The sequence below is a fragment of the Cyclobacterium xiamenense genome (assembly GCF_900109255.1).
Classification (GTDB): domain Bacteria; phylum Bacteroidota; class Bacteroidia; order Cytophagales; family Cyclobacteriaceae; genus Cyclobacterium; species Cyclobacterium xiamenense.
In genome coordinates this window covers 1-57671 of sequence record NZ_FNZH01000009.1, presented here as the reverse complement: position 1 = coordinate 57671, position 57671 = coordinate 1, and the positions used below count along the sequence as shown (strand labels likewise).

Below are 57671 nucleotides of genomic sequence, written 5' to 3'. Positions count from 1 at the left end.
AAATCCATTTTGCTTCATGAAATCGAGCCTACCTACCGGATAGACATGCACGACGAGAACCTCACACAGTGAGGTGATTATCGTAGCGAGATTCCATCTGACGTATGAAAATCAAATTAATAAACAGATAAAATCGAGCCTGCCTACCGGACAGGCAGGCATGACGTACCCGTCACACACCGGGACGATTATAAACCATGCGAGATTCCATGTGCAACTTAGAGACAATTATAAACACATGAAAAGACGAGATTTCCTGCAGGCGACTGCCCTATTGGGTGGTGCGCTTACCCTTCCCGCAAAAGGATACCCCACCTTTTTGCCGGCTAAGAAACCCAAACACGTATTGATTATTGGCGCCGGATTTTCCGGGCTTGCCGCTGCTTACAAACTCAAAAAGGCCGGCGTAAAAACGACCGTTTTGGAAGCCAGAAACCGGGTGGGTGGACGCGTGTTTTCCCACCAACCGATAAAAGGAGAATCCCAAACCATCGAATTGGGAGCAGAATGGGTAGGTGCGTCTCACGAACGGGTGATTGAGTTGTGCAAGGAATTTGATCTGACGCTGTTTGATAACCGTTTTGAAACCGACTTGATTTACCGCGGAAATCACAGCAAAGCGGGCACCTGGCAACTCTCCCCGGAGATGGAGGCGTTTTGGGATCAAAAAACGAAGTACTGGGAAAAACTCCGCGCGAAGGAAAAACAAAAATTAGACCGGATGGACTGGTGGCGATTTTTATCCAGAAAGGGATTTACGGACCGCGATATTGACATTCGCGAACTCCTGGATAGCACCGATTTTGGGGAGTCGATCCGTAAGGTTTCTAGCTTTGGTGCCATGGCTGAATATGCCGAAAGCAGCGAAAAAAATGAAATGGACTTCAAAATACGCGGGGGAAACGACCTGCTGGCGAAAAAAATGGCCGAGGCCCTCGGAGAAGCATCCCTGCAACTGGGCCGAAAAGTCACCCGGGTGGAGCAGTCCAAAGAAGGAGTGACCGTGCGCTGTACCAATGGAGAAGTGTATCAAGCAGACCAACTCATTTGTACCGCTCCTACCTACATGGTGCTAAAAATTGACTGGCATCCCGGCTTGCCCATCGCCATGTCGGATGCCTTGCATGCACTTCAATACGCTCGGATTGGAAAATTCCCAATCGTTTTTTCGGAGCGCTTCTGGGGCAGGGAAGACTTCGATTGCGTCACCGATGGGGTAGGTCATTACTTCTATCACGGTACGAAGGACCAACCCGGTAATAAAGGGGTATTGGTAGCCTATGCCGTGGGCGACAAAGCAGAGGTCTTGCACGCGCAGCCAAAAGCCGCCCGCCTCCAATTGATTCTCGATACCCTGCGTCCCGCTTTTGGTGATCTTCGTTCTCTGGTATCCGGAGAAACCAGTTATTACTGGGGCAAAGACGAGTACTCCTACGGCGCCTATGCCCAATACGGAATCGGCCAATGGTTTAATGTGATGCCGGTGTTAAAAAAACCGTTCCAATTGGTGCATTTTGCTGGCGAACACCTGGCCGACTGGCAGGGCTTTATGGAAGGTGCCATAAATTCCGGAGAGGAAGTAGTGGAACAGATGCTTTCCTGAGTTACCACCCGGGAAATGACGGAGGGTCAAAGCTAACTTCAAAACCCCTCCCTTTTGGAGAGGCAGCCATTGGACCTACCTGCAGGAATGTTGCCGGAGGAAAATACGCCACGCGCAACATTTCAAAACGGAGGGCATCGGTGCTGTACGATAGCTCTACGTGATCCCTGCCCCGCCGGGCCCTGATCCAAAAGTTAGCTGGCGTTTCCGGTAAATCCCGGATGGACCAGTCAGAAAAATCCCGGGTCACCACCACACTTGCCTTTGGTAGCCCATCTACCCATTCGATTCCAGCCTTTATCCAGTTGGTTTCGTTCACACGCAACATCAGGCCTGCCTGGTCGTACAGATCCCGGTAGGTACCGGAAAATCGCAGCAATACATCGAAGGTTCCCGGTACCTCCCGGAAAAAGAAATGACCGTTGTCCTGAATAAAATCATGCTCGGTAACGCGCCAGAAATCGGTCTCCCCGTCGGTTAGCAATCGAAGCGAATTTTGTTCGAACGACCAACTCCCTGGTTCGTTCATCCATCGAAATCCCTCCCAATAATTTTCAGCCATGTGTATGTGACGTTAACGTAACTGAGCGCCCCCGCTTAAAATCGATCAGGTCACTGCTTGGTTAAAGTTACCTTGATTTCCTGGAAGTACAAAACGGTTTTCCCTTCAAACCCCGAATCAGTACCCACAATTAACCAGAGCTTGCCTTCAGAATCAGCCAACACCTCCTGAGGACGATTACGATTGTCGCGCTGAATGATTTCGTAAACGAACGCATCTCCGGCGATACCAATGGTACCCAACCCATACATGTCCTCCCCATCCTGGGATTGATTTCCCTTATTGATATTCATTCGATAGTAGGTAGTGCTCGCTTCCTCCACCGGCTCCGCCATGGGTTCCTGGTTTACGGCTCCGGCTTTCAAAAACACCGATCCGCCAGGACTTCCGCCAATCCCAATCGAATTTTCCGGATAGCTGGAGGCCAGTCGCAGCTCAAATACCGCCCGGTAGCTGGCTCCCGGGTCCAATCCGGAAATCTCCTTCTTTAAAAACATAAACAAATCATCGCTCCGATTATGTCCCTGAATCCGAATGGCCGGATCGGTTTTCCCGGTCTCTTCGGGCAGCTTATCGAGCGCAACGTCCAGTTCGTAACTGTCCAAACCATCCACCGGCAAATCTGCAAATCCCCCCTCCCATCCTTGCATGCCGACTTCAAAATTATCGGCTATCACGCGTGCTTCCACCCCTGGATCGGGATCCTCTCCCACGCAGCTGAATACTGCCAGCAGTATCAGACAGGCCGCTAGTGGACGTACCATTGATTTTCGATTGATTTTTTGTTTTCTTGGTTTCATAGATACATCGGTTTAAATCGCATTTCTGTTTTTTCTCCGCGCAATCGCAAGTGACTTTTTTCCAGGAACCCCTTAGAAACAGCCTGCAAGGCTTCCACCAATGCATGCGAATAATCGCTCGCACAACATCCGTTTTTTACCCAGGCGAGTTCCCGAAACTGCATGCTATTGCGCTCCAGATCGTAAGCATACCGTCCATGGACCAGTGCGCCATCGAGACGAAACAAAAACGTGGAATCGTTGAGAAACTCCAGTGCGTAGCTGGGCCTTTTCAATAGCTCGCCGGCCGGGCTTTCCGGTTGGTAGGGCTGCAATCGCCAGGTGGAAGCCGCAAGGGAAACGCGCGGTACAGGGGCCGCCTGATGAGATTCCACACAGGCAAGCGTACCGGCACCCGCGAGTAAAATCCAAAGGAAGGGAATGTATGTTTTCTTTGCTGCCGTCATCCTGTCCGAATAGTATCCGAGTGTTACCTGAGGTTCCATTTTTGCACCTCACATCGACTTTCGTCAGTCGGAGGCGGGAAAAGTGCCTTTTAGCTTCACACAAAGCCTTTCCACGGTCTCCTTTACTAGGTAGGACGCAAGAATCGATCCATTTGCTACATTCGCCGCTGGCATGATTTTGGCACTAGTCGCCGGTACAACTAAAAAGCCTGAAAATGATGCGTATCAACCAAGCAATTGTGACACCCTTCCTTCCGCATTTCTCGGGAGATGGGGTCGATAAAGGATCCAATAGGGAAACTCCGGATACTGAGGGAGAAGGGCCCCGTCCTCCCCGGAGAAACGAATATCCAGAGCAGAAAGAGGAGAAGCGCAAGCAACCAAAAAAAGAAAAAAAGAAGTGAATGGAGAATCCGTTTTTACGATCAGGGGTCCAAACGAAAGGTAAACGTCTCATACGCTCCGGTACCCCAGGCCAAATGCCGGGTAGCGGGAGAAATGGCAAACAGCGGAGAAAAGGTTTTGACCGTCACTTCCAGACCGTTGAACTCAAGTAGCCGCAACCAACCGTCCCCACCGTTGCCGTGCCATCCCCCACCGAGGGCCTGGGCATTGAAGGTCATTTGATGAACTTTTCTACCTGCGGCATTGGTATCGGTCCGGAAGCCCACATGCCCCTCGGGGTTGTCTGGGTCTCCGATATGACCGGAGAATACCAATTCGATATTCTTAGACGGTTTTACCAATTTCTCCCAGACCGCTTTCCCGTAGTTTCGATCGCTGATCGGGTAAGCCTCCGTTTCGATGAACTCACTGTTTCGGTCCAGGTAGCTGTGATTCAATAAAATTACCCGGTGGTCGGCATACGCTTCCCGGCTTATCAATTCTCTGGCCCATTCCAGGCTCGCATCCCTTGGTGCAAACTCAATAACCAGGATCAGAAATTTGTCTCCGTCGGGCGATTCAAACTCGTAACTCGCATTGAGTAAGGTGGGCATTCCCTGCGCATCCAATCCATGATCCCGAAGCATCCCTCGCGTAAAGCGGTTTTTTTCAATCGGGAAATACCGATCGTAATAGCTGACCCTGTTTTCGACGTTTTTTATTCCAAAATCATGATTACCAGTCGTGGCAATAAAGGGTACCTGCTGATCAAATTTCCCCATAGACCGGGAAACGGCCTCCCATTGTTCCCTTCCCGTTTGGTCGGCGATGATGCCGTCCGGAATTTGCAGGGCATTGTGTTCCACCAGATCGCCCACATGCAACACCAGCTCGACCTGCAGGGGCTCGATCTGATCCAACACCCAATGAACCATTAGGTCCAAAATGGGTTGGTTACGCTGAAATTTCACATAGGATTGTGTATCGGGAAAAAGCACCAATGTCCAGGCGTCTTCGTCTTCCAGTGATGGGGATTGAAACGGTTTTTCGTGCGTCTGCGCAAGTGCATTCCCACCACTAAAGGCGAGTAATAGTACGAAAAGCAAGCGAAAGGCAGCCCTGTTCATGATGAATATCTTGTTGGATTGATGTAGAAAAAGCCGATCAGTTCACATTGATGACCATTTTGCCCAAAGATACAACAATTTTCAATAAGCGATCGTGGATGTTTTTTCGCGAGGTAGCGAAGGACTCCTTGTTGTAACAGTCCGTAAAGTCACTCAAATGCAAAAACAATTTTTCACCTCCCTGGCTCAGTTCCACCGTGATTTTAAGGCCGCTGCTGTACTCCAATTGGACAATGTCCACCTGCCGAAGTTCTGGTTCACTTTTTCTTCCGGTAAGCTTGTTGAAAAAAAGTTGTTTTTTGTAATCGGAAATACTGACCAATTCCTCGTGCATGGCATCGGAAGGCGGCTTGCTGCGAAAGCGGTCGAAAATCTTCTTGTTCTCCCCTTCCGAGCTGATATTAAACGTCTTTTCTCCGTATAATTTGTAGCGAATTTGCAGGTCTACATGAAAGTCGAACAAGCTTTTTTCTTGCTGCTTTATTTTCTTTACCAGGGAATAAATGAGCCCCAGTTGCTTTTCCACATTCTTTTCTTTCTCCAGGTCCATCAGCACGTGGTTGCGCTCGTCAAATGCCAGAAACTCGGCAAAATCCTCCGCTGTATCCAACACCCGTTCGCGTAGGTCTTCGAATCCGGCGTGGGACTCCTTGTAGGCACCGTTATTTTTCGTGACGATTTTATCAATTTGCTGAGACAAAACAATCCCTTTGATCACCAATTTGGTTTTATCCCGGTCAAAATCGGGGTACTCCTCTTCGAATAAAAACGCCTGCGCCAACAATGCCGCCTGCTGATGGGCATTGAACACCAAAAATTTCCCTTCCGGATTGGGATATCCGATGATGGTTCGATCGAGGGAATGATCAAAGCCCACCACAAAATCGTAATCCAATCCTTTGACTTTTTCCAGGGCTGGAAGCAAAAATTTGTAATTGAGGTTTTCGTCCGGATTGTCTTCCGGAGAGTAATACAGAGCTTCGAGCTCCCAGTCACTTACCAGATTTGATCCTTTCCTGGAATCCGGTAGGTAAATCAATCCTTTGGGCATCACATTAACTTCAACAGGCTGGTCGTTTTCCATGGGTGCGTATTTTCAAATTTGAGGATGTACTTGGTTTGTGTACATTTCCGATGAGCAAGCCCGGATGATCAGGTAACGTATTTCCGCGTTTCCGGGCGGAAGGATTAAAGGTCAAAATTATGTTTTAAAAGACGACAAAGCAAGTCGGCAACGGAAGCATTATTAAATAATTCTCAGATTCCTGACAAATTCCACAGCTGGTTTCATCGACTGACGAACAGCCTTCTTCTCGTTTTCCTTGTTTGAGGCCTTGAATGGGGTTTTATTCCGTAGAGGATTTCGCTTTTCTGAAAAAGAAGTGACGAAGCCAGCTTCCCTCACAGGGAAAAAACCTGCAATTTCCGGTAAATGGGTTCGCATTCGGAGAGAAGGCCGCGTAAATGGTCCGGAAATGGTTCGCTTTTTTCCGTGTAGGGCTGAAACCCGGTGGACTTGTGCACACTTGCGTACCAATAGTTTGCCCAAACGCCGTCTTCGGGAATCGGTCCGGCCTTCCAATGCATCATGTTGGGATCAAAGTCAATGCCGCAAGTTTTGCATAATTTTCGCAGCTGACCTTCCGGGTCCTGCAGAAACTTTTTTGCCTCCAATACCACAAAAGGGAATTCATTCGTTTTCAGGTATTGCAATAGCCGCCATTGCATGGCATAGCCTATGTCTTCCATGACCGGTTTTTCAATGATCTTGGAAAAGGACAGGAGCATCGCTTTGGGCTCCCGGGTAAGAAGGATGTTCATGCCCTGCCCCATAAACGACCAGTCCAGATCGATCAGGTGGTGCGTCATATTTTTAAAAAAAAGCAGGGGTTTCCCACTTTTGGAAAGCATGTGCTGCACTACTTTTTGCCCATCGTTCTCCATTTTTTCCAGAATGGTAGCTGCCCCTGGATGGTAGGGGCTGGCGAGGGAACGACTGAGGTAGTGTGCATACAGGGGTTCGTCTTCCACGGCGGCATCCGCTCGCTGCGAAAAACTGTACATCAAGGCCGTAGAAATATTTCTGGGTCCCGACCATAGAAAAAGCCGCTTGACGGCAGGGGAAGTACTCATGCTTGTATTTCCTGTTCGATCCATTCTTCGTACCAATTACTCAACTGCCGGGTAAGCGGGCCGGCACCCGATTCACCAATGGGCTTCCCATCTATTTTCACAACTGGCGTAAGCCCACCAAAGGTACCCGTGACAAATGCCTCGTCGGCACCGTAGACGTCAAACAGGGAAAAATTCTTCTGGTAGCAGGGTAGGCCCTTCTTCTCACAAATGGCCAACACCTTCCCCCGAGTGATTCCGTTCATGCAATACTGCCCGGTAGAAGTCCATACCTCCCCATCTTTGACCATAAAAAAGTTCGTAGCGTTGCAGGTTGCTACAAAACCCTGCGTATCCAGCATCAGGGCCTCATCGGCTCCGGCTTCGATGGCCTGAATCAGGGCCTGTACTTCGTGGAGCTTGCTGTGGCAGTTTAACCGCGGATCCAGGTAATCCGGTGATCCACGGCGGTAGGTACTGGTAAACAGACGAATCCCCTCCTGCTTACTTTCGCCGGCGGCTTCCTTGTGTTCGGCAATGATTACCAGATTTGGTCCGGAAATGGTCAGTCGCGGATCCTGAGAGGGTGTTTTTTTGATGCCCCGGGTGATCATGACCCGTACGTGAATGTGATCCCACATCCCGTTGATGGCCAACGTTTCCTGAACGTGTGCTATCAGGGTTTCTTTGGAGAACGGTAGGGCAATTCCTATTACTTTCGCCGACTGCCAGAGGCGATTCAGGTGATCGTCGATAAATACCAGCTTGCCCTTATGTACGCGGAACGCTTCCCACACCCCGTCGCCGACCAGGTAGCCACTGTCGAATACCGAAATACGGGCCTCCTCCCGGGCATAAAAGGTTCCGTTTATAAAAATTTGCACGTCTTTGTTTCTGGGATCTTCTTTCGCCTGATGGGTACCCTTGACCATTGCCTTCGTTGTGTTTCGTTGTTTGGAGTATGTTTACCAATATTCTGCAGCCTTACCAACTGCGAAAAAACTAATCCGCCGGAAGTACTTCCAGGCTATTCAATTCGGGATTTCCTCCCCGGTTACCGCACCCTGCAGCCAGGTAGAGATCTCCATCGATGGCTGCCACCGGAAATCCGTGCCTGCCGCGCTCGAGTCGGTTCAGTAAGGTCCATCCTTTTTCCGGGTGAAAATACTCCACTTCATCGTGTGCCGCTACCTGGGAGTCGCTTTCTCCCCCTATCACCAAAAACCCATCCTTATAACCAATGGTGGAACTACCCGCCCGCTCGGTTGGCAGGGGATGCTCTGCAAGTGTGGTCCATTTTTGGGAATCAAAATCGTACACATCTACCTCCTCGAATGTTAGCTCAAAACCGTGGCCTTCTTTCGCAAAAGACCTGCGTCCACCCACCGCATAAAGCCGGTCATTTAGCACCACGGCCTGAAAGTGATCCCGAACCCGGGGCATGGAGGGCAAGGACTTCCACTCGCCGGTTTTCGGATCGTATTCGTCCAGGTAATCCCTATTGTCTGCCCAATGTCCATCCTGGGCCCCTCCCAACAAGTAAAACTTATCCTGATGCACTACTACTCCCGCTGCTCCTCTTCTGCGGGCCTCGGGAATTTCATGGCTTTTGGTCCAGGTATCGGCAGCCGGATCGTAAATGTATACGTGCGGTACGGGCGTTTCGTGCGGATAGCCCCCAGTAAACGCCCCCATGACGTATATTTTATCCCGATATGCGACCGCTTGAAAATGGTGCATTTCGAAGGGCGCCGCACCCTTCATTTCCCAATTTCCACTGGCGGGGTCGTACACCTCCACCGGTTTTTCTCCGCGTCCTCCCATCAGGTAGAACTTACCGCCTACGGCGGCTCCGGCGCATTCGTGCCGCTCCGTGCAGGTGTTTTGGGGGGTCAATGTCTGCCAGTTCTGGGCAGCTGCAGGGTGCAACGACAGGAGGAGAAATGCAGGCAAGGCAATAGCAGTAATCCAATTCATAGCGGTTCGGGTTCAGTTAGGAATACGATTCATTGGTGAAATTACGAAATTAGCTGGTTTTCGGGAAGGAAACAATCAAAATTGGCAGGTATTCCTGCCGAGATCGATCGCTATTCGGCTTGCTTTCGACTCCGGATAGTCCCAACCGTACTACTTCATTTGGTTTCCCCAAAGTACGCGTATGACCACCGAAATCACTTGTCCCAATCGGACTAGCTTCTTAGCAAATAATTTTTAAACGCCTGGTAATCGTTGGCCATTTTCTCGGCTTTCTTCTCCCGCATTAAAAAGGCCTGCAGGCGCTCTGGCAAGGGCAACTCAAGATCAAGTGTTTCTTCCACGACGTTTCGGAATTTGCCGGGGTGCGCCGTTTCCAAAAAGACCCCCTGATACTCACCAGGCTCGGTTTGCATGAAATCCTTCAGACCCAGGTAGGCAATCGCCCCGTGCGGATCCATGATATAGCCAGTATCGCGTTTCACCGCTCGCATGGCTTCCCGGGTCTGCTCGTTGGTATAAAAATACCCTTTCACCATTTCCTTGAGCAAGGATTCATCGTTGTCAAACAAGGCGAGTAGGCGGTAAAAATTACTCGGATTTCCTACATCCATGCTATTGCTAATGGTTTGCAGGGAAGGTTTTGCGGCAAAGGGAGCCCCATTGAGGTAATCTGGAACCACTTTATTGATATTGGTAGCCGCCACGAAGCCGGCGATTGGTAAGCCCATCCGCTCGGCAAGAATACCGGCGGCAAGGTTTCCAAAGTTTCCGCTAGGCACGGCAAATACCGCCTTCTTGTCGGATAGTGGCAAGCGGGACCAGGCGTAAAAATAATACAGGCACTGCGGAATCCACCGGGCTATGTTGATCGAGTTGGCCGAGGTCAGCAACATACGGCTATTTAAATCGGGGTCCAAAAAGGCTTTCTTTACCATTTGCTGGCAATCGTCGAATACACCCGCTACTTCCAGGGCCCGCACGTTGCCACCCAATGTGGTAAATTGCTTTTCCTGCAGGTCGCTTACCTTTCCCGAGGGGTAGAGAATGATCACTTCCACGCCATCCACACCGTAAAACCCGTTGGCAACGGCGCTTCCGGTATCCCCGGAGGTAGCCACCAATACTTTCAATTCGCGCTTATCCTGAAGCATGCTCATGAGTTTGGAGCAGAAGCGTGCGCCAAAGTCTTTGAATGCAAGGGTGGGGCCATGAAACAACTCCAGGCTAAATAGTCCATCCTCTACCTGAACCAACGGCGCATCAAATATCAGCGTATGGTCCACCAGTTCGTGGATTTGGCCGGGGGTTAAATCCTCAGAAAAGAGTGCGCCGACGATTTCATAGCCCATCTCCCGGAACGACAGTGACGACAAACGGGTGAAAAATTCTGCAGGCAGGACCGGTATCGTTTCGGGCATGTATAGCCCCTGATCCGGAGCCAAACCCTTGATTACAGCCTCTTTTAAGGCAACTTTGTGGTTGGGATTATTGGTACTGAAATAGTTCATTGCAAGGTTTCCTGTAGGGACGGTGGTTCAAATTTCCTCTTCAAGTATATAGGCGCCCCGGGTATTGATGGCCGAAACATACAAATCAATCGGGAGCTGCATGGTGTCAAATACTTGTTGGGCCAGGCGGCTTACTTCCCAGGCAATCTCCTCCGAAGGAGAAAGAATAAAAATCGTAGGTCCCGAACCCGAGATCCCGCAACCCAACGCACCTGCAGGCTTGATGCCTTCCTTAACTTCATCGTAGCCCGGGATAAGCACGGAGCGGGAAGGTTCCGCAATCACGTCATTCAGGGAGCGACTAATCAGGGCCATGTCCTCCTGAAACAATCCTGCCACGAGCCCCGCAATATTACCAGACTGGGTAGTAGCATCCTGAAGGGAAACACTTCTCCGCAATACGCTTCGGGAATCGGAGGTATTTAGCACCAGATGGGGATGCACGAGGGTGCAGTACAGGCCCCGCGGCACGTGTAGGGGGATGACATCAAGCGGATGGTACTCCCGGATCAAAACGAATCCTCCCAGAAGTGCCGGAGCGACGTTATCGGCATGTCCGGCCCCGCAGGCTATTCGCTCCGATTCGATGGCAAATGGTAGCAGATCTTTTTTTTCAAAGGGATTTCCCAGGAGGGTATTGGCTGCCATGAGTGCTGCGACGGCGCTGGCTGCGCTGGAACCCATACCGCTTCCCAGGGGTAGGCCCTTGTAAAGCTCGATTTCCAGCCCTCCTTCGAAATTCAGTGCCTCTGTCATGGCCCGAATCGCAACGGAGCAGGTGTTTTTTTCGATTTCGTAGGGCAACTTCCCCTTATCTCCTTCAATATGGGTCACGCGTATCCCCGGGATATCGGATAGAGAAACGGATACTTTATCGCCCAAATCCTCTACCGCAAAGCCCAATATGTCAAAACCACAGGATACATTCGCTACAGTAGCCGGTGCAAATGCGGTCACTTTTTGCTTTTCCATTTTACCTTGAATAATTTCCTAATCGGATGATATCTGCAAATACGCCCGCAGCGGTAACATCCGCTCCGGCGCCCGGCCCTCTGATAATCATCGGAAACTCGTGGTAGCGCTCGGTGGTAAACAGGATCATGTTATCGCTTCCGACGAGTGAATAAAAGGGATGGGTGCTATCCACCGACTTGAGCCCTACCGTGGCTTTTCCGTTTTCCAGTACCGCCATAAACCGAAGCTTCTCATTTTTTTGATCGGCCTCGGCCAGCAATTGTTTGAAATGGCCGTCGTGGTCTTTTAACTTCTCGAGAAACACATCAACCGAGTCCAGGTGGGCACAATCCTCGGGCACCATGCTTTGAACAGAGACGTCTTCGAAATGCAATTCCTGTTCGGCTTCCCTCCCCAGGATTAGAATTTTTCGGGCCACATCCATTCCACTCAAATCGTCCCTCGGATCTGGTTCGGTATAGCCTTTTTCTTTGGCCTGAGCCACCACCTCACTAAACGGCGCACCTTTACTCAGCTCGCTGAAAATGTAATTCATCGAACCACTCAGCACCCCTTCGATCTTGATCACCTTATCCCCACTTAAAATCAAATCCTGCAGGGTATTGATAACAGGAAGCCCGGCAGCCACGTTCGTTTCGTAGAGGAACTTGATGTTTCGCTGACCCGAAAGCTTTTTTAGGACTTTGTATTTTTCCAGTGGTCCCGAATTGGCTTTCTTATTTGGGGTGACAATGGCGACCTTGGATTCAAGCACGCGTTCATAGGTATCCGCCACTTCCTGGCTGGCGGTGCAATCCACCAACACGGAATTGGAAAAATTCATGCTATTCATGGTATTCAGAAAAACCTGCAGATTCATCGGCAAGTCTTTCTCGGCGGGGACAGGAACAGTAGACAGGTCAAATCCATCTTCATCGAAGGACATGAATCGGGAGTTGGCCAAGCCGTGGATTTTGATATCCAGCATGTATTCCTCCTGCAATTTAGCCAATTGACTTTGGATCATCTTAATCAATGCCTTCCCGATCAGACCTACTCCAATCAGGAATACATGGAGTACCTTGTTGTCCGACAGAAAAAAGGCTTCGTGCAAAGCATTGAGTCCTTTTTGCAAATCGGATTGCTTGATCACCGCCGATATATTCAACTCGGAGCTTCCCTGTGCAATGGCGGAGACATTGATGTTGTTTCTACCCAATGCCTGAAATAACCGTCCGCTTGCGCCGGGATGATGCTTCATGTTTTCTCCGACCACGGCAATCACCGCCATGTTTGGCATGATCTGCACCTTATCCATTTCTCCGGCCAGAATCTCGTAATGAAATTCGGATTCCAGCACTTCCCTGGCCAGGTCCGCATCGTCACTTTTTATGGCGATGCAGATGCTGTGCTCGGAAGAGGCCTGGCTTATCAGCACCACATTTACCTGGGCCCTTGCCAGGGTACCGAATACCCGACTACTAACGCCCACAACCTCGACCAATCCGGAGCCCTGTACATTTAACAGAGAGATGTGGCTCAAGGAGGAAATGCCTTTGATCAATTTGGTATTTTCGGAGGTCTCGCAAATCAGCGTACCTTCGGCTTCGGGCTGAAAGGTGTTTTTGATGTAAACAGGCACCTTTCGCCGCATGGCCGGCTGCATGGTGGCAGGAAAGACTACTTTTGCACCAAAATGAGACAACTCCATGGCTTCACTGTAGCTAAGCTGGGGGATCGTAATGGCCGAATACACCAGCTTGGGGTCTGCTGTCATCACCCCGGATACGTCTGTCCATATCTCCAGGCTAGTTGCCTTCAAGGCGGCTGCAAAAATGGCGGCGGTGTAATCCGACCCACTTCTTCCCAGGGTAGTGGTCTCCCCTTTGTCCGTAGATGCCACAAATCCCGTAATTACCAACAAGCCCTTATTTTTGGAGTAATAATCGTATATCAACTGATTGGTAGTCGGAAAAATAACCTTGGCGTTGCCAAACCGATCGTTGGTACGGATAAGGTCTCGGGCATCCACAAACCGGGCATTCAGTCCAGCCACCTTCAATGCCTCTGCCAGAACAAATGCGGATATACGCTCTCCAAAACTCACCACGTAATCAGAAGTACGCGGAGAAAATTCTTTGATCAGAAAAATGCCATGGTACAGGTCCTCCAATTCGTTAAACCGCACTTTAACATAGGTCAGTACACTGGATTGCTTTTGTACCGGAATCAGTTGCTTTACCAGTTGCAGGTGTCTCTTCTCCATGTCCAGCAGCAAGGCCTGGTAAGACGGATCGTTTTGCCTGGCCAAATGGGCACATTTCAGCAGGTTTTCCGTCACTCCCCCAAAGGCAGAAAAAACCACTGCCAACTCTTCCTCTTGCGATGCTTTTTGTATGATCGACAGCACGGTGGTGATGCTATCCAAATCAGCGATTGACGAACCTCCGAATTTTACTATTTTCATTGCTACTTTTTATCGGTTAAACTATAAGAGAAAAGGCTGTGAGAAACCTTTTAGGACTGGGAAAGGATGCATCGTTTCTCGGGATTATCCCGTGATGGTCGTGGTGGTACCGGTAGAAAAAATACGGCAGTCAGCTGTCCGGATTGCCCCGGAAGCCGTGTAATGGAAACTACTTCTTACTGCGAAAACCATGCTTCTTTGTTTGAAGGGACAATTCTAAGGACAAATTTTATATATCACAAGTTTTTCAGCGTAGAAATGCCCGCAGAACCATGTACAGCAGCGGGATTACCGCTGCGAATGCTAGCGATCCTCCGCACCCTTCATGCAATAGGCAGGTAACCCGCGCTGCTACCTGGCAAGACATCCCGCTGTTGTCCCAAAACCCCGACCTCAGCACCAAAACGTTCGAAGTAGCGTCGGGCTATTGACGAAAAAACCGGCCCGAACTGGGAAACAGGGCAGCAACGACTTGCTTCGTGAGAGGCAATTCCCTTGCCGCACCCCTCGTTGCCTACCATTTTTCGATGGCTCCTCCGACAGTCTCTTTGATGTCGATGACGTTAGGCGTTCCCTTGTATTTTACCCGACCCCGTGTGGCTGCCGACCCTTTGAGTGACTCTGTCACTTCAAAAGAACCGGAAGCATTGGTATTTGTGCGCACTTCGGCATGGGTGACCTGCAGGCCTTCGCCATCGATTTCCGCATTTGTAAACGCATTGTAGTCCAGGTTATTTGCCTTACCCTTGACATACATTTTTGAATTGGTCTGTGCACGTAGGTACAGATCATCCGCAATCACTTCCGCCTCCAGGTAGCCGTTGCTAGCAACCTGTAGCCGTATGGACTTACTTTCCAGGGCATTTTTGAGGATCACCCGCGCCCCTGTATCCACCTCTACATCGTCCAGTTTGACGTAGGTAAGCACCACTTTTACGGAACTGGATTTTGGGTTGCTACCGGGAACGGAGATTTCCAATTTTCGCTTGTTCACTTTTGTTTCTACATTCCCGGGGTCGATTCCAGATGCAGTAATGGTTACTTCGTATTGATCACCAGCAACAAGCTCTGCTTCAATGGAATTGCTTATCAGGAGTTGATCAAAAGCGGAAAGGCTGCGCGATTCGGAAACGGTCTGGGCCTGAAGCAGGGTGGAAAAACACAGCGCCGCAAGGATAGGGAATACTTTTATACCATTCATAGTTGCTTTTTTAATGGACACCACCATACAATTTAAAGGTCATGTTTCGAAGAGCTGTATTGGTTGCCGCATAATGCATGGCTTCGGCGATCTCAGCAGGCTTTACCCATTGACCGAAATCCGCATCGGGCATGGACTCGCGGTTGGGTGGAGTATCAATAATACTGGGAACAAACACGTGCGACCGCACCTTAAGATCGGCTGTCTCGTTGGCGATAAATTCTGCCAGATCGATCACCAATCCCTTACTCAGCGCATAGGCCACGACGTCCTTTCCCTCGTTGGGTTGCAAAGCAGGTTTGGCCCCTACAAAAAGAAAGGTGCCGTTATTGGCTTTCTTCATGATCGGGAGAAAGTTTTTTACCATGTTAAAGGCACTGAAGAAGTTGAGCCGAATCATCTTTTCCAGGTCCTTGGTCCCGGTGTTTTCGATGCCGCCCATCCCAAACCCGCCTACCAACAATGCGACACACTCCAGGTCCCCGTACTGCAACTGGTACTCTTTCGCAAACGCTGCCACTGAGGATTCGTCGGTAACGTCCACCTGATAGGTATCATCGGCTTCCTCTACTTCGTGTCCACTATCGGGCTCGATGACTGCGATCACGTGAAACCCCTCTCGTTTAAATTTACTCACTACTGCCCTACCTAAATTCCCAGCACTTCCCGTAATGATAATATTTCTATTCATGCGATTATTTAGTTTGGTTACAATCTGGTACTTTTGCATGGCGAAAGCCAAAACATAAAATTAAGATTTATTTTTAAGAAACATGGTCGAATTGGGAAAAAGCACGCTAGAGGCAAACGAACGCAAACGACGCATCGCCTTTGCGGTGAAGGTTCTCGCCTACATGAGCTTGTTTTTTCTTCAGGAAATTCTGGATTGGGAAAAAGAGCCCCTGCTGCGTCGATTATCCTCCCTGATGGATGCCCTGATCTTTCTTCTGGCAGGCAACCTACTGGTTTCGCTGGGAAGGCTGTTTCTGGTCCGGTTTTACCTGCGAAAAAAGAAGTCCGAGTCCCTTTACTCCAATTTTGTACTGGGGATCAATCACATTGCCAACCTGCTGAATGTGGTTTTTTTCCTGTTTGCCTTGATGATCTTTTTTCAGATCAAGCCAATCGAATTTTTAGGTAGCATCGCGCTAGTAGCAGCAGCCATCGCCATCCTATCCAAAGACTACATCACCAACATGTTCAACGGGCTGATCATCATGTTTTCGGATCAGATCACCCTGGGCGATTACATTCAGGTAGCCGATCAGAAAGGAAAAATACAAGACATCACACTGCTCAATGTGGTGCTAATGAACGACGACGGAGATTTGGTGCTGATTCCAAACAGCCTGATCCTCTCTTTTCAGGTAGTTAACCACAGCCGCCAAAGCATACGCAGGCTGACCTTCGAGTTTGAACTCGGCAATCGTCCGGGGCTCAACGTGGATCGGATGGAAGAAACGCTAAAAGCGGTTCTAAAACCCTTCAAACACGAAGTAAAGCAGGACGGGCTCAGCTTGCGAGCAATGGAAGTACGGAAAGAAGCCATTAAAATGAAACTTCAAATCCAACTCAATACACTGTCCAGGGAGGCAGAAAAGAAAATCAGAAGGAAAATCAATCAAACCCTTATTGATTTGGAACATGAAGCAAGATAAAACCAACTTTTTTGAACTGGTGTATCAGGTAGTCCGACTGATACCACCGGGACGGGTGAGCAGCTATGGAGCCATTGCAGCCTATCTCGGCAGCAAAGGAAGCGCCCGCATGGTGGGTTGGGCCATGAATGCTTCCCATCAGCAAACGGACATCCCCGCCCACCGGGTAGTCAACCGGCAGGGGCTACTTAGCGGCAAACACCATTTCTCCGACCCGCAAGCCATGCAACGGCTGCTTGAAAAAGAAGGTATCGCGGTCGAATCTGACCGCGTAAAGGACTTTGACCGACTGTTTTGGGACCCCTCCCAACAACTCCATCTTCGATAGATAGCAGTCAAAACCCTGAAAAATACCGTTCCTTTCTTTTGTACAAGCTTTTTCATGTAAAAGGCAAACTTTCGACAGGTAGACAGGTACGAACCGTTTTATAGAATGTATAAAATTTAGTCTTAAAAATTAACTTTTTGTTAATTTTTCGTCGATTTAGATTATTATTATCAAAAACATCCATTAAACATTAGGAAATTAAACCTCTTTAATCTAGTTTTGAAATACATTTTTAGAAAGACAAAATTCCATCATTGGTTTTGTGGCATGATAATGGTTGGGGAGGTTGAATTCAAAAATTAGTAAAAAACTACCATATGGCCTCTACTATCACAGAGAGAAAACCAAAGTCAAAAAGAATACACCGCGTAGGTAGGAAGGTACGCTCGTTCCCGGTCGTATTTTTCGATGAATCCCAGCAAGTTATCAAACGAACGCTGGACTTGCTGATCAGTTTTACCTTGGTGGTGTTTGTGTTCTCCTGGTTATTCCCCATCATTGGGGTGCTGATTAAGCTCACCTCCGAAGGTCCGCTGATTTTCAAACAGCTTCGCCATGGAAAAGACAACGTTCCTTTTTACTGTTACAAGTTCCGGACCATGTATATCAACGATCAGGCAGATACCGTGCAGGCTACAAAGAATGATCCCCGAATCACTCCAATTGGAAGATTTTTGCGGAAAACCAGTCTCGATGAATTGCCTCAGTTTTTCAATGTCATCAAAGGCGACATGTCCATCGTGGGGCCCAGGCCACATGCGGTTCCCATGAATTACAAGTTTTCTGCGGAAATTGATAACTTCATGTTCCGTCACACCGTCAAACCCGGAATCACGGGCCTGGCACAGGCGAAAGGATTTCGGGGCGAAACACGGGACTTCTATGACATTTATTCCCGATGCAAGCTGGATATTTTTTATGTCAAAAATTGGACCCCCCTATTGGATCTAAAGATCATCTTCTGGACATTCCTTTCCTTGTTGCTCCATAAGGACCAGGCGTATTGATCTTAGGTGTGGCTTGTGCCTTCCTGATTCGGTTTCTGCCGGATAAGCAAAAGACCCAAAAACATCAACGCCCCGTTTAGGATCAGCAGTTCAAAACCAAAGCGGTAGCCTCCCAGCCATTGCTCGGATTGGTACGAAATCAAAAAAGAAAGCAGGGGAGCCAGCAGGGCCAGGTAGGGAACCCATTTGTCACGAACCTGAAAACGGGTAAACAGTCCAAAACTATACAGCCCAAGCAGGGGTCCATAGGTATATCCAGCAATGGTGAAAACCGCGTTGATCACACTCTGATCGTTGATCCATCGAAAAGCAAGTATTACAAAGAACATTAGCAGGGTAAATCCAAGGTGGACTTGTTTCCGGATTCGAACGGCAGCAGCGGCTTCATAACGTTTATTGATTTCAAGAAAATCGTAGCAGAAAGAAGTAGTCAAAGCGGTAAGCGTTGAATCCGCACTGCTGTAGGCGGCAGCAGTGATTCCCAATACAAATACCACCCCTGCAAACGTGGAAAAATACGAGGTGGCCAGGAACGGATACAAATCATCCGACCGCTCCGGCAGCATCAATTGATTTTTCGCAGCGTATAGGTACAGCAATACACCCAAGGCCAAAAAAATCAGGTTGACCACCACCAGGATGTTTGTAAACCAAAACATGTTTTTCTGGGCATCCTTCAGGTTTCGGCACGTGAGATTTTTTTGCATCATGTCCTGGTCCAAACCTGTCATGACAATGACGATAAAAGCTCCCGAGAAAAACTGCTTGAAAAAGTTTGTCCCGGAACGCCAGTCCCAGTCGAAAATCCGGGAATAGGGCTGATCCGCTACCATCCCTACCAATTCGCCGACACCGCTAATCCCCAGCTCTCTCGAAACCAACACCATGCTCACCCCAACGGCCAGCAACATAAACAGCGTTTGGAGGGTATCTGTCCACACCACGGTTTTGATGCCTCCCCGAAACGTATATAGCCAGATAAGGGTAACGGTGATCAATACGGCACCCCAAAACGGAATTCCCCACCGATCGAATAAAATCAATTGCAACACCGCCGCTACCAAAAATACGCGGATGGACGATCCAAGGGTCCGGGAAAGAATAAAGAAAAAGGCCCCGGTCTTATACGACCAAAAACCAAAACGATCTTCCAGGTAAGCGTAGATGGAAACCAGCTCCAATCGGTAATACAAAGGAAGCAGCACCTTGGCGATCACTGCATAGCCTACGGTATAGCCCAACACCAATTGGAAATAATAAAAATTACTATTACCCACTTCCCCGGGGACGGAAATAAAGGTCACCCCGGACAGGGACGCTCCGATCATCCCAAAAGCCACCAAAAACCAGGGCGATTGCCTGTCACCGGTAAAAAACGTATCTGCCGTTAAATTTCTGGAAGTAAGCCAGGAAATAAGGAACAACAATAAAAAATAGGACGTTATGACAATTACTACTACATTTGAATCCATATTGCTTCAGGCTAAAGGCCGATAAAGTTGTGATTAATTATTAACTTTGCAAAATGAAACCTTTAGAACATTTAGCGGAAACAGCAGAAGAATTATTGCTTGATGAGCAGGTAGATAAAGAGGAACACGACCTGGTGGTTTTCAACGATGACTTCAATACGTTCGAACACGTCACCAAGATTCTGATCAAGGTTTGCAAGCACAGCCAGGAACAAGCCGAGCAGTGCACCATGATCATTCATTACAAAGGCAAGTGCTCCGTAAAAAAAGGCAGCATTGGAAAGTTGAAACCCATGTGTGAGTCCATTCTCGATGCAGGCATTCAAGCCACCATTGTCTAACTCCGCCTTTGGTGAATTTCCCTTCAAAATTAATAGAAGATGCGGTCGCCGAAATCAGCCGCCTTCCGGGTATCGGTAAGAAAACAGCGCTACGGCTGACACTACACCTACTCAAACAAAACGAACCCGTCACGGTTTCGCTGGCGGAATCCCTGCTTTCCCTACGAAAGAATATCCGGTATTGCGCCCGCTGCCACAACGTATCCGATGGAGAAATTTGTAGCATCTGCGCGGGGAACAAGCGGGACAAAAGCATCATTTGCGTGGTAGAAGACCTACCCGACTTACTGGCCATCGAAAACACCAATCAGTATTCCGGGCTGTACCATGTGCTGGGAGGAGTGATTTCTCCCATTCAGGGCATCGGTCCGGACGAGTTGAAAATTGAATCGCTGATCCAACGGATCGATCAGCCAGATGGTGAGCAGCCGGTATCGGAGATCATTATGGCCCTTCCCGGCACCATGGAAGGAGACACCACCGCTTTTTACCTCACACGTAAACTGCAAGACAAGGGTGTCAAGATAAGTACCATTGCCCGGGGAATTCCAGTGGGCGGAGAACTGGAATACACCGACGAGGTGACGCTTGGACGAAGCATCCTGACGCGTATAAAATATTCCACGGAATAATTTGGTGATTGGATTTCCCTATTTATATTTGCACTCCCATTTGGGGGATTAGCTCAGTTGGCTAGAGCGCTACACTGGCAGTGTAGAGGTCATCGGTTCGAATCCGTTATCCTCCACCACCATCACCACTGAAACCCTGCGGCATTTCTGTCGCAGGGTTTTTTCTTGCTACCGCCTTTGATGGGCCAGGGCATCCAACTCGGTTTGCTGTCCCTCGTCGCCACAGGCTTCCATCCAGGCCAGCAATTCCCCACGCAATTCCCGGATCACTTCCGCATAGGTAGGATCTCCCGCAAGGTTGACCAGGCACCACCGGTCGTTCTTGATGTGGTACAGCTCTTCGGTTGGCCGATGACTGTATTTCTTTACCAGGTTTTCCGCCCCTTCGTCGGTCTGCGCAGCCGCAAGCCAGGACTTGTACCAGTCACTTACCCGGTCTCCGTTTGTCTCGATATTGCGGAACGGCACCTCGGGCGTCAGGTTCCAAATGTACCGGTACTCGGCATCCACCACCGAACGGATGCCGTAATGCTCGCTTCCGTGGATGATTCCACGAGTCGTCTGTAAACTAAATGAGTAATCCTTTCCCGCCTCGCTACGGCCTTCAAGCAAGGGCCACAGGCTATGTCCATCCAGGTGCTCCGGTGCCGTCCCTCCCCCAAGCTCGATGAAGGTCGGTACCAAATCGGTATAGTCCACGATGGCCTCCGACTCCGAACCAGCCGGTATGCGATCGGGCATTCGGGCGATCAGCGCCGACTTCACCCCCGCTTCGTACAGGGTCCATTTCGCAAAGGGAAAACTGTTGCCCTGCTCGCTTGCAAAAACAAACAGGGTATTGTCATCCAAATCGTATTTTTCCAGCAGGTCCAGGGCTTGCCCTACCTGCTCGTCCATATAGCTGATTTCCGCCAGGTAACGGGAAAAAGCTTCCCGCGTTTCCGGAGTATCAACGAAGTTTGGCGGGAGTTGAATCGATTGCGCATTGTACTGCGTAGGGTTTCCCTTATCCCAGGGACTATGCGGCTCATTGGAGCAGAGAAATAGGGCAAAGGGCTGCTTCGAGGCCGTCACTTCTTGTAGAAACCCTTCCACTTTTACAAAATCGGGGTTTTTATCGTTGCCCAGGTATTCGAATGGAAAAACTTCTTCCGGATAAATGTGGCGTTTGCCCGCCTGGGCCACCCGGTACCCGAGCGGTTCCAGGTAATGAACCAGGCTCTTGGTGCCTTCCTCCGCAAACGTATGGTTGGGGTAGGCACCGGTTTTTACCGGGTACAGACCGGTTAGCAGATTGTGCCGGGTAGGCGAACACATGGGTGCTGCCTGGTAACAACGGTTGAATTTCATTCCCTCCCGGGCGAGCCGGTCAATGGCTGGCGTCTTTGCATCCGGACTACCGTAGGAAGACAGGTCCCAGTTGGTGCAATCGTCTGCCAGGAAGAAAACAATATTCGTTTTTTGTGCGACGGCAGGTAGGCAGCCGAATAGGTAACAAGCAAGGAACAGGTACTGAAATGGTTTCTTCATGAGTATTGGGTTTAGCGATATGCAAATAACCTTAGCGAGATCAGGTATAATCGGCCAATCACGGGGGAAAAACGAACGCTTTTCAGCCCTCTATCGGGACGTAGGTTGGGTCCGCTACCCGGAAATCGCCGGACAAAACAGCTCTAAAAACCGTACAAGGCTCCCGAAGGCTAACGGGCATCCTTTCTGGCTATATAAAATCCATAACTGTAATGTGCCTGGTGCCGTTCGTAAAGGTTAATTTCCTGCTGATGTGCGGCAACTACCTTTTTCGCCAGTTCCGAATGCTTGTGCCGCGTCAAAAAAGCCGGAAACCGCTCCTGCAATGGTTTGTAATAATTTGATAGCCAGCTTTGGGGAGATAGGAAGAAATACCCTACCAGGGTGTACCCGTTGGCTTCCAGCTGATTGATTTTCGTTGCGGCGGTGCCGATTTCCGGGTATTCCCTAGACCAAAATTCGACGATTTCCTTCGGACGGCTAGAGCTGACCCAGGTAACTTCACTGACAGCCAGGTAGCCCCCTACCTTCAGGTACTCCTTCCACTGCCGGATACCTTCCTCAAATCCGATGGTGTAAATCGCCCCCTCTGACCATATCAGGTCAAATTGTTCCTTACGGAAAGGCAGGTCATCCATGGACTGCTGACAGGTCACGATTTTTTCGGACAGCCCCATCTCTTTCGCTTTTTTCGTCAATTCGTCCAAGAACGCCGGGAAAAGATCGACGGCTGTTACCTGTCCTGTAAGCTGCCCGGCCAATACCAAACTCTGCGCCCCGGTACCGCAACCCATATCCGCTACTTTGAGCTCTTTTTCTGATGGGAGCGTGATCATTTCCAGCGCACGGAGGGTGGCTTCCGTACTTCCCGGACCTTGTCTTTCCCCCTTTACATGCAAGTCAAGTAGTAATTCCAGTTCGTCCATGGTCTGATACCGTATACAACCGAAGCCGCGCAATGCACCGCTGCGTCGGATTCATACCTGCGAAAGTAGGGATAGCGATACACAACCGGAAAGAGTTACTACCCATATTGCCAAGTGACTTTATCCAAATTGTCTGTTGGATTGCCAGAAACCAGAAGAAAACTGCCTAAGGGACTTTACCGATTCCGGCAGGAAAGCGGGAAGAGCTCGCGGGCTCTACCCTTACTTAAAACCAACCCCTATGCCCAATCCAAACCAGCCCGCATTAAAGCCGGTTCCTCTCAAGATTAATGGATTCCAGTGAAACTGAAACATAACGCCCGATTTCTTTGGTTGATACCGGTACCCCATGGAAAGAAAGCCACCTACCACGGCAAATCCTTCGCCGGTGATGTACTCGTAATCGTCCAGGGTGCCGGCTTCCGAGCTAAAACTGGCGTAGACAGGAAGCAGGCCCGCACCGGTCACAAAAGAGCTTCGCTTTTTTCCAACCAAATGGTTGATTTCCAGCGGAAAGGTAACGATTCCTAACGACACTTCAGAATCTATATCCGAGGTAGTGGTGGAGATTCCGCCTACCCCTGCCCGAAACCCAATGCCGTCCATGACACCTTTTTTTAACCGCATGTCGTAATTTACTCCCGCTAGGATGTGACTTCCCAAAAACTCCACGTAGATATTCTTGTGGCGGGTGTCGAATTGCGGGATCTTATCCTGTGCAAAAGCGAGTGGCTGTAGTGCCAAAAATAGCGCGATGATCAAAACACTTTTTTTCATGGTTTTTATAAACTAATGGATAAAAGAAAATCACGTGTACCAAACCCGGCGATCAAGACAACGGAGTTTATTGAGTGGGAAATCACTGGAGACAAATCCTGCGTATTCTCACCGCTTTGCATTCACCGTAACGAACGATACAAATCCGTGACATGCACCTTCGGTCGCTCTTCCTTCGGTATCCACAGGACGGCCAGGTACACCTACCTCTCCTGAACCTTAGACGCCTAAAAATAAATAAATTATTCATTGCATGGGGCAGATCAACGAAAAAAAAAATTACGATTCGTGCCGGCACCTACACCGGATATTCATCCAAACTACCGTTTAGCCGCTGCAGTAGCGCCGCCCGTAGATTCGATTCGGCCTCAAGGGTCAGCCTTGGCGAGGAAAAATTCAGGTCCGGAAGGCGCAGTACTTCGTCAAATCCGGCATCCTTGCCCTCCTCACCAGAGGTGATTAGCCAGCACTTTTTGCCGTCTTTTTTTGCCAACTGCAGCAATTCGTAACTTCCTTTTCCATGGGCCGACTGGGAATCAAACCTGCCCTCACCGGTAAGTACCAAATCCGCCTGCCGGATTCGCTCTTCCATACCGGTTTTTTCAAAAAAATACCGGGCTCCCTGTTTCAAATCCACCGGAAAAAAGGCCCGTAGCCCCAATGCAATCCCTCCGGCTGCCCCAAAACAGGCCTGATCCTCCAGCGCCCATTTGGACTTTTTCTGCATCAATGCAAAAAGCTTTCCGGCAGCTTCCAAAAACGGGCCTTGCTTGGGTTCGGTGAGGCCCTTTTGGGGACCAAAGACCGGAACGGCCCCTTCCGGTCCAAAAAAGGTATTGCCGACATCACAAAGGCAGGTTATTCGCAGCGAGGGAAGGCGTACCGGCAACTGTATGTGTGCGATTTTTGCCAGAAAACCGGGCGCAAACGGAATCAGTTCCCGTCCATTTTTGTCCAAAAACTGCAGGCCCAGTGCCTGAAGGATACCAGTCCCCATATCGATGGTGGCGCTCCCACCCAGGCCCAGCACCAGTTGGTCGGCACCCTTCGCCAGGGCCAGCCGGATTAATTCCCCCGTCCCGTAGGTACTGCAGGTCCAGGGATCCCTTTCGTAATCAGTAAGCCCCTTGATTCCGGAAACCGTGGATACATCCAAAAAGGCGGAGCGGGTGGCCGGTTCGTATCCGAAAAAGCCCCGCTTGGGCCTGCCCAATGGACCGCATACCCAGGCCTCCACTTTTTCCAGACCCAGCTGTTGGCTCAGCAGAAAACAGGTGCCATCTCCACCGTCAGCGATGGGACAGCTATCGATGCGATCATCGCGCCGAAAGCTGCCAATGACCTCCGCAATAATCGCAGCGGCATGGTCCGCTTCCAGCGTGCCCTTAAACGCATTTGGTGCAATCAACCAATTCATTTTTCGTCGAGAAGCTTCATCCGTTCAAAATAATCTTTGGTGGCTGCGATCACCTTTGGAGAGAGGTAAAGCGCTGAGATCATGGTGGGAAATGCCATCACGGCGTACATCCCGTCCACAAAACTCATGACCACACTTAGGGAAGTGACCGCCCCCCCGACGATCGTGATGAGGTAAAAGTAATTGTAATAATCCGCCTTGTCGGCACCAAACAGGTAATTGAAGCATTTGTGCCCATAGTACGAGTACGTAAACATGGTCGAGAGGGCAAAAATCAGTACAGCCGCCATAAGCAGGTATTTGCCAATGCCCGGCAGTCCTTGTTCGAAAGCCGAAAGCGTCAACAACACCCCATCCCGTTCACCGGATTTCCAAACCCCGGTAACCAGAATAACCAGGGCGGTCAGGGTACATACCACGATGGTATCGATGAAGGGGCCCAGCATGGCGATCAGACCTTCCCGCACAGGCTCGCTGGTTTTGGAGGCCCCGTGGACCATGGGGGCGGTACCGATTCCAGCTTCATTAGAGAACGCGGCCCGTCTGGCACCGATAATGATCACCTGACCCACTGCTCCGCCCAGAACCGCCTTTCCTGTAAACGCATCTTCGATGATGTACAGGATCATGGACGGTACCTCACCCAGGTTTTTAAAAAGGATGATGAATACACAAACGAAATACATGGACACCATAAAAGGCACCAACCTGGAAGCTACTTTGGCTATGCGCTGGATGCCTCCCAAAATGACCAGTGCCACCAGCAGCATGACCGTGACCCCGATTATCCAGCGGGATGTCTGTCCCCAGTCCAGGCCAAACGGACGCAGCAGCACCACCCGCAGCACCTCGGTAAGCTGATTGGCCTGAAAGATAGCCAGTAAGCCCATGATTCCGGCCACACAAAAGATCACCGAGAGAAAGCGCCATTTCTTCCCCATGCCCTCTTCGATTACGTACATGGGACCACCCTGAATATGCCCGGAGGAATCCTTGCCCCGATACATGATCGCCAGGGTACAGGTGAAAAACTTGGTGGCCATTCCCACAAATGCCGAGACCCACATCCAGAAAATGGCACCGGGACCTCCCGTGCCAATGGCCAGGGCCACCCCGCTGATATTTCCCAAGCCCACGGTAGCCGCAATGGCCGAAGACAGGGCCTGCAAGGAGGTGATGTCTCCGGAGGCATTCGGATCATCGTACTTGCCCCCTACCACTTTCATGGCATGCCGCAAGCCCCGAAAGGGAATCAGCCGGGAATACAACAACATAAAAAAGCCACCTCCCATCAACAAAATCAACAAAGGTGTGCCCCAAATCCAATTACTGAAGGCAATGATTAACTCTCCCAAGATACGTGCGTTTTTTTGGTCAAAATTTGCTTATTTTTCCTCCAAAGTAAGGATAAAATCCGAAAATACACCCGGCCCGATGGGATAAATGGGGCTGCTGTAGTAGCCTATTTGCCGAAAGCTTTCTATTTTTGCGGGAATGCCCGCTAATCTTTTGCCCATGATCCGTAAACCGCAAACCCTTGTCATCAAAATAGGCTCCAATGTACTGACCCTGGACGATGGCAGTCCGGACATGGAACGCATGCGAAATCTGGTGGACCAAATGGCGTTTTTACTAGAAAAAGGGCTACGGGTGGTTTTGGTTACATCCGGAGCGGTTGCCTTTGGCCGAAAATCGCAGTCCCTCGCCACCAAAACCGACGCCGTCTCCCGAAAACAAGTCTGGGCGGCCATTGGGCAAATTGCCCTTATCCGCGCCTACCAGGAATTGTTTGCCCAAAAAGGCCATCCCATTGCCCAATTGATGGTGACCAAGGAAGATTTCCGGGACCGAACCCATTACCTGAACATGAAAAACTGCCTGGATGGGCTGCTCAAAAATCAGGTGGTGCCCGTGATCAATGAAAACGACGCGGTAGCTGTTACCGAACTCATGTTTACCGATAACGACGAGCTGGCCGGATTGGTGGCCGCCATGATTGATGCCGACAGCCTGATTTTGCTGACCAATGTGGACGGCATTTACAAAGGGCACCCTTCCGATCCGGAATCCGAATTAATCACCCATGTGGGACAAAAAATGCCCGATCTCAGCCAATACATTGCCACCCAAACCTCCGCTTTTGGTCGGGGTGGCATGTTGACCAAAATGAGCATGGCTAAAAAATCGGCCGATCTTGGCATCGAAGTGTGGATCGCCAATGGAAAAAAAGACGCCGTCTTAATCGACTTTTTCCGACAAGAACTGCGCTGTACCTATTTTGAACCCGGCAAATCCAAACACAACCATAAAAAATGGATCGCTCATAGCGATACCTATTCCAAAGGAGAAGTCGTCATTAACGAGGGGGCCAAACGGGCCCTGCTTTCTGATAAAATAACCAGCCTGTTGCCCATTGGCATCCAATCAATCAACGGGGATTTTCTGAAAGGAGACATCGTACGGATCCTGGATTCCGAAGGCAAACGAATCGGCCTGGGCAAAGCCGAATACGGGGCCGAAACAGCCCGGGACAAAATTGGCCTCAGCGGACAAAGGCCCCTGATCCATTATGATTACCTTTACATTTCTGAATCGAACTGATTGTTGGCTGTATAAGCTTACCTTTCTATGAAAAATCTGGAGAAAACCTTTCAAGACGTACGGGCCGCCAGCCGGCAGCTATCCCTGGTACCCGAAGCGAAAATCAATAAAGTACTGGATGACCTGGCCATGGCTGCCATCAAATACACCCCGGAAATCCTGGACGCCAACCAGGACGACCTGGACCGGATGGATCCAGCCGACCCCAAATACGACCGGCTCAAACTCAGTGAGGAACGTATCGAAAACATTGCCGAAGACCTTATCAATGTGGCCAAACTGGACTCGCCTCTCGGAGCCATCCTCGCAGAGAAAACGCTGGCAAATGGCCTGAAGCTCCAAAAGGTGCGGGTTCCCATCGGTGTGGTTGGGATCATCTACGAATCCCGTCCCAACGTGACCTTTGACGTCTTTAGCCTCTGCCTGAAAACTGGCAATGCCCTGGTGCTGAAAGGCGGATCGGATGCTCATGCGTCGAATACCGCCATCCTGGAAGTCATCCATTCCGTGCTGAAAAAAAACAAACTGAGCACCGATAGCGTCACCCTGCTTCCTGCCGACCGGGAAGCCACAAAAGCGTTGCTGCAGGCAGTTGGCTACGTGGACATCATCATTCCCCGGGGTAGTCAAGGGCTGATTGAGTTCGTCCGGGAAAACTCCAAGGTGCCCGTGATCGAAACCGGTGCGGGTATTGTCCATACCTACTTTGATCGCTCGGCGGACCTGGAAAAAGGAACGGCCATTATCTGCAATGCCAAGACCCGGCGGGTAAGTGTCTGCAATGCACTGGATTGCCTGCTGCTGGACAAAAGCCGACTGGGAGACCTCCCCGCCATTGCCCGGCCACTGGCCGAAAAAGGGGTGACGATTTTTGCCGATCAGCCTGCCTTTGAGGCCCTTACCGGATTTTACCCGGAAGACCTGCTTCAGACTGCGGATGAAACGCATTTTGGGACGGAATTTCTATCCCTCAAGATGGCCATCAAAACCGTGGACGGACTGGAAGCCGCTTTGGCCCACATCGCCCAATACAGCAGCAAACATAGCGAAGCGATCATTGCTGAAGACGAAAAAACCATCGCGCACTTCCTGCGGGCTGTGGATGCCGCGGCGGTTTATGCCAATGCCTCCACCGCCTTTACCGATGGCAGCCAGTTTGGGATGGGGGCCGAGATTGGGATCAGTACCCAAAAACTGCACGCCCGGGGTCCCATGGCGCTAGAGGAAATGTGCTCCTACAAATGGCTGATTCGTGGAACCGGGCAAACCCGCCCCTAGAAAACATGGTCGTGCATCCCTATGTAACGCCATTGGTCGACCAACTCAAAGTCCTGGAAAAATTCCCTGGAAAAGGGGGGTGGACCTACGTCTCCCTGCCCGAGGTGCCCTACGAAAACCGGTTTCCCTTCGGGATGTTGCGCGTGTGTGGCAGCCTGGACGGGTACGAACTGGGCACGGTACGGTTGATGCCTAAGGGCAAGCGGGAACTCTTTTTACCGGTGAATGCCGGTATCCGCAAGGCCTTAGGCAAAGAAGCCGGAGCAGAAGTCCGGGTGAAATTGTACAAAGTACCGACACCTACGGCGATTCCCGAGGAATTGTTGGCTTGCTTTCGGGACAGCCCGGGAAGCCTGGAACGGTTTCGCTCCCTTTCCTTGCAAAAACAAACCCTTTATTTGGAGGACATGGAGGATGCCAAAACCCCGGAAAAGCAAGCCGCGGTGATTCTCCGCCTGCTGCGCCTGCTCGAAAAGCTTTCTTCCTGAGATAGGAGGTAGAAAGTTGGCGAGGGATTTTTTTGGCAGACTATTTTTTGAGTGAACAAAGGTGCGTATTTTAGCTAACAGCCATCCCTAAACCTGACAACAGCCTATGCCCGTTCCATTGAGCCCCACCACCGCCCAAGAACGCATCCAATCATTGGATCTGCTACGTGGAATTGCCGTTCTGGGCATCCTGCTTATGAATGTCCAAAGCCTATCCATGCCGGGCGCCGCCTACCTCAACCCCACCGCCTACGGGAATCTCGAAGGAATGAATTACTGGGTTTGGGTACTGAGCCACCTTTTTGCGGATCAAAAATTTATGACGCTATTTTCGGTACTGTTTGGCGCAGGTATGTTGCTGGTAAGTGACCGCATGGAACAAAAATCGCAATCGCCGCTTACGTTTCATCTCAAACGCAATTTTTGGCTATTGATTATTGGACTCGTTCATGCCTATTTGATCTGGTACGGGGATATCCTCGTCGTCTATGCGCTGTGTTCATTTCTCGTGTTTTGGGTCCGGAACAAGTCCCCCCGGACCTTATTGATCATCGGCTTACTCGTCCTCTCCATACCTACCTTAATCAACCTGTTTTTCTCGGTTTCCCTCCAATTCATGCCTCCGGATGTGGTGGAGGAATTGGAGCTTGGCTGGCATCCCTCCCCCGAAATGATCGCGGAAGAGCTAGCCGCAGTCACGGGTTCCCTTGCCGCGCAAATCGCACATAATGCGCAGGCTGCACTGGAGATGCATACCTTTGTTTTCGTTGTTTTGTTTTTGTGGCGGGCCTCCGGATTGATGGTAATAGGCATGGCCCTGTACAAATGGGACATTCTAACGGCATCGCGCAGCACCTCGTTTTATCGGAAAGGAATGCTTCTAGGTTTCTCCATCGGAATTCCACTTACAGTGTATGGGATCGTACAGAATTTCCACGCTGGGTGGTCGATGGACTATTCCCTATTTACCGGAGCGTCTTTTAACTATTGGGGAAGCTTGGCCCAAAGCTTCGGCTACCTCTGCGCGGTGATGTTGTTTTCGAAATCAGCCGCAGCTGCCGGAATCAAACGCCGGTTGGCCGCCATCGGTCAGATGGCCTTGACCAACTACATCGCACAATCGATCATCGGGGTTTTTATTTTTTATGGGGTTGGCTTGGGTTTGTTCGGGCAGGTGGATCGAACAACGCAGGTATGCATCACACTGGGAATATGGATGCTTCAATATATCTGGTCGAAACCCTGGCTGGACTCGTTTCGATTTGGTCCCCTGGAATGGGTCTGGCGCTCCCTAACTTATGGAAAGGCACAACCAATAAAAAAGTCCTAGGGAATAGCTCCACATCCGGGGCTTTTCCCGGGCCTCCACCCGATCCACCCTCCCCCATCGATGGCATGGCGCCGAAACGGCATCCCCTATTACGTCGGTCCGGGATTTTATTTGCCTGACTTTGGCTACGGCGGGTGCGAAGCAGGCAGGGATCAATTATTTTCCAACCCTGCCTGGGCGATAGAAGTAACATTGTCAGGCGATGGAATACCAACGTGTTTCCGGCTGCAAGCAACCGGGCGTTTATTTTGTTTCGAATAGGAAACGGTACGCTCCCTACTTCCCTTATGCGTTGGCCTGTCGGAATCCTTCTGCTCGTACCAAGTCAATACCGAATGTAATTTTCAATGACATGGGCCAAAGGATCATCTGCCGCATCGACATGAATATCGGGTTCAACCGTTTTTAGGCCTTCTTCCCTGGAATTTGCCACATTATACACAGAGGATACCTGAAATGAGAGCGTTGAGTTCGGTAGGGTGAAATTTGCCAGCGCAAAGCCAGTAAATGAGGTTAAATTACCCGTCGGCTGCCCAACGATGGTCCCCATGTTGTAATACTTAAACATTTCAGCAAAGATAGATCCAGCCGAAAAGGTCCGGTGATTGGTAATCAAGTACACCTGTCCAGCAAATCGCTCTTCTTCAGGCAGGGGTGTTTTTAGTTCATAGTTGACTGTCACCAATTCGTTCGGATCAGCCCCATAAAAAACACGGGAATACTCGTTTACCAAATAAATTGGTGTAAACCACCGCAGGCCGATTGGGACAAACGTTCTATCAAATGCTTCTTTGAACTCGGGGGTTATTTTCCAGTAGGCTTTGGAAAGTTTTCGGTAAGGCACCATTGAAATGTATTTTGCCAAATGTTCACCATAGCTATCCGCACCTCCGCTGTGGCCTCTGAAATCCAGTAGTAAATTCGCGCAATTTCGATCCGCCATTGACTGGAAAGATTGCCTGTAAAACTCCAGAACTTCACCTTCATCCCCGTTAAAGTCGGAAATTTTCATAAGTCCAATCCGATTGGTTAGGAATGTGAACGTGTACGCAACGGTATCCGGATTTTCCGATCTCTTGCGATGTGCCCAAGGTATGCCATGGACTACGATCGAATCCAAATCGGAGTCTTCTTTTGTTCTGTAGTGAATGGTAAAATCGGGACCCCAATCGTAGGTTTTCCATAAGTAAAATCCGAAATCATCTGAAATTTCCAACCGCTTCAGGGCCGGAGTTTCTCTGGTAGCGTGTGTAACTAAATCACGTAGAAGCTGTTCACTGGTTTTTCCATTTATTTTTACGATTTCCGTCCCATTTACCAGGGGATATTCTAACGTATCGTGTGTTGAAATGCGTATTTTATCCCGGCTGACAGTAGCAGAAAAAGGAAAGAAATATCGGTTCTTTTTTACGTAATCCGCCAACACGTAGCGATCTTCTACCTTTGAATGTGCATCGTTGTAGCCGATAAGAAGTTGGTCGATGAGCCGCCAGAAATGCATCGTTGTCATACTATCCGGAAGATGGGCCTTAGTCGAATCAACCCTGGAACGCAGCCTATGTTTTTCAACAAACCGATAAGGATAGGGATGAATCCGCTCAAAGGTATGAACGAGGGTGTCTATATCCTGAGCCATTGCTTGCCTCGTCAAATACCGATCGATATCAACAAACCGTACCGAATCATCCAGCGGCGCTTCTGACCGTGAAGCCAAATAGGCTAGTATAAGGAACAGCGTTGCCACCAAAAACCATGGAATCAATTTTTTCATTGTATTCGCAATCATAATTCAGAAAGCCGCCCACGCTTTCCGGAGTGGCAAAGACCTATAGTTAAACCGAACAAGATAACGATTCCTCGCATTTGTACCAATGCATGCGGGGGAAGCATTGCGCAATTACGCAGCAATTTTACCAAAGGTCTTTCCCCAGGGCTATGGTTCTTATAGTCTCGCCAGGCGGAATCCCGAAAGCTGCGCGCGCTTCCCAGGCGAAAAGAAATACAATTACAAAACGTTCCGAACAAATACAGCTTGTAAAGAGACGAATTTCCTCATGACCGATAAGTCGCTTTCGTTTTTAAATGGGCATAAAAACTGAGTAGGATGGCCGCACTGGAAATCAAGGTCATGATCGTGCCTGGCACAAAATGGACATAGCTGCCAAGGTCCAGGAACAAAAAGTACCCCAAATCGGCAAGACCGCCGCAAATGGCTGCCAGGAAAATCGCGGGTTTATTCCCCTTCCAGATAAAAAATGCAGAAATGAAGGTAACCAGTCCAATCCACAGCAAATTGAATCCATGTTGCCCAATAACCGCCCCCGCTGCTTTTGGATAGTCCATCTTCAGACTTTCGGGATTCACCGCATCGGCAATCCCGATAATAGCCGCACTAATATCTTGGGTTAGCACGCCTTTCATGGTCATTACGCCTGCAAGGACGTGTACCAGACCCCATACGATCCAAAGTAGGGCACTTGTTTTCAGTAAAATGGTCGTGTATTTCATGTGTCTATAATTCGTTCTTTAATGGTCACATGGAATCTCGCATGGTTTATAATCATCCCGGTGTGTGACGGGCACGTCATGCCTGCCTGTCCGGTAGTCCGGTAGGCAGGCTCGATTTCATGGTCATAGCGATTACTAGTGGTCCGGAAAAAGGATAAATTGCCTGAGATATTGGTAAAATTCGGTAGTTAAAGCGTATTCAATCGTTTTGTTTCTTTTATAGCAGTGATTCCGTAAAGGAAATTCGAAATTTGATCCACTGTTTGCCTAGAAAAAGGGGAACGTAGCTGCTCACCACCCACAGTTCGGGGCGGCTTTTCGCGCTTGCCACCTGGAAGGACGCGAGACTATCCTGCCCTGTTTTTCGCATTTTTTTTTTACAGCCATGCCAGGATATCCATTGTTTTTTCGTTCATCGGTAAATCACTTTTTGATTTTGCAGTGGATGGAAATCTTTACCGTATTCCCCACAATAAACGCAGGGAATTTCTCTCCCAGTTGAAAGTCCGATCGTTGGATGGGGAATTGACCGGTAAACACGCCCTCGGAAAATTCGAATGGAATGCTCACTTTTCTGGTAACCCCCACCAGGGTACGATTTCCGGTAGCCAGGTAGCTTTCCTTATCTGAGTGGATGGAAGTAGATTGGAAACAAATTTTTGGATGCTTATCGAGGAAGAAAAAATCCTTGCTCCTGAGGTGGGCATCCCGTTTCGAACTGCCTGTATCGATGTTAGACGGGCCAGTGCTAGCCTTGAAATGGGCGTCAGTGAGGGCGTTTTTTGAAAAAGAACCGCCACCTGTAAAATCAGTAATCTTACCGTTGATGGTGAAAACCCCAAGTTTTTTCACCTGAAAGGTTACGAATGCGTCTGCGGTGTCAATGGTAAATGAGTTGGATGCCATAAGAAAATTGTTTCGTTCGGGCAAAAGTAGTGTACGCGTATCGCCGATGCATTAATGTAGGTTAAGAAGCGTGGAATGGAAACGGAAATTAAGCTTTTTGGGTACGTTTTCTGCGAACGGTAGAAAGCGCTTCGGGTGTTATTCCGAGGTAAGAGGCGATCATTTTTTGAGGCACCCGCTGCACGATATCCGGGTAGGTGGCCAGAAAATGCTCGTATCGCTCGAGGGCAGAGGCACACATCAGCATGATGACCCGTTTCTGCAGCACGTTGATGCGTTTTATCAACTTCGGCACATCGTGCGCCAGGTGCTGCGCCTTGTCTTCCTGCCAAACAATGGACGGTTCGATGGCATCAATAAACAAATCACAGGGTTCATCGGGCGCCACGCTGTCAGCAATGATCCAATCCTCCGGGGCAAACATGTAAATATGCTCTTTGCCCTTACCGCTGATGGAATAACTGCGTAACAAGCCGGACTCAACCCGGTAAAGTTTGCTGTTTACGTCTCCTTTTCTTTGGAGAATTTGCCCTTTTTTTACCTCTATTTTTTTCATGGTCGATTTCGGTGCAGTAGGTTATTCAGCCGGGTATGCAGGTCCTCCCAGCCACACAGCATTCGCAAAAGTCCAGGAAACCCTGAAAATTACGCTGCGCAATTGTAGTTGAACGACGATCAACGCGCTTGATCCAACAACATTTGGCCGGGAATATCCGTAAGTCCTGATTCACCGCGTGCTACCAGTCAGCTTTCGCTACGAGTAAACCGGCCCGTCATGTTTTTTGGCAGTGCCCGCCGGCTTCATCATCTATAGGTAATTTGAATAGGGTTGTATGCTTGCAAACCAATTGTCTTAGTATATCCGACCGGGTACCCCTCATCGTTGTACGTAAAGTCGTATCTTCCGGTATTACTGATTAAATCCCCTACTTTTTCAATCTCCCCTACCACGTTATTTCTGGAAATTAGGGTTTCCTCCCCGCCCATTACCCGGTAAACAAAGGCGATGTCCTGGTTAGAAAAATTCCGTTTAGCATCATAGCTCATCCTTTTACTGCTGGCCAGGTACGTGTATTCATCGTCAATTACATAAAAATCCATCTGGGTAATATTGCCATTGCTCCACTCGAATACGGTTTCCGTAGGTTTATGGTCGACGCCTTCATACGAATACTTTATGGACGAGACCCTCCCATCGCTGTAGCTAAATAACCCAACCCGAATCTCTGTAATACCACCATTTTGTTTCGTGGTTACCTTTTCTTCTTTTCTGAAACCATTCGCTCCATAGGATAGCTCAATCAGCTGTTCCAATCCCTGATCTCGTTCGATTTCAACCCGCGTCAATTGCTTGTCGGAATAGTAAAACTTCGTGCTGGTTTCAATCCGTTCACCAAAAAGCCGATTGAAATTTACCAGGCGCCCATTTTCATAGGCAAACAAGTCGGTATAAATGGTGGGATCACTCATCTCCTGCACAAAAAATATAGTGGGAGAAATTTCTTCGGTATCGCAGCTAAAAAATAGTCCTGCGAATAGTGCCAATAACGGGTATCTACAATTTATTTTCATCGATTCTACGGTAAGTATAGTTAAGCTATTGGTTTTGAGCCAGGCATGACTCAACTAAAAGTATTGCGGGGATAAATTAACCTTGCCACCGTCGGCTGTCTTCGCTTTTCAAAAAGCCTTTCTTTACTTTTAGGACCATGATCTCGTTGGACTTAGACGTTGATGAACGATAAAAGGTTGCTCGCAGAATGGTAGGTACCACTTTGCCGGGCTTTAAACATCATAAGGCACCGATGCGTCTGCTAGAGGTGTTTTCTCGATTTTTCATGAATACGTTTTGGGAACTCACCTTTCCTGCCATTTCGGTGGTATAATCTCTGGTAACTCCGCTCAATAAACCCCTGCGGCAGTTTCCACGAGGCTTCCTTGCCCACGGGAAGTACCAGTATCGCCCCGATTCTATGCCCACCCTCCCGATTATTTCCTCATATCTTCCCGCCAGGTGGTCTTCCAGATCGACCCTTTCGTTTTCGCCTGCTGCTACTTTTCCGGTTAGGGATAGTTTTGGCTGCTTTCATTGACTTCCCACATTAAAACCCAGCAGGATTTTTACCCACCTACAGACTCAATTTTCCGCGATTGATGCCATTTATGTCAGAAGAAACAGGATAAACGATATAAAATGCCTCGCAAATGGAGCGTTTGTACCGATAAAAACGGAGTGCCGGCCTTGGGATACTGCCGCCTATTCTATACGGTACATTGTCTGTTCAGTTCGTTGATTCCCGATAAATAGTGGATATGCCCACATTTTGCACCGTCATCCATCCTACCGCGTGCTCGTGACCAGATATGCTCAACGCGACTTATCCTCCGGAAACCACCTCTAAAACCAAACGACTGACAAACGTGCCTGCCTGTATTATTGCCGTAAAATACCCGGTACCACGCTTCCCGCAACATCAATGGGTGTTGGGGAATTTGCTCGTCCACGCATAGGCAATTTTCGTTGGGCAGGAGCTAAACATCTTTCTAAAAGATACCGAAGATGGCATTGGCTAAATTGATCGAATTCGCAGGGTTAAAAAATAATGTACCTATTCGTTGGAATTTCCTGATCGAAATCAAAAAAACATAGTATATTTAATGGTGAAAATCAACGAGTTACTTTTCCGTAGTTTGGCAGTATAGCCGACGCTAAGCTCAGAATACCGCATACCGATGGGGTTCTACACGCAGTTTTGCGCTTGTGAAGCATCCATTCGGTTGCGCGCCTTACCGAAATGCATAAACACGATTAAACGACTGACGCTATGCCTCAAACGTCCCCACTGATCAACAAAAACATGACAAGGCAGGAAACACACGTGTACCTGCACACGGGTATGGTATCCCATCAGGGCGTTCCAATTTCCTTTGCCATGAGGGGAGATGGAAGGATATTTTACAGCGTGTTGAATATGTCGAGCACCGAACAGCGGAGCACTACGCCCGACGGGAACGATCGGAACAACGATAAAAATTTCTGGTCGTCGGTTGCCTTCGACGGGCTGGGGGCAAGCCGTTTATTGTTCCCGTCGGAAATCATGCAGGTAGGGTACGGCGTCGTGCCCAATTTTCAGATAGACAGGTACAACAGCAAAAACGAAAAAATCATCGTCCGCTACGATAGCGAGGGGAAGCCGCTAGACGCGGAGGGCAAGGTCTTATCCGATCGAGCACTCAAAGACAAAACGGACGCTTTTTATTCCAGTACGGCGAGGCTCGGGGCAAAGGAGCCTTTTCAAGTACTTTCGGACGGCAAATACATTTATATTTTTCGCCAGTCTATCGGAGCGGACCACCCCGACAACGAAAGCCCTGCCATCGTAAACAATACCCTATTGGTGGACCGCTTTATCCTCAGTGGGACCGTACTGAAACTAAGCCGTGAAATACGCTATCAGCGCAGCCGCCACAAAACAGAACCCGAATCCCGAAAAGATACCCTCGCCGCCGTAGACGTCGAAGGCAACCCTTTTTACGAGCCAACCCGTGAATTGGCTTTTGCCAATAACTTATCCCTTGGGAATTTTTCGGTACTCCTGATACCCGGCGCCGATTCAGAAGAACAACGGTGGCAGATTTTTACCAGCGATTCTGCCGTTGATAAGGTAAATAGCTTCAACCTCAGGTTTGATTACAGCATCGTGTTTGACACCAGCGACTCCCAGGCAGTGGTGGCCGAGTTTATGGAAAAGTATGCGCTTGATGGCAGCTTCATTACCACGATACAAGCGAAAGTGACCGAAGGAAAAAGCGATGACGAAATCTCCAACGACTTATCGAAGACCAGCGCCTTTGACTACAACAACCTGAATGAGTATGCCCGCTTGGTGCTGAGGGATGCCCTAAGCGAGGTGGTTTACACCGTACGCACCGGCGTCAGCAAAGACGATTTTGTGCTGGAATCGGCATCCGAGTGGCCGCTGATCGAGTACGAGGCAGATGGCAGCAGCATTGCCTCCGACTATTTGAGGAATGGGGTGCTTCAGCAAAAGTATGCCTTTCAGGGGCCTGCGGATGAATTGGCTCCTCATTCCTCGCCTTACCACATCCGTCATGGTCTGACCTCCTGCTATTACTACCAACAGGAAATGGGCGCAGATGGCAAACCCATGAAAAACAAGGCCTGCGTAATGCTCGCCATGGGGCTGGCCGACAAAAATGACAACAAATACATAGGCGCACTGAATTTTGCTGCGGCAGCTTCCGGCCACTTAAGCCGCCTGACGATGGATGCGGTCAATATGCCGGACATCAATGTACAGGCCCTGGATGAAAACCCGTATAGCACACTGGAACAAATCCCCCGGGATGAAAACAACAACCGGATAGCCTGGCAACACCCGCAACGCATGCGGCTGCTCGATATTGATCCAAATGGCCTGGGCACTAGCGGCGGCGTGCTGAAATTTGCCTACACCAGCGCCGAAATCAGCGAAAGCCAAGGCTATTCGGATGCAGCCGAGGCCACCGACCCCTTTTTGTTTGATGATTCGCTGGGAAGGGTGAACCTGTACTTTAAAGGTAGAAAGAATAATTTTTTCGTGCTGTACTTCAATCCTACCGGGAGCAAAAGCGTATCCATCACCGACAGCGAATCAAAGGTCGTCTCCCCTACCTTAGCCTTGGAGCCGCGCCTCGACCGGGACATGGCCATCGAAGTGGCAGCATCTGCGGCAACAGGCAGCAATGTCTGCACGCTGACCATGACCTCAAAAGACAACAAGCAGGAAGTAGAACAATGGCGTAACCTTCCCCGGAGGTTCAAACAAATCGCAGCCATCCTGAATGGAGACGGTGACCTCCCCCTCGGTACGCTGGAGCCGCTGGGCAACACCGACGATCCCAGGGCTGCCTATCTCAAACCTTCGGGAAGCAAAGGCACCCTCAAGCTCCGCACGGCTGCGGACAACAACCTGATGTTTCGGGTAAGCGATGCTTCGGCTGCGCATATAGCCGATGGAAAAATACACGAGCCCACGCTGCGGCAACTATCGGCCTATTTAGCCGATAACCCAATGCTACGTATTGCTGGCAAGTCATTCTCTCTAAGCGGAAAGCCCAAAGTAGCAGCAGACATTTTTTACAAATCCTACCTTTCCGGCTTGGTCACTGACGAGAAAGACATCGACGGTCTTTGGGACTATTTGAAAAATCAAGCGCTACTACAAGAAATAGCTGGACAGCCAGCTGTGGCAAACCTAAAGGCTGCTGCCCTATCCGGTACTCCGGAGGCCCTCGGCGAGGTGTTGAAAGACGAGGACATCGAGGGATTAACCCTGGAATTAGTAAAAGAAGGCAACGATGCCGATAAAAAAGCCCGCCGGGCACGACTCAAACAATCCCTGATTGCCTTGATACTGGATGTGGCAAAGGTGCGCACGGTCACCTTCGAGGTACAGGATACCAATACGCAACGCATCGATCGTCTGGAAGCCGGCCTGTCCGTGAGCCTGCCGTACGATTACAGCAAACACTTCACCAGCACGCCGGCCCACCTCGGCGGGGCCAGTGCTTCAAAATGGGAAAAGGCCAGAAGCTATCTGTTTAAGGCCGGAATCAAGTACAACGAAACCACGAGCCCGACAACAGAAATCGACACTTCCTTCCACTACCTCTATTCCATCAACAATGCGATCGGCCAATGGGAAGATTGGGAGGCAAGCCTGGCACTGGAGCTGACTCCCAAATCAACAGCTAATGGAGCCGCGCTTAGTACGGCGGATGACCGCCAATTAGAGGTATTGCAGCCGTCTGAAAAAGGGCTGAGCGTGGAGGCCTGGGTGAAGCCCTCCACAAGCCTAAACCATCCGGCAAGCGTTATCTACTTTGAAAGAGGCAGTGCGTCGTATTCCCTGGGGCTTGAAACCGTCAGCGAGGATAGCTATAAATGCGTCGCTACCCTTGGCGGTAAAAAGTATGTCAGTAAAAATGCCTTCGCAGTTGAACAGGAGCGCAAGGCGCCTTGGCGGCACCTGGCCTTTACCCATGAAAAATACTGGGGCTATCAACTGGGCCCAAGCAACGATGCATTCATTGACTGTGGAAACGACAGTTCCCTGCAGCTCAGCGATGAATTCACGCTAGAGGCACTCGTGAAGATTGACGCTGCCGGAATGCTCCTGGAAAAAAAGGGTGAGTACGGTTTATCGGTCAATGGCAACCGGGAAATCCTATTCGATTGGGGTGGAGAAAATCTACTGTCGGACTGGATCAAAATGAACACGACCCCTACTGCCAGCCAACAAGCGGACAGCGCAAACTACCAATTGATCCATGGCAGTTGGTATAAACGAACCATGCCTGGCAAGCTAAGCGCGCTCAATCAGTTTTACAAAATCACCCTGATACGTTCTAGAAATAAGCCTCAGGCTGAGCCTACGAAGGCAGAATACCCCATTACGGGCAGCGATCAGGGTACACCTTCCGGAGGGGGCGCATCCGAGGAGAAGTGGTACGAAGGTGAGGACAAAGACACCGATGAGCTTCTAAAGGGGATGGCTGAAAAGCAAGACCAGATGGAAAACAAAATGGCGTTTTCCCAGGCAGATATGCTGGGCAACGTTTTTGGAAACGGTGCGGCATCGTCTGAGGCCAATCCGAAGTATTACCATACGCTCCTGGTCACGACGGAAGATGGAAGCACGCAAAAGTGGACGTCATCAACGGCGGTAGAAGTGAAAAAAGTGGAGGCCTACCAGGATTTTGTGATGGGCGGAAACGGCTTCAAGGGCACCTTTGCCAGTGTACGCATCTGGAACCGCCCCCTTTCCACGAGCGAGGGTGAAGCTTTTTCCTTACCGGAAAACAAAGCGGGGCTGCTATCCCATTGGCGCATGGAGGAAGGCAAAGGCAAGTACCTGTACGATGAGGTGAGCGAAAACCATGGCGTGGCACAAGGTGGTACCTGGACAGACAGCCCTCAAACCAACCAGGCAGGCCAATTTCAACTCTACGTGGATGGGACGCCCGAAGCACACGAGGCACCCACTGCCAGCACGGCATCCGGGTTGTCCCAGTTCAGTATTGGGGGCATCAAAACAAGTACCGGGTATAAAAGTCATTTCAAGGGCACCCTGGAAGAAATCAGGATATGGAACCTACCCCGGACCAATGAGCAGATTACGGACAATGCCTTTGGGCGCTTAAAAGGAGAATGGGAGCAGTTGCTGGCCAACTATACCTTTGATACTCCGATGAGCCAAACCGAAGGGAACGTACAAGATGCCAGCGTGAACAGCATCCAATTGACACCCCACAACCCCGACATGCTCAAGGAAGTGCTTTCTACCGCGCCGATTGCTACGGAGATCCCCCAAGTCAGGTCGGCGCTTACCGGAGTGCTCACCGACTACAACGGGTACATACGATCCCGACCAGGCATGGTGGAATATGGGGATGTACAACTAAACGACGATGGCACCCTAAACGGAATCCTGAAACGCTGTTATTCCTTCATCGATGAGGACCGCGCATGGAACCGCATGACCGGTTACAAAGTCGGCAACCTGGTAAGCCAATGGTATAGTCAGGCGCAGTTTGCTCCACAGGTCATGGGCTTTCTCGAAGGACCGCCCCCAGTGCCGGCCGAAAACTTCCCCGTCAGCAAAGACGGCGATGTGGACACCTATGCGTTTAAATTGGATAACTCGGCCAGGTTCAAGCAGGCGGAGGAGGTCGCTTATAATTACAGTACCTCCAAGGAAGCCGGCTGGAATGTGGCTGTGGAAAGCGAAGCGAAAACCGGGATCGGCATCAGCACCCTGATCGCTCCCCTGGGTTTTGGCTTGTCCTTCGATTTGGATGTACAGTTGGCAGTTGCCTCCAATTGGCAGACCTCGGGCAAACGTGCCCAGAGCTACGAACGCGGTACCAGCGTAAATACCGAACGCTCGCTGAGTGCCGCCATGTCCGGCTATGACAACGGCGAACAGGGCGACAAACGGTACTACAAGCCAGGCAATACCGGCTATGCCTTGGTCAAGTCAAAAACGGCCGATATTTACCTGCTGCGCCTGGCGCACAACCATGCCCTGGTCAGCATTTTCTGGCGGCCCAATCCCGATATTCCCGAGGATGTCAACATTGTACCCTTCCCCATCAACCCGCTGTACACCAAGCAGGGCACCCTGGACGGAAAGTTTGGCGAAACCACCGACACCCACTATCCCCAGGCGCATGGGGCTTACGGACAATACAGCTATTTCAAGCCGCGCGAAGCCTACCAACTGAAAAAGCAGATTGAGCGGGAAAAAATGGAACTGAAGGCGTATTTCGAGGATTCCTTCGATGTGGCCAAGACCAACGCCCACTTCAATGCGGCGGCGGCAACCACGGGCATCGCCCAACTGAGTACCATCATTCCCGTTTGGGGGCCCATGTTTGCCTCCGGGTTTAATCAGATCGCCGGCCAGCTTGCCACCCAGGTTGGCTACAACAACACCCAATTGAAAGACGATTTGGCCAAAATGGGTAGCCAGCGCAACCTGGTCAATACCTACGTTTGGACGGTAGAGGGCGGCTTCTACGCGGAGTCAACCGAGGTAGCAGAAACCCAGCAGGAGACCTTTGCCAACGAGACCAGCCTGGCGCTGGGTGGAGGCTTAGGGGCGGCGATGGGCGCCGAAGGCGGTGGCTCCTTTGAGCAAAAAACCATGTTCTCCAGTGGCTCCAGTTTTACCCTCACCAAATCCAAAACCAAAAAATCAAGCACTTCGTTTGGGTTGGATATTAAGGTGGGCATCCCCACTTCTCCGCGCTACAAATATGGAGGCGTGGACGGCCGCAGCCTGGCCAAGGGCCTCATCAAGCCCGGTGTGGTAGATGCCTATCGCTTTATGAGCTTCTATTTGGAGCCAAAAGGGAAAAACTTCGTGGACTTATTCACCAAGGTCATTGACCCGATATGGTTGGACGAAAGCGCCGACCCCAACGCGCAGGCCCTGCGGCAGGCGCGCGGCAATGTGGACAAGGCTAAGCCTTGCTGGCGCATCCTGCACCGGGTCACCTACGTGAGCCGTATCCTGCCGGAATTCCAGCCCGAGGCACCCCCTTCTCTGGAAAAAACCATGCGGGTATCGGGCATCGAAAGCAATTACATGCTGATCAAGAAATTCGAGCCTTACCTGACCAACGTCTCGGACCCAGGCACCTTCTTTGCAAAAATCGAAACAATCATAGATACCCAACTCCCGGCGTTCAAAACCTACAAGCAGCAAATCAGCTACTACCTGGCGCTGTATTTCAATATCGGTCAAGCATGACCGGTGAAGGAGACGGAACCGTTCTTTTTAACAAAAAATAATTGATGCAAAATGGCACTTTACAAAAAGCAAGCAGACAAAAAATCCGGTGACGGCCTGGCCCTTACCGAATGGAATGACCTCAGCAGCGCCGTGGCTGGTGATGCCGGATTGACGCTCGCCATCAATCCAACTGATAAAATAGGTATTGGCACCAGCAACCCGGCCGCTAAGTTAGATATTGTAGGCGATATAAAGGCCAATGGCAATGTATCGCTGGAGCCGGGCAATACGGTTTCGGTCAACTATGGGCCCTGGGCGACCGTTAACCGGAAATTCATTGAATTTCAAACGAATTACCAGGGAGATGGGAACCGAGGACAAGTACACGTGTATGCACCATCCAACTATCACACCAATGTCCCTGCCATTACACTGGCCGGGAATTATGGCCCAGGTGGGAACGTTGGCATCGGGACAACGAGCCCGGCTGAAAAGCTGGATGTGGAGGGCAACGTAAAAGCCGCCAAATTTATCGGCGATGGCTCCCAGCTTACCAACTTGAGCCTGGGGGAAACGGGCGTAAATCTGGCAACAGCAGCTAATTCAAAGGTGGGAATCGGGACAGCCAGCCCGCAAGAAAAACTGGACGTCAACGGCAAGCTCCGACTCTCCGCTTCCGACTCTTCCCTGCACTTTTCGGCGAATAAAACCAAGCAGTTCATCACCTTTGGATCCTGGAGTACCCATGGCTACGGCATCGGTGTACAAAGCCATACCCAGTACTTCCGTAGCAATGCAGACTTTGCCTGGTTCAAGGGAGGGGTACACACGGATGCCCGTCTTAACCCCGGAACTGGAGGAACGGCCCTTATGGTCCTCACCGATGAGAAACTGGGGATTGGCACCGACAGCCCAATCGCCAAATTACATATCATCAGTGCCGAGACGGATGCCAACGGTCAGACACTCACCCTGGGTCCGAGCTCCGGATTAAATTCCAACCTACGCCTGGGATACCACAAAGACTACAGCTGGATTCAATCACACGGCGCAAAACCACTGCGAATCAATCCACTGGGAAATGAAGTACAAATAGGTGCCCCGCTGCGCCTGACCGGTTCGGGCAACCAATGCCGGATGGCAGTACAGAGCGATCGACTTGTTTTCCAACTAGTTAAATCTTTACACGGTGCAAATAAAGGCATTTCCTGGGATGGTGACACCAACTGGGATGCGTTTTCGGACCAGCGCCTGAAGACCAACATCGTCAATGAAAAAAACATCCTTCCCCGCCTGATGCAACTGGATGTCAAAAACTACCATTGGAAAGACGAACCGGATCGAAAGCTAAAGCTGATCGGCTTTATGGCACAGGATGTACAGCCCCTATTCCCCGCGCTGGTAGGGGAAATGGAAGACGAAGCAACCAAAGAAACGACGCTGACGCTAAAATATGCTAGTTTTGGCGTCCTGGCGGTCGGTGCCATCAAGGAACTGAAGCAGGAATACGATGCGCGAATCGCAGCGCTGGAAGCGGCGGTAGCAGGGCTGACGAATGCCTAAATCGTTTCGTAACTTACCTGAATAAGCGGGGTTACTTCTCTCCAACCTAATCGAAGCACCCCCCTTTCCCAAAGCAGGAAACCAACCGATATCCATCAACCGATAAAACTTCATGAGCAATCAACCAACCCTAACCCTCCAATTCTCGCTGGAAGAAGTCAACACCATCCTCAATGCACTGGGAGGACTTCCGTTTGTGCAAGTGCATGAACTCATTGGGAAGGTGCAGGCGCAGGCCGAGGCACAACTAGCGCAGCAAAACGGCCAGTCTCCTTCGCTGCCTCAAAACCAGAAAATGCCTTCCGAAAGCGATGATGCCAGGAAATCATCCGAATAACTGCCTACACCCACCTGTATATGCATCCAAAGCCAGCGTCCTGTACGAAATCAACCACAGGCGCAGCATCTGGTTGGGTTCCGGCAACAAGGTAGCGGGCAAAACAGTCAGGCAGCTAGAAGAGCCACCGGAGTTGGCCGGTGGCGTCGCCTGAACAGCCGCACAATAGCTCGGTGCCGCGAGCCACAGGGAGTGGTAGGCCCCATCTTCAAAAAATCCTCTCCGAAAAACGCCTAAACCGACAGAAGATGTAATTTTTTTTGTAGATATAAACCAGCAGGGCTTGTAGGGGCTGTGGAGCACCCGTATAAGGCTCTTTTTGAGGGAAGCACCAGAAAAAACGGTATCGTGGTCTAAAGAAACGATATCCACTTAACCTTCTATTTTTTATCGATCTTCAATTTTATTTGCCCTTTTTAATCGATCGTGGTATTCCGGTCTGTCTTTCCATTTTTCGATATAGGGTTTGTATGCAGGAGTGTCCCACCAAAATTCGGAGTCAGGATCCGGAACAGATAACCCACCCTCGTAATCATTGCCCGCAATGCTATGTTTTACCGACTCCAACCAATGTTCATAATATTCGATCATTTCGCTGCCTTTTTCGGCGTGTGTTGACAGAATGTCTTCATTTTCATCCGTGTCGACTTTTAGGTCGTAAAGCGCGTAGTGCTTTTTTTCAATATCCTCTACCACCAGTTTGTAATCATTGTCAATAAGCGCCCCTTTGTTCCGATACTTAAACGGAATCGGCTTTTGGCGAATGGTGGTAGTCGAATTAAAAATAGGCTGGATGCTAATGCCATCGATCGGTCGCACCATCTGGTTCGAAGCCAATCCTACAATGGAATGTATAGTCGGAAAAATGTCCATGGTGGAAGCAGGGTAGTTACTTATTTGTCCGCCGTCTATCTGTGCAGGCCATTCGATTATACAGGGAACACGTAATCCTCCTTCGTACACAGACCCTTTAAATCCTCTTAAGCCTCCAACACCTTCTTTGCCACCCTGTGGTAAACCTCCGTTGTCACTGTTGAACCATAGAATGGTATTTTGGGCCAATCCCTTATTTTTCAATTCATTCCTCAAAACCCCGATACTTTTGTCCATCTCCACAATTTCACCCAGGTAGTTGCGATCCTTCTCTTCCAATTGTTGCGGTATCTCGCTTTTATCACGAGCTAAAGCACTCCAGGGGTCGTGAGGACTTCCATACCAAATCACCACAAAAAAAGGATCGTCTTTATTCTTGGAGATAAATTCCAACGCTTGCCGTACTATAATATCAGATGAACTGCCCGTATATTCCTTTATTTCTCCCTTATGACTCATCAAGGGGTCTATATCAAAAAAATTCGTAACGGAAATCCATTCATCAAACCCAAAATATCCGGGATTGCGTATGTCTTCTTTTAAAATCGGCACGCCCGGACCCTTTAGTCCATCCAAATGCCACTTGCCAAAGTGAGCGGTAGTATAACCCATCCCTTTAAGCACCTGAGCAATGGTCTTTTCTTGTATCCGCATGGGCTCGCCGTGAGCGAATACCGCGGTTCTATCATTTGCCCTACCGGTTAAAACGGACGCCCTTGTGGGAGAACAAACAGGTGCGCCGGCATAAAACCTATCCAACCGTAATCCATTTTTTGCCATCTCGACTAAATTAGGAGTTTTTAAGATGGGATGATTGTAATACCCTACTTGCCCCCAACCCTGATCGTCTGACATAACCAAGATAATATTTGGTCGGTCCTCCGATGACGGCACCGACTGACAGGAAAGTAGCACAGCAACAATCAGGGTCGATAAACATACAACGCAAAGCTTATTCCGCATGATACATACTTGATGAATTGTTCGTCTAGCGCATTACATCCGGTTTTTGTCGCAATTTCCGGATGTTCTGCTGGATTGTAGGGTGCAGGTTATTTCTCCAGGATGTTTTTATAAACCACACCGTCTTTCATAATCAGCAGAAAATTTTTCTCAGGATTTTCTACCAATTTTATATTGTCTAATGGATTTCCGTCCACAAGGATTAAATCGGCATAAGCACCTTCGGTTATTTCACCTAATCTCCCTTTTTGATAGGGGTCTCTTTTTCCGCTCATCCGTAATAATTCAGCATTGGTGGAAGTAGCCATTTTCAAAATTTCAAATGGCGTATACCAACGTTCCATTACCGATAACTTGCTTCCTTGTTGGGAAGCTACTTTTGGGTCAAACAATATGTCGGTTCCCCAGGCCGTTTTAATACCGTATTTTTTAGCCAATGCATAGGCGATATCCGTTCCCTTATTCATTTCTATTTGCTTTAAACGATTAGCAGAGCCTTCGGCAAAACTTGATTTCCCCTCGTCTAAAAACGGTTGCAAACTCCACCAAATTCCTTTTTCTGCCATGAGTTTGGCCGTTTCCTCATCGGCAAGTTGCCCGTGGTCTATACATTTCACGCCTGAGGCAATGGCCGTTTTTATCGCCTTTGGCGTATAGGCGTGAACCGTAACGTAGGTTCCCCAATTTTCTGCCGCTGATACGGCCGCCTTAAATTCCGCTTCCGTATATTGCGCAACATCCAACGGGTCATAGTTTGAGGATACGCCGCCACCTGCCATCAATTTTATTTGTGTAGCTCCCTGACGTAATTGTTCCCTGGTTCGCATCAATACATTGTCGGCACCATCCGCAACAGCAACCATCCCGTTTCTTTCCGCATAGGAAAGTTCTCCGATTTTACGAGGGACGTCGGTAGGCAGTCCAAAATCTCCGTGTCCGCCTGTTTGCGAAATAAATGCTCCACTCGAATACACTCTTGGGCCAATGACCAAGCCCCTATCAATGGCTTTTGCCAGTGTCAACGAGCCACCTCCTAAATCTCTTACAGTTGTGAAGCCTCTTAATAACTGTTTTTCAGAGGCTTTGGCTGCCATTAAATTAAGCATGGCAAAATCGCTCATCATGGCTTGCGTCTGGGGAACGCTTTCGAATAATAAGTGTACGTGCGCATCAATTAAACCAGGCATTAGAAATTTACCCTGCCCGTCAATTAGTTGAGTCGCTCCACTTCGGTCTGTGGGAATCGCATTTGCAGAAATTTTGGCAATGATATTATTGTCTATCAGCACATTACCTTTGAGGGTTTTTTGGTCTTTGCCGTTAAAAATTTCCACATTGTTGATTAGTATTTTCGTGGGTTTTACTTGTGCAACTAGTGTTGTTGTGCTTAGTTGTACCAGCCATGCAAAAATGAGTAGTGATAGTTTCATAGGTTGTCGTTTTTTTTATTCAAGTTAGTAATAAAACCTTTGATAGAACGAACACATGCGGCCGAGCCATAGCATTTTGCCCATGTTGCAGGTTCGTTGTTTTCATTCAACTAAATATCGCTCAAATGAGCATCCGTCTCGTCCGTCCGCGTTACAGCGCGTTAAATCACATCTTCCGACCTCCTAATTTTTCTAAAGGATTTTATCATTCGTTGGTGGTTTCTGATGCTGAAGCGAAACGTCCGGGCTTGCGTGCGGTTGGCGCTTTCGGAGCGCTTTTCTCCCGGATTTCCCTAACTTTATTCAATGAACTAAATTTTATTTTATTCGCTTGCTGCCCAATGCACGCAAGCCAATGTTAGGGTGTGTTTCCCCTTATTCTATGGTAAAGGATACTTTTTTACCCAAACCAATTTCAAGAATCCTGCACAATGTAGATAGCTGAATATCACTCTTCCCATTTTCAATTCTTGAAATAAAGCTCTTTTTTGTTCCGGTTTTCAGTGCCAGTTGTTCCTGGGTCATGTTCGAAAGTCTTCCTTCTTCATTAATAAGCTCCCCTATCGCAAAAGCTTTCGCCTTGGCCTCGAATGCCATTCGTTGATCTGTTCCCGGTGCCCCATATCTTTTTTTCAAATGTTCCTCAAAGGTTGTCACATTCTTTTTATCTAAACTTTCCATCTTATCAGGGGTTTTGCTTTTCATTAAAGCCTGCCTGGACGGTAGGCAAGGTAATCTGCTTTTTGTCGTAAAGCTTTTTCAATTTCTTTTCTACGTGTCTTTTGGCTCTTTTTCTGAAAACCAGATTCTCCCATCCGTACATCAGCATATCAATGAGCTGTTTTAAGGCGCTGTGACTTCAAGTCACTCCGGTCAAAGATATATGCTGTGCCGGTAAAATTTACAATTTTGACAGGAAAAACCCGAAAAAAAACCCTGCTATCGAATTACGTTTTGAAAAGGATGGAATATAAGTACGTGTTATGTGGCGTGGTTAATTGATGATATTTTTATCTATTACATCACCAAATATTTTAAGCACATAAAAGATAAAAATTGCATCGTTTTCTGTCTCTATTATTTCTTTGAATTGATTATTTATGGCAAAATGAGTATAGTTTAAAATTTCTTTTTGATTGTACCCACCATAGAAAGATCTAAATGCATCAGCATCAAAATTATATTCAGAATTGTGAAAATAACTTTTCATTTCAACTGATTGCGAAAGAGGTTTCATAAAATCATCAAGATCAATACGCTTGATTCTTATTCCTTGCAAAGTAAAACTATAATAGAAGATAGTTGTCAATTGGACTGTCACTTCTTTAGCAAACTCACTATTAATAGACTTATCAAGGTAATTTAAAAATTCTGAGATAGATGTTTGCTCTTTGAACATTTTATCTATGAGTTCATTCTTGTCAGATTGATTACACAATAAAAAGAATCTAGAAGCCTTATTTATTGATTCATTCTGAATTATTTTTTCGTTTGAATTTGATTCATTTCTTTTTTTGTATTACAATAATTTATAGGCAGCTGACTTCATGCCACCCAACGGTCCGGGCTAACCCATCGTAGCGGGGATGACCGAGAGTTTTTCAGTTAAATATAAGGTTTATTTGTTTTCAAATCTTCCCTTTACCGATTCAGCCGCTATGTGGGGTAGCCGTTGTTAGGGCTAGGTTAATCAGTCAGTTTTTTAAGGTCAGAAATTAGTTCGCTTATATTATCCACAATGATAGTCCACATGATTTCATAATCAATACCGAAATATTCATGGATAATTCTATTTCGAAACCCTGTAATCCGAATCCATTCTATTTGACTGTTGGATGCTTTGAAGTCAGGATCGATTCTATTGGCAGCTTCGCCAATGATCTCAAAGTTTCTGGCAACAGCATCAATAACTAAGTCGTTGCTGATAAAGTCGTCGTAGTCCAAACTTTCGGTATATTTTTGAATTTTTTCAGCTCCATCGAGCATATCCAAAAGCAATAGTTTGTTGTCGCGCTTAGACATAGATCAAATCCTCTTCTATGGATTGGAGATATCTTTGCTTGATTCCTTTTTTGGAAATCAAGTCCACTTTACGTCCAACCATTCCTTCCAATTCATTGGCCAAGTCTATAAATCGAAGTCCGATTTTGTCGTTGAACTCAACAATGATATCCAAATCACTATCTGCATTCTCTTCGTTTCTTGCGAAAGATCCAAAAATGGCAAGTGATTTAATTGGATATGAATAGAATAGGCGACTTTTATTCTTCTCCAATATAGATTTTATTTCATTCAACGATTTCATATTGCTAAGTTAATCAAAAATCTTTTTAATGGTCATTTTCTTAAATTGGCCCTAACGGCCCTGGCTATGGCCAGGGCGGGATTTTGAAACCACTTACTTGCCTGCCATACTGCACATTAATAATAGCAATATGTTAACTTTTAATGATTAAACCCGCATTTTCTATAGCTGATGTTGGGCTTTCGTGCTTATTTTTCTACGGTTAGTCTTAGGTGTCCTCCTAAACCTTCTTTAATTATCCGCATCAGGGTCGATAGACGAATATCACTTGCATTATTCTCAATTCGGGAAATATATGTTTTGGTTGTCCCGCATTTTTCTGCTAGTTGCTGTTGAGTCATGCCTTGGTCTTTTCGGAGTTCTTGAAGCATTGCCCCTAATTTAAAAGCTTCAAAGCCCTCTTCAAAAGTCTCCCTTTTTTCTGTCCCTCGTTCACCATACTCCTTATCTAGGTGATCGTCAAAATCCACAATTTTAGTTTTGCTCGTCATAATATTTCTTTTGAAGTTTCTCTGCTAATTTTATTTCGTTTTTCGGTATATTCTGAGTCTTTTTTTGAAAGCCATTTAACACTACCACAACTTTACCCTTGTCGAAAAAACAGAATATCCGATAGATGTTTGAACCAGAAATCATTCTCATTTCATACAAAGTGGTCCCTGTAATGTTCTTCAGGTATTTTGTGGGAACTCTTTCAACTGTTTTTAATTAGCTTGATTGTCCAGTTGATCCGCTCTCTAATTTTCGGATTCTGCTTTCGGTAGAACTCCCAAAAATGTTCACCGAAGATTATAACCTTTCTGACGTACTCACTTTCATCCATGTGCCAATGTTAGCTAAATAGGTGACATTTTCCAAAAGGTAAAGGTTCAAGGTGGTGGAATGCTCGGCTTGATGGCATGAAGCCCAACGGTTTCGGGTCGAGTAGGCAAGGGGAGTTACACCCCAAGCCTCTCACAGAACCGTGCGTGAAAGTCTCCCGTCATACGGCTTTTGTTATACAGAACTTTCGCTAACAAGAGTAACCAACCTGCCAGTGATAGAATAGGGTTGGGAATTGCACCCTTACCCTGTCTAGCCACCTGAATGCTCGGTTAAGGCTAGTCTTGTATCGCTTGTACCGTTTTCTTGCCCACCTTACTAAACGCCTCCTTAATAACTGGAAAACTTTGGAGAGTTCATAGCCTCTGAATCTGGCATAATAGTTTACCCAACCCCGAATCATAGGATACAGGATTTTTGCTATTCCCACTATGCTCTTACAACTCATGTTCACTATATCCAACTCTTCCAGCTTATCAGCTATCTGCTTTCTTGAGCCTATGCTAATAGCACAGTCAAACCCAAGAAACAGTTTATCTGTCTTCCGTGAACGGGTGGTGCGGAGTTGGAAGGAGTAGCCAAGAAAATCGAACTTGACATTTTCACTTTTCTACCTCCTCCGATAATCCTTACAGTAGACTGTCTTTGTCTTATCGGGGTGGAGTTCCAATCCGAAGTCAGCCATCCTTTCTCTGACGGCTTTCAGAGTCCGTTCAGCATGGGCTTTGTCTTTACAGTGCAGTATCGCATCATCGGCATATCTTGGGAACTTTACTGTCTTGTCGGTATTTTCCAGCCATTTGTCCAGGGCATAATGAAGGAACAGGTTGGACAACAGCGGGCTAACCACTCCTCCCTGCGGCGTCCCTTTTCCCTGTTTTTCCACTAGCTCACCTGAATTCTTCTCAACTGGTGCTTCGAGCCACCTCTTGATGTAAAGCAAGACCCATTTTTCCGGGACATGCTTCTCCAAGGCCTGCATCAGCTTGCCGTGGTCAATGTTATCAAAGAACCCCTTGATGTCCAAATCGATTACCCAGTCCAGTCTGTGGCAGTTTGTCCTGACTGACTCCAACGCCTGAATCAACGCATCGGTATTCCACCTCTAAGTTGTATTTATCGAATGTTTCCCTTTGACTGCCAGCGAATCCTTCAACGGTAGCCTTAAGACAGCCTGTCATCGTTGTACAGGTTCCCGAGTTCCGTAAATAAGCCCGGATAGAGTTCACGCCGCCTGAATGACGCCTGCCATACGGACAGTAAACAGGTTTCCTCCGTATTTATCACCGTATACTTACCTTTACGGCTTTTGACAGAATGTGGCACTTTCTCCACACCTCCTCAGCGGTTACGGTCAGTTCCTGTCCTCTATCCTTACCTGATCCCACTCTTGGTGAAATCTTTTCCCAAACGCTCAGTACCATGGCTATAGCACCTTTGGGTGATTTGAAGCCCCCTCCTGCAAGGCGACTCCGATGGGTCGGTTCCGCCATCTTTGTTACAGCATGCAGAGAATTTAATGCCGTCTCTGCTTCTTGGCACACCTACGAAACGTGGGGCATTTCTTAGCAATTTCCTGTCCACCTTAGCTAAAGTTAGTTCATGGAATAAACCTTTCCCTTGGCACCGGGCGCCCCATGTTTTCTTAGGTGCTGTTGCCAGTAGTGTCTTTATTTTCACGCTACTTTAAATTCCGATTCATTCATTTCTACACTGAACTTAACGTTAGCTTTTAATGCTTTAAAGACTTTCAAAATCGTTTCTATGGTAACATTTTTCGTGCTCCGTTCCAATTTTGAAATCTGGGATTTTTGGACACCTATAAGTTCTCCAAGTTGTTCTTGGGTCAGATTCCTTTCTTTCCGCACGGATTTTATCATTTCTCCAAGTAATTCCATTCGCAGGTCAAATTCGTATTTGTCCCTTTCTGGAGTACCGATTTCCCCAATATCCCTGTCTTTGAGCTGGTCAAGGGTCATCATTTTCATTTTTTTATTCTTTGTTGCCATAATTTTATTGTTCAAAACCTGCCTGCCGGTAGGCAAGGTATTCTTTTCTAATCCTTTATGCTTTTTCGATTTCTGCTTTCGGAACTTTATCAACTTTTTTCACAATTCCATGTGTTGAAATGACAAGTGTTTCAGATTTGTCTGTTTTGTCCCAAAATGCGAAAAGTCGATATTGCAGTCCGCTATATTTTGTCCTGAACTCCCAAATTTCATCAGTCAGTTTTTTGAACAGTTTCGGGTCGAGTCCGAGTTTGGCCTTGTCAACGTTGTAGTATATTTTTTTGTCTTGTTTTCAAATCCAACTTTTCTAAAAACTCGATAGCTTGCTCAAGAAAACTGACGTCAAAATATTAATCCATTCAGTTTTTTTAATTCATGATACAGAACAAAGATAATAAAAAGTTGAATTATATGGAAACATTTTGCGGTTTGTTCACATTACCGCCAACGTTTGACAATATGGCCAGTAAAGAATTGCGGATGATTTCCTATCAAGGTAAATGAGAAATTCAAGCGGGCTACAAACCTTCGTATATCACTGAAACCCTTATTGGCTATATTGTGTGTTACCGCTTGGCATTTCTTTCAATTCATAATTTGTACTTCGTCCACCGCTTGCCTCCTTTTGTAAAATATCTTTCTTTATCAAATCTTGAATATCTCGTAGTGCTGTATCTTGTGAGCACTTATTAATTTTTGCCCATTTCGAGGTTGTTAACTTTCCGTCAAAACCATCAAGTAGTCTGTTTATTATTTTTTGTTGCCTATTATTAAGAATTGTGGTAGAATGTATTTTCCAAAATTCTGCTTTATGAAGTATTTTCGATAAAGTGTCATCTGTGGAAACAATAGCATTTATTAAACATTGTAAAAACCACAAAATCCATTCTGTTATATCTGAATTTCCTTTTTGTGTAATTTCAAGTTTTTCATAATACTGTTTTCTTTCAATTCGAATTTGTGCAGACATACTGTAGAACCGCCTAATACTTTTGTCAGAACGTGCCAATATCATATCTGTAATTGCTCTTGTAATTCTTCCGTTTCCATCGTCAAATGGATGAATTGTCACGAACCATAAATGAGCAATAGCCGCTTTAAGAACCAAATCTATTTCATGCTCGTTTTCAAACCAGTATAAGAATTTTTTCATTTCTGGTTCTATCCTGTCTGAGCTTGGAGCTTGATAGTGAACTTTTTCTTTTCCCATAGGCCCCGATACAACTTGCATTGGACCAGTCGTGTCTTTTCTCCAGTCTGCCACTGTAATTTTATAAAGATTACTCCATCCAGAAGGGAACAATGCTGCATGCCAACCAAACAATCTGTTTTTTGTCAAAGGCAAATCATATTTTTGTGTAGCGTCAAGCATCATTTCAACTATTCCGTCAACGTGACGTTCCGATTCCACTGCTCCCGCAATGTCAATTCCAAGTCTCCGAGCAATTGAAGAACGTACTTGTTCTATTTCCAAAAACTCGCCTTCGATTTCTGATGATTTTATTACATCTAAGGTAAGAGTGTTCAATACTGCTTCATTTTGCAAATCAAAACCCAGTGATTCCATTTTTCCTAAAAGTCGACCTTGTTGATTTCTAGCTTCACCAAGTTTTAGCATCACTTTCTTATTGTCCCAAGTGAAGTCAGTCCAGTTTTCTTTTTCGTGGATATAGATTTTCATTCTCCGCAATTTATGCGACAAATATACATCTTATTCTCCGCAAATGAAATTTTCTCCGCAAAATATGCTTAGATTGTGGTTATTAATCTCCGCACTATCGTTTTTTCTGCTTGGCGGTAATCGGGTCAGGCGGGGGAATTGCACCCCTACCTTCCCACGGAACTCCCGAAAATCGGGAAAGGCTGTGCATGAGACTCTCACCTCACACGGCTCTTCATGTTTATAAATCGCTCGGTCCTCCGAAGATACCTAAGGTTGAACCAATTTCCAATGCGCAAACTGTCCCGGTGAGGACTTGTACTGACGCTTAAGCCATCTGACTGCCGCCATTTTGTACAATCCCTTCTCCCATTTGACCCATTTGAGCAGACGGTGGTTGAGTTGATTCCATACCTCACGCATAGATTCTCCTCTTAGCTTGTGATAGTAGTTGAGCAGTCCTCGGACAACCGGATTGAGTCGACGGGCAATCTCCTGAATAGGTTTGCGCCACTTGTGGATTGCCAGCTCCCTAAACTTTCCCAGTATCGATGTTCTGGACTTGATGCTCACAAACGTGCCCGGTAACAGCATTCCCCTTCCTTTGATGGTCTGCATCGATGCTTTGATGGTAAATCCCAGAAAATCGTACTTCCGTGTATATTTGGTCTCAGACCAACCCCGGAGATTTACAATCTTCGTCTTCACAGGGTGCAGTTCCAGATGACAGACCCTCATGCGTTGGCTGATTTGCCTAGGCATAAATTGGGCTTGCTTCTCCGTCTTGCAGTGTATCACTACATCATCCGCATACCGTTCGAATGGTTTCTCCGGATGAAATCTCTTCATCCATTCATCAAAAGCCACATGAAGATATAGGTTTGCCAATAGTGGGCTCACTACCCCACCTTGAGGTGTACCCGCACTTGTCCTCACAAACTCCCCTTCCGCCATGATTCCTGCCTTTAGCCATCTGGACACATACATCGCTACCCATTCGTCCTTGCAGTAATGCCTCAAGGCTTTCATCATCAGGTCATGGTTGATGTTGTCGAAAAACCCTTTGATATCCAGGTCTACCACAAAGTCATGACCGAAACAATTTCGCTCTGATTGTTTCACCGCTTGGTGGGCACTCCTTTTAGGCCGATAACCAAAGGAACTCTCATGGAAAAGTGGTTCAAGCTGTCTTTCCAAGTGCTGACGGACTACCTGCTGGGCGATACGGTCAAGAAGGGTCGGTACCCCCAATTTGCGGACACCGCCCCATCTTTCTTGGATATTTCCACCCGCTTGACAGGTACCGGAAAATAACTCCCCGAGGTCAGTCGGTTCCATAGTTTATACAGGTGTGAGGTTAGATCGCTGTCCAGTTCCTCCCAGTCCATACGGTCTATGCCCGCACTGCCCTTGTTCGATTTTACTTTCTTGTACGCCTGCCATACCATCAACTTGGTAATTGGTTGCGATTTTGTTTCATAGTAGTCTGTCGTCCCAAATTGATTGGTTGTAAACTGGTTTGAAACCAAACATGTCCCCATCCCCGCACACCTCGCTCAAATGTCCTCCCGGACATTTGCCGTGCTCCACTCCCATTACTGGAGCCTCATCACTACTACGGCTGGATCTGTCCCCCATGCCTCACCCAACCACGGGTGCCGGTTTCCTCTCTCGATTTGGCCTGACGGCATGGAGTTCACTTGTTCCTTGAAATGGCCTGTACTGCGTTCCTGCCAACTTTACCCCGGATGCGGTGTGGCCGGTATCTTCCGGGCGTCTGCCACACTTTGTCACAGGTACAAACGTAACTACCTGTTTTACACATCATGATTTGCTTTCTCGAGGCTTCATCACTGGTTTATTTTCATTCAGCTCCATCTGCACTTACCTACGGGGATCACTGTCCCCGTTTTTCCTTATCCGCTCACCACACCAGCATTTCCGCTAAATGCAGCGCAAGGCGATTTGATGGCTGCCCCGGCAGGCCGCCATCGGAGGGCCTCTCTATTGGTTGCCCACTAGTCCTCCATCCATTTCAAAGCATTCTGCCCCTAGGGGCTGATTCAA

General features: G+C 48.4%; 57 protein-coding genes and 1 tRNA gene. 17 read left to right on the top strand and 41 right to left on the bottom strand.

The features are described 5' to 3' along the window. Positions 1-238 precede the first annotated feature (238 nt). Positions 239-1603, top strand: a complete 1365-nt coding sequence (locus tag BMW71_RS20045) for a flavin monoamine oxidase family protein (protein ID WP_092178045.1) — start codon at positions 239-241, stop codon at positions 1601-1603. A 1-nt stretch (position 1604) separates the two neighbouring features. On the opposite strand, the gene BMW71_RS20040 is transcribed toward BMW71_RS20045, so the two are convergent. Genes BMW71_RS20040 through BMW71_RS20030 form a run of 3 tightly spaced genes read right to left on the bottom strand, consistent with a single transcriptional unit; the run spans position 1605 to position 3450 of the window. Beyond that, positions 1605-2165, bottom strand: a complete 561-nt coding sequence (locus tag BMW71_RS20040; protein ID WP_092178043.1) for a DUF1349 domain-containing protein — start codon at positions 2163-2165, stop codon at positions 1605-1607. A gap of 50 nt (positions 2166-2215) precedes the next feature. Further along, positions 2216-2965, bottom strand: a complete 750-nt coding sequence (locus BMW71_RS20035; protein ID WP_092178040.1) for a hypothetical protein — start codon at positions 2963-2965, stop codon at positions 2216-2218. Next, positions 2962-3450: a hypothetical protein gene (locus BMW71_RS20030; protein ID WP_143057712.1), complete on the bottom strand. Its 489-nt coding sequence runs from the start codon at positions 3448-3450 to the stop codon at positions 2962-2964. Before BMW71_RS20030 ends, BMW71_RS20035 begins: the two co-directional genes overlap by 4 nt. A 176-nt stretch (positions 3451-3626) precedes the next feature. On the opposite strand from BMW71_RS20030, the gene BMW71_RS20025 reads away from it, so the two are divergent. Then, a complete protein-coding gene (locus BMW71_RS20025; protein WP_092178036.1) occupies positions 3627-3815 on the top strand; it encodes a hypothetical protein in 189 nt (62 codons plus the stop codon). A gap of 21 nt (positions 3816-3836) precedes the next feature. Here the strand turns inward: BMW71_RS20025 and BMW71_RS20020 are convergent, their stop codons facing one another. The 10 genes from BMW71_RS20020 to BMW71_RS19975 all read right to left on the bottom strand — a co-directional run bounded on the left by BMW71_RS20020 (position 3837) and on the right by BMW71_RS19975 (position 15832). Continuing rightward, positions 3837-4922 (bottom strand): metallophosphoesterase, encoded by a 1086-nt coding sequence (locus BMW71_RS20020; RefSeq protein ID WP_092178034.1) that lies wholly within the window; start codon positions 4920-4922, stop codon positions 3837-3839. Between the two features lie 37 nt (positions 4923-4959). Then, entirely contained in the window at positions 4960-6006 is a 1047-nt protein-coding gene (locus tag BMW71_RS20015) for a hypothetical protein (protein WP_092178032.1), read from the bottom strand. Positions 6007-6323: 317 nt separating this feature from the next. Next, entirely contained in the window at positions 6324-7055 is a 732-nt protein-coding gene (locus BMW71_RS20010) for a sulfotransferase-like domain-containing protein (RefSeq protein ID WP_092178030.1), read from the bottom strand. Then, positions 7052-7966 (bottom strand): aminotransferase class IV, encoded by a 915-nt coding sequence (locus BMW71_RS20005; protein WP_092178028.1) that lies wholly within the window; start codon positions 7964-7966, stop codon positions 7052-7054. The genes BMW71_RS20010 and BMW71_RS20005 overlap by 4 nt, the downstream gene beginning before the upstream one ends. Positions 7967-8036: 70 nt before the next feature. Beyond that, the gene (locus BMW71_RS20000) at positions 8037-9011 is read right to left on the bottom strand and encodes a Kelch repeat-containing protein (protein WP_092178026.1); all 975 of its coding nucleotides are present in this window, start codon (positions 9009-9011) and stop codon (positions 8037-8039) included. Positions 9012-9223: 212 nt separating this feature from the next. After that, positions 9224-10519, bottom strand: a complete 1296-nt coding sequence (gene thrC, locus BMW71_RS19995; RefSeq protein WP_092178025.1) for a threonine synthase — start codon at positions 10517-10519, stop codon at positions 9224-9226. A 27-nt stretch (positions 10520-10546) separates the two neighbouring features. Then, complete coding sequence (locus tag BMW71_RS19990) at positions 10547-11491, bottom strand: homoserine kinase (protein ID WP_092178023.1); 945 nt, start codon at positions 11489-11491, stop codon at positions 10547-10549. 1 nt (position 11492) lies between these two features. Further along, positions 11493-13940, bottom strand: coding sequence for a bifunctional aspartate kinase/homoserine dehydrogenase I (gene thrA, locus BMW71_RS19985; RefSeq protein ID WP_092178021.1), 2448 nt, complete (start codon positions 13938-13940; stop codon positions 11493-11495). A gap of 514 nt (positions 13941-14454) precedes the next feature. Continuing rightward, on the bottom strand, positions 14455-15141 hold the full coding sequence (locus BMW71_RS19980; RefSeq protein ID WP_092178202.1) for a GIN domain-containing protein: 687 nt from the start codon (positions 15139-15141) through the stop codon (positions 14455-14457). A 10-nt stretch (positions 15142-15151) separates the two neighbouring features. Next, positions 15152-15832 (bottom strand): SDR family NAD(P)-dependent oxidoreductase, encoded by a 681-nt coding sequence (locus tag BMW71_RS19975; RefSeq protein ID WP_092178200.1) that lies wholly within the window; start codon positions 15830-15832, stop codon positions 15152-15154. Between the two features lie 82 nt (positions 15833-15914). Between BMW71_RS19975 and BMW71_RS19970 the strand changes: the two genes are divergently transcribed. The 3 genes from BMW71_RS19970 (at position 15915) to BMW71_RS19960 (ending at position 18134) form a co-directional block, all read left to right on the top strand. Continuing rightward, positions 15915-16799: a mechanosensitive ion channel family protein gene (locus BMW71_RS19970; protein WP_092178019.1), complete on the top strand. Its 885-nt coding sequence runs from the start codon at positions 15915-15917 to the stop codon at positions 16797-16799. Continuing rightward, positions 16786-17127, top strand: coding sequence for an MGMT family protein (locus BMW71_RS19965; protein WP_092178017.1), 342 nt, complete (start codon positions 16786-16788; stop codon positions 17125-17127). The genes BMW71_RS19970 and BMW71_RS19965 overlap by 14 nt, the downstream gene beginning before the upstream one ends. A 317-nt stretch (positions 17128-17444) precedes the next feature. After that, positions 17445-18134 carry a sugar transferase gene (locus BMW71_RS19960; protein WP_092178015.1) on the top strand — a complete coding sequence of 230 codons (690 nt, stop codon included), beginning with the start codon at positions 17445-17447 and terminating at the stop codon, positions 18132-18134. 2 nt (positions 18135-18136) lie between these two features. Here the strand turns inward: BMW71_RS19960 and BMW71_RS19955 are convergent, their stop codons facing one another. Further along, on the bottom strand, positions 18137-19606 hold the full coding sequence (locus BMW71_RS19955; protein WP_092178013.1) for a sodium:solute symporter: 1470 nt from the start codon (positions 19604-19606) through the stop codon (positions 18137-18139). A 53-nt stretch (positions 19607-19659) separates the two neighbouring features. Here BMW71_RS19955 and BMW71_RS19950 point away from each other — a divergent pair, with 53 nt between their 5' ends. The 3 genes from BMW71_RS19950 to BMW71_RS19940 all read left to right on the top strand — a co-directional run bounded on the left by BMW71_RS19950 (position 19660) and on the right by BMW71_RS19940 (position 20698). After that, positions 19660-19947, top strand: coding sequence for an ATP-dependent Clp protease adaptor ClpS (locus tag BMW71_RS19950; protein WP_092178011.1), 288 nt, complete (start codon positions 19660-19662; stop codon positions 19945-19947). An 11-nt stretch (positions 19948-19958) separates the two neighbouring features. Further along, a complete protein-coding gene (gene recR / locus BMW71_RS19945) occupies positions 19959-20579 on the top strand; it encodes a recombination mediator RecR (RefSeq protein WP_092178198.1) in 621 nt (206 codons plus the stop codon). Between the two features lie 42 nt (positions 20580-20621). Then, positions 20622-20698, top strand: a tRNA-Ala gene (locus BMW71_RS19940). 49 nt (positions 20699-20747) lie between these two features. Here the strand turns inward: BMW71_RS19940 and BMW71_RS19935 are convergent. From BMW71_RS19935 to BMW71_RS19925, 3 genes are all read right to left on the bottom strand, one after another. Then, positions 20748-22109 carry a sulfatase family protein gene (locus BMW71_RS19935; RefSeq protein WP_092178009.1) on the bottom strand — a complete coding sequence of 454 codons (1362 nt, stop codon included), beginning with the start codon at positions 22107-22109 and terminating at the stop codon, positions 20748-20750. 170 nt (positions 22110-22279) lie between these two features. Beyond that, positions 22280-23035, bottom strand: a complete 756-nt coding sequence (locus tag BMW71_RS19930; RefSeq protein WP_092178007.1) for a class I SAM-dependent methyltransferase — start codon at positions 23033-23035, stop codon at positions 22280-22282. Positions 23036-23257: 222 nt separating this feature from the next. Then, the gene (locus BMW71_RS19925; protein ID WP_092178005.1) at positions 23258-23812 is read right to left on the bottom strand and encodes a hypothetical protein; all 555 of its coding nucleotides are present in this window, start codon (positions 23810-23812) and stop codon (positions 23258-23260) included. Between the two features lie 15 nt (positions 23813-23827). On the opposite strand from BMW71_RS19925, the gene BMW71_RS23605 reads away from it, so the two are divergent. Continuing rightward, positions 23828-24028: a hypothetical protein gene (locus tag BMW71_RS23605; RefSeq protein ID WP_143057711.1), complete on the top strand. Its 201-nt coding sequence runs from the start codon at positions 23828-23830 to the stop codon at positions 24026-24028. 82 nt (positions 24029-24110) lie between these two features. Here the strand turns inward: BMW71_RS23605 and BMW71_RS19920 are convergent, their stop codons facing one another. The 3 genes from BMW71_RS19920 to BMW71_RS24040 are packed head-to-tail and all read right to left on the bottom strand — an operon-like array spanning position 24111 to position 26746. Then, entirely contained in the window at positions 24111-25229 is a 1119-nt protein-coding gene (locus tag BMW71_RS19920) for a glycerate kinase family protein (protein ID WP_092178003.1), read from the bottom strand. Further along, positions 25226-26584 carry an alanine/glycine:cation symporter family protein gene (locus tag BMW71_RS19915; protein WP_092178001.1) on the bottom strand — a complete coding sequence of 453 codons (1359 nt, stop codon included), beginning with the start codon at positions 26582-26584 and terminating at the stop codon, positions 25226-25228. The genes BMW71_RS19920 and BMW71_RS19915 overlap by 4 nt, the downstream gene beginning before the upstream one ends. A gap of 30 nt (positions 26585-26614) precedes the next feature. Then, complete coding sequence (locus BMW71_RS24040) at positions 26615-26746, bottom strand: hypothetical protein (protein WP_262485681.1); 132 nt, start codon at positions 26744-26746, stop codon at positions 26615-26617. Between BMW71_RS24040 and proB the strand changes: the two genes are divergently transcribed. The 4 genes from proB (at position 26745) to BMW71_RS19895 (ending at position 30926) form a co-directional block, all read left to right on the top strand. Further along, complete coding sequence (proB, locus tag BMW71_RS19910) at positions 26745-27830, top strand: glutamate 5-kinase (RefSeq protein ID WP_092177999.1); 1086 nt, start codon at positions 26745-26747, stop codon at positions 27828-27830. The two genes, BMW71_RS24040 and proB, sit on opposite strands and share 2 nt — an antisense overlap. Positions 27831-27857: 27 nt before the next feature. After that, a complete protein-coding gene (locus BMW71_RS19905) occupies positions 27858-29108 on the top strand; it encodes a glutamate-5-semialdehyde dehydrogenase (RefSeq protein WP_092177997.1) in 1251 nt (416 codons plus the stop codon). Next, a complete protein-coding gene (locus BMW71_RS19900; protein ID WP_092177995.1) occupies positions 29072-29596 on the top strand; it encodes a DUF1905 domain-containing protein in 525 nt (174 codons plus the stop codon). The genes BMW71_RS19905 and BMW71_RS19900 overlap by 37 nt, the downstream gene beginning before the upstream one ends. A 106-nt stretch (positions 29597-29702) precedes the next feature. Then, a complete protein-coding gene (locus BMW71_RS19895) occupies positions 29703-30926 on the top strand; it encodes a DUF418 domain-containing protein (RefSeq protein ID WP_092177993.1) in 1224 nt (407 codons plus the stop codon). Between the two features lie 325 nt (positions 30927-31251). Here BMW71_RS19895 and BMW71_RS19890 read toward each other — a convergent pair whose 3' ends face one another. From BMW71_RS19890 to BMW71_RS19870, 5 genes are all read right to left on the bottom strand, one after another. Beyond that, positions 31252-32697 (bottom strand): S41 family peptidase, encoded by a 1446-nt coding sequence (locus BMW71_RS19890; protein WP_177179715.1) that lies wholly within the window; start codon positions 32695-32697, stop codon positions 31252-31254. Between the two features lie 281 nt (positions 32698-32978). Further along, positions 32979-33434: a hypothetical protein gene (locus BMW71_RS19885; RefSeq protein ID WP_092177989.1), complete on the bottom strand. Its 456-nt coding sequence runs from the start codon at positions 33432-33434 to the stop codon at positions 32979-32981. Between the two features lie 423 nt (positions 33435-33857). Then, positions 33858-34340, bottom strand: coding sequence for a YceI family protein (locus tag BMW71_RS19880; RefSeq protein WP_092177987.1), 483 nt, complete (start codon positions 34338-34340; stop codon positions 33858-33860). Between the two features lie 88 nt (positions 34341-34428). Continuing rightward, positions 34429-34896 (bottom strand): Crp/Fnr family transcriptional regulator, encoded by a 468-nt coding sequence (locus tag BMW71_RS19875; protein ID WP_092177985.1) that lies wholly within the window; start codon positions 34894-34896, stop codon positions 34429-34431. A gap of 248 nt (positions 34897-35144) precedes the next feature. After that, positions 35145-35912 carry a hypothetical protein gene (locus BMW71_RS19870; protein ID WP_143057710.1) on the bottom strand — a complete coding sequence of 256 codons (768 nt, stop codon included), beginning with the start codon at positions 35910-35912 and terminating at the stop codon, positions 35145-35147. A 1253-nt stretch (positions 35913-37165) separates the two neighbouring features. On the opposite strand from BMW71_RS19870, the gene BMW71_RS19865 reads away from it, so the two are divergent. The 4 genes from BMW71_RS19865 to BMW71_RS23600 all read left to right on the top strand — a co-directional run bounded on the left by BMW71_RS19865 (position 37166) and on the right by BMW71_RS23600 (position 45696). Then, on the top strand, positions 37166-43660 hold the full coding sequence (locus BMW71_RS19865) for a LamG-like jellyroll fold domain-containing protein (RefSeq protein WP_092177981.1): 6495 nt from the start codon (positions 37166-37168) through the stop codon (positions 43658-43660). Positions 43661-43711: 51 nt separating this feature from the next. Further along, a complete protein-coding gene (locus tag BMW71_RS19860) occupies positions 43712-45205 on the top strand; it encodes a tail fiber domain-containing protein (RefSeq protein ID WP_092177979.1) in 1494 nt (497 codons plus the stop codon). A gap of 112 nt (positions 45206-45317) precedes the next feature. Then, positions 45318-45542 carry a hypothetical protein gene (locus BMW71_RS19855; protein WP_092177977.1) on the top strand — a complete coding sequence of 75 codons (225 nt, stop codon included), beginning with the start codon at positions 45318-45320 and terminating at the stop codon, positions 45540-45542. Continuing rightward, a complete protein-coding gene (locus BMW71_RS23600; protein WP_143057709.1) occupies positions 45517-45696 on the top strand; it encodes a hypothetical protein in 180 nt (59 codons plus the stop codon). Before BMW71_RS19855 ends, BMW71_RS23600 begins: the two co-directional genes overlap by 26 nt. Positions 45697-45929: 233 nt before the next feature. Here BMW71_RS23600 and BMW71_RS19850 read toward each other — a convergent pair whose 3' ends face one another. The 16 genes from BMW71_RS19850 to BMW71_RS23950 form a co-directional block, all read right to left on the bottom strand. Continuing rightward, positions 45930-47378: a sulfatase-like hydrolase/transferase gene (locus BMW71_RS19850; protein WP_092177975.1), complete on the bottom strand. Its 1449-nt coding sequence runs from the start codon at positions 47376-47378 to the stop codon at positions 45930-45932. Between the two features lie 89 nt (positions 47379-47467). Next, on the bottom strand, positions 47468-48808 hold the full coding sequence (locus tag BMW71_RS19845; protein ID WP_092177973.1) for a metal-dependent hydrolase family protein: 1341 nt from the start codon (positions 48806-48808) through the stop codon (positions 47468-47470). A gap of 375 nt (positions 48809-49183) precedes the next feature. Then, positions 49184-49489: a helix-turn-helix domain-containing protein gene (locus BMW71_RS19840; protein WP_092177971.1), complete on the bottom strand. Its 306-nt coding sequence runs from the start codon at positions 49487-49489 to the stop codon at positions 49184-49186. A 4-nt stretch (positions 49490-49493) separates the two neighbouring features. Beyond that, entirely contained in the window at positions 49494-49637 is a 144-nt protein-coding gene (locus BMW71_RS23780; RefSeq protein WP_177179714.1) for a hypothetical protein, read from the bottom strand. Between the two features lie 165 nt (positions 49638-49802). Beyond that, complete coding sequence (locus BMW71_RS19835) at positions 49803-50207, bottom strand: hypothetical protein (protein WP_143057708.1); 405 nt, start codon at positions 50205-50207, stop codon at positions 49803-49805. A gap of 287 nt (positions 50208-50494) precedes the next feature. After that, positions 50495-50830: a HepT-like ribonuclease domain-containing protein gene (locus BMW71_RS19830; protein ID WP_092177967.1), complete on the bottom strand. Its 336-nt coding sequence runs from the start codon at positions 50828-50830 to the stop codon at positions 50495-50497. Then, positions 50823-51113 (bottom strand): nucleotidyltransferase family protein, encoded by a 291-nt coding sequence (locus BMW71_RS19825; protein WP_092177965.1) that lies wholly within the window; start codon positions 51111-51113, stop codon positions 50823-50825. Before BMW71_RS19825 ends, BMW71_RS19830 begins: the two co-directional genes overlap by 8 nt. A 188-nt stretch (positions 51114-51301) precedes the next feature. Next, positions 51302-51604, bottom strand: a complete 303-nt coding sequence (locus BMW71_RS19820; protein WP_092177963.1) for a helix-turn-helix domain-containing protein — start codon at positions 51602-51604, stop codon at positions 51302-51304. Next, a complete protein-coding gene (locus BMW71_RS23965) occupies positions 51588-51749 on the bottom strand; it encodes a type II toxin-antitoxin system RelE/ParE family toxin (protein ID WP_244891250.1) in 162 nt (53 codons plus the stop codon). Before BMW71_RS23965 ends, BMW71_RS19820 begins: the two co-directional genes overlap by 17 nt. Positions 51750-52125: 376 nt before the next feature. Beyond that, entirely contained in the window at positions 52126-52419 is a 294-nt protein-coding gene (locus BMW71_RS23960) for a group II intron maturase-specific domain-containing protein (protein WP_262485682.1), read from the bottom strand. Positions 52420-52545: 126 nt separating this feature from the next. Continuing rightward, positions 52546-53022 (bottom strand): reverse transcriptase domain-containing protein, encoded by a 477-nt coding sequence (locus BMW71_RS23955; RefSeq protein WP_244891240.1) that lies wholly within the window; start codon positions 53020-53022, stop codon positions 52546-52548. A gap of 589 nt (positions 53023-53611) precedes the next feature. Further along, positions 53612-54037, bottom strand: a complete 426-nt coding sequence (locus BMW71_RS19800; protein WP_394333702.1) for a helix-turn-helix domain-containing protein — start codon at positions 54035-54037, stop codon at positions 53612-53614. After that, positions 54000-54176, bottom strand: a complete 177-nt coding sequence (locus tag BMW71_RS19795; protein ID WP_244891248.1) for a type II toxin-antitoxin system RelE/ParE family toxin — start codon at positions 54174-54176, stop codon at positions 54000-54002. The genes BMW71_RS19800 and BMW71_RS19795 overlap by 38 nt, the downstream gene beginning before the upstream one ends. Positions 54177-54491: 315 nt before the next feature. After that, complete coding sequence (locus BMW71_RS19790) at positions 54492-55625, bottom strand: Fic family protein (protein WP_092177958.1); 1134 nt, start codon at positions 55623-55625, stop codon at positions 54492-54494. A gap of 249 nt (positions 55626-55874) precedes the next feature. Further along, entirely contained in the window at positions 55875-56855 is a 981-nt protein-coding gene (gene ltrA, locus BMW71_RS19785) for a group II intron reverse transcriptase/maturase (protein ID WP_244891247.1), read from the bottom strand. Continuing rightward, positions 56813-57052 carry a hypothetical protein gene (locus tag BMW71_RS23950; protein ID WP_244891251.1) on the bottom strand — a complete coding sequence of 80 codons (240 nt, stop codon included), beginning with the start codon at positions 57050-57052 and terminating at the stop codon, positions 56813-56815. The genes ltrA and BMW71_RS23950 overlap by 43 nt, the downstream gene beginning before the upstream one ends. Between the last annotated feature and the right edge of the window lie 619 nt (positions 57053-57671).

What these genes read in the sequence shown, in the direction of transcription:
- BMW71_RS19920 (WP_092178003.1), bottom strand. Translation starts at nt 25,229, where the DNA reads ATGAATTGGTTGATTGCACCAAATGCGTTTAAGGGCACGCTGGAAGCG.
- BMW71_RS24040 (WP_262485681.1), bottom strand. Translation starts at nt 26,746, where the DNA reads ATGGGCAAAAGATTAGCGGGCATTCCCGCAAAAATAGAAAGCTTTCGG.
- BMW71_RS23600 (WP_143057709.1), top strand. Translation starts at nt 45,517, where the DNA reads ATGATGCCAGGAAATCATCCGAATAACTGCCTACACCCACCTGTATAT.
- thrA (WP_092178021.1), bottom strand. Translation starts at nt 13,940, where the DNA reads ATGAAAATAGTAAAATTCGGAGGTTCGTCAATCGCTGATTTGGATAGC.
- BMW71_RS19880 (WP_092177987.1), bottom strand. Translation starts at nt 34,340, where the DNA reads ATGGCATCCAACTCATTTACCATTGACACCGCAGACGCATTCGTAACC.
- BMW71_RS19825 (WP_092177965.1), bottom strand. Translation starts at nt 51,113, where the DNA reads ATGAAATCGTTGAATGAAATAAAATCTATATTGGAGAAGAATAAAAGT.
- BMW71_RS19930 (WP_092178007.1), bottom strand. Translation starts at nt 23,035, where the DNA reads ATGGACGAACTGGAATTACTACTTGACTTGCATGTAAAGGGGGAAAGA.
- BMW71_RS20025 (WP_092178036.1), top strand. Translation starts at nt 3,627, where the DNA reads ATGATGCGTATCAACCAAGCAATTGTGACACCCTTCCTTCCGCATTTC.
- BMW71_RS20010 (WP_092178030.1), bottom strand. Translation starts at nt 7,055, where the DNA reads ATGAGTACTTCCCCTGCCGTCAAGCGGCTTTTTCTATGGTCGGGACCC.
- BMW71_RS19890 (WP_177179715.1), bottom strand. Translation starts at nt 32,697, where the DNA reads ATGAAAAAATTGATTCCATGGTTTTTGGTGGCAACGCTGTTCCTTATA.
- BMW71_RS20020 (WP_092178034.1), bottom strand. Translation starts at nt 4,922, where the DNA reads ATGAACAGGGCTGCCTTTCGCTTGCTTTTCGTACTATTACTCGCCTTT.
- BMW71_RS20040 (WP_092178043.1), bottom strand. Translation starts at nt 2,165, where the DNA reads ATGGCTGAAAATTATTGGGAGGGATTTCGATGGATGAACGAACCAGGG.
- BMW71_RS19790 (WP_092177958.1), bottom strand. Translation starts at nt 55,625, where the DNA reads ATGAAAATCTATATCCACGAAAAAGAAAACTGGACTGACTTCACTTGG.
- BMW71_RS19980 (WP_092178202.1), bottom strand. Translation starts at nt 15,141, where the DNA reads ATGAATGGTATAAAAGTATTCCCTATCCTTGCGGCGCTGTGTTTTTCC.
- BMW71_RS19905 (WP_092177997.1), top strand. Translation starts at nt 27,858, where the DNA reads ATGAAAAATCTGGAGAAAACCTTTCAAGACGTACGGGCCGCCAGCCGG.
- BMW71_RS19830 (WP_092177967.1), bottom strand. Translation starts at nt 50,830, where the DNA reads ATGTCTAAGCGCGACAACAAACTATTGCTTTTGGATATGCTCGATGGA.
- BMW71_RS19850 (WP_092177975.1), bottom strand. Translation starts at nt 47,378, where the DNA reads ATGCGGAATAAGCTTTGCGTTGTATGTTTATCGACCCTGATTGTTGCT.
- BMW71_RS19865 (WP_092177981.1), top strand. Translation starts at nt 37,166, where the DNA reads ATGCCTCAAACGTCCCCACTGATCAACAAAAACATGACAAGGCAGGAA.
- BMW71_RS20005 (WP_092178028.1), bottom strand. Translation starts at nt 7,966, where the DNA reads ATGGTCAAGGGTACCCATCAGGCGAAAGAAGATCCCAGAAACAAAGAC.
- BMW71_RS19990 (WP_092178023.1), bottom strand. Translation starts at nt 11,491, where the DNA reads ATGGAAAAGCAAAAAGTGACCGCATTTGCACCGGCTACTGTAGCGAAT.
- BMW71_RS19925 (WP_092178005.1), bottom strand. Translation starts at nt 23,812, where the DNA reads ATGAAAAAAAGTGTTTTGATCATCGCGCTATTTTTGGCACTACAGCCA.
- BMW71_RS19960 (WP_092178015.1), top strand. Translation starts at nt 17,445, where the DNA reads ATGGCCTCTACTATCACAGAGAGAAAACCAAAGTCAAAAAGAATACAC.
- BMW71_RS19860 (WP_092177979.1), top strand. Translation starts at nt 43,712, where the DNA reads ATGGCACTTTACAAAAAGCAAGCAGACAAAAAATCCGGTGACGGCCTG.
- BMW71_RS19840 (WP_092177971.1), bottom strand. Translation starts at nt 49,489, where the DNA reads ATGGAAAGTTTAGATAAAAAGAATGTGACAACCTTTGAGGAACATTTG.
- BMW71_RS19965 (WP_092178017.1), top strand. Translation starts at nt 16,786, where the DNA reads ATGAAGCAAGATAAAACCAACTTTTTTGAACTGGTGTATCAGGTAGTC.
- BMW71_RS19970 (WP_092178019.1), top strand. Translation starts at nt 15,915, where the DNA reads ATGGTCGAATTGGGAAAAAGCACGCTAGAGGCAAACGAACGCAAACGA.
- BMW71_RS19870 (WP_143057710.1), bottom strand. Translation starts at nt 35,912, where the DNA reads ATGAAAATAAATTGTAGATACCCGTTATTGGCACTATTCGCAGGACTA.
- thrC (WP_092178025.1), bottom strand. Translation starts at nt 10,519, where the DNA reads ATGAACTATTTCAGTACCAATAATCCCAACCACAAAGTTGCCTTAAAA.
- BMW71_RS19955 (WP_092178013.1), bottom strand. Translation starts at nt 19,606, where the DNA reads ATGGATTCAAATGTAGTAGTAATTGTCATAACGTCCTATTTTTTATTG.
- BMW71_RS20015 (WP_092178032.1), bottom strand. Translation starts at nt 6,006, where the DNA reads ATGGAAAACGACCAGCCTGTTGAAGTTAATGTGATGCCCAAAGGATTG.
- proB (WP_092177999.1), top strand. Translation starts at nt 26,745, where the DNA reads ATGATCCGTAAACCGCAAACCCTTGTCATCAAAATAGGCTCCAATGTA.
- BMW71_RS23965 (WP_244891250.1), bottom strand. Translation starts at nt 51,749, where the DNA reads ATGATTTCTGGTTCAAACATCTATCGGATATTCTGTTTTTTCGACAAG.
- BMW71_RS19900 (WP_092177995.1), top strand. Translation starts at nt 29,072, where the DNA reads ATGGCTGATTCGTGGAACCGGGCAAACCCGCCCCTAGAAAACATGGTC.
- BMW71_RS19820 (WP_092177963.1), bottom strand. Translation starts at nt 51,604, where the DNA reads ATGACGAGCAAAACTAAAATTGTGGATTTTGACGATCACCTAGATAAG.
- BMW71_RS19855 (WP_092177977.1), top strand. Translation starts at nt 45,318, where the DNA reads ATGAGCAATCAACCAACCCTAACCCTCCAATTCTCGCTGGAAGAAGTC.
- BMW71_RS23950 (WP_244891251.1), bottom strand. Translation starts at nt 57,052, where the DNA reads ATGGTATGGCAGGCGTACAAGAAAGTAAAATCGAACAAGGGCAGTGCG.
- BMW71_RS20035 (WP_092178040.1), bottom strand. Translation starts at nt 2,965, where the DNA reads ATGAAACCAAGAAAACAAAAAATCAATCGAAAATCAATGGTACGTCCA.
- BMW71_RS19950 (WP_092178011.1), top strand. Translation starts at nt 19,660, where the DNA reads ATGAAACCTTTAGAACATTTAGCGGAAACAGCAGAAGAATTATTGCTT.
- BMW71_RS23605 (WP_143057711.1), top strand. Translation starts at nt 23,828, where the DNA reads ATGGATAAAAGAAAATCACGTGTACCAAACCCGGCGATCAAGACAACG.
- BMW71_RS19845 (WP_092177973.1), bottom strand. Translation starts at nt 48,808, where the DNA reads ATGAAACTATCACTACTCATTTTTGCATGGCTGGTACAACTAAGCACA.
- BMW71_RS19875 (WP_092177985.1), bottom strand. Translation starts at nt 34,896, where the DNA reads ATGAAAAAAATAGAGGTAAAAAAAGGGCAAATTCTCCAAAGAAAAGGA.
- BMW71_RS19935 (WP_092178009.1), bottom strand. Translation starts at nt 22,109, where the DNA reads ATGAAGAAACCATTTCAGTACCTGTTCCTTGCTTGTTACCTATTCGGC.
- BMW71_RS19975 (WP_092178200.1), bottom strand. Translation starts at nt 15,832, where the DNA reads ATGAATAGAAATATTATCATTACGGGAAGTGCTGGGAATTTAGGTAGG.
- BMW71_RS19895 (WP_092177993.1), top strand. Translation starts at nt 29,703, where the DNA reads ATGCCCGTTCCATTGAGCCCCACCACCGCCCAAGAACGCATCCAATCA.
- BMW71_RS20045 (WP_092178045.1), top strand. Translation starts at nt 239, where the DNA reads ATGAAAAGACGAGATTTCCTGCAGGCGACTGCCCTATTGGGTGGTGCG.
- BMW71_RS20000 (WP_092178026.1), bottom strand. Translation starts at nt 9,011, where the DNA reads ATGAATTGGATTACTGCTATTGCCTTGCCTGCATTTCTCCTCCTGTCG.
- BMW71_RS23780 (WP_177179714.1), bottom strand. Translation starts at nt 49,637, where the DNA reads ATGCTGATGTACGGATGGGAGAATCTGGTTTTCAGAAAAAGAGCCAAA.
- BMW71_RS19835 (WP_143057708.1), bottom strand. Translation starts at nt 50,207, where the DNA reads ATGTTCAAAGAGCAAACATCTATCTCAGAATTTTTAAATTACCTTGAT.
- BMW71_RS19885 (WP_092177989.1), bottom strand. Translation starts at nt 33,434, where the DNA reads ATGAAATACACGACCATTTTACTGAAAACAAGTGCCCTACTTTGGATC.
- BMW71_RS20030 (WP_143057712.1), bottom strand. Translation starts at nt 3,450, where the DNA reads ATGGAACCTCAGGTAACACTCGGATACTATTCGGACAGGATGACGGCA.